Origin of the sequence: Streptomyces sp. NPDC002888 (genome assembly GCF_042888465.1) — a bacterium.
Taxonomy (GTDB): domain Bacteria; phylum Actinomycetota; class Actinomycetes; order Streptomycetales; family Streptomycetaceae; genus Streptomyces.
This window is the reverse complement of record NZ_JBIAPU010000017.1, coordinates 1-55,220: the sequence shown is the minus strand read 5'-3', so window position 1 is coordinate 55,220 and position 55,220 is coordinate 1. Positions and strand designations below refer to the sequence as shown.

53 protein-coding genes and 1 tRNA gene (1 of these 54 running past the window's edge) are annotated in these 55,220 nt (G+C 71.6%); 24 read left to right on the top strand and 30 right to left on the bottom strand.

The features are described from left to right. From ACFYWX_RS26535 to ACFYWX_RS26515, 5 genes are all read left to right on the top strand, one after another. Positions 1 to 112, top strand: partial view of a hypothetical protein gene (locus tag ACFYWX_RS26535; protein ID WP_389426604.1) — the 3' portion only. Its footprint begins 62 nt before the window's first position; only the last 112 of its 174 coding nucleotides appear in the window; its start codon lies beyond the left edge, outside the window; the stop codon is at positions 110 to 112. Positions 113 to 614: 502 nt separating this feature from the next. Continuing rightward, entirely contained in the window at positions 615 to 1,859 is a 1,245-nt protein-coding gene (locus ACFYWX_RS26530; protein ID WP_389426603.1) for an ABC transporter substrate-binding protein, read from the top strand. Between the two features lie 2 nt (positions 1,860 to 1,861). Then, positions 1,862 to 2,809 carry a carbohydrate ABC transporter permease gene (locus tag ACFYWX_RS26525; RefSeq protein ID WP_389426750.1) on the top strand — a complete coding sequence of 316 codons (948 nt, stop codon included), beginning with the start codon at positions 1,862 to 1,864 and terminating at the stop codon, positions 2,807 to 2,809. After that, a complete protein-coding gene (locus tag ACFYWX_RS26520; RefSeq protein WP_389426602.1) occupies positions 2,809 to 3,642 on the top strand; it encodes a carbohydrate ABC transporter permease in 834 nt (277 codons plus the stop codon). The genes ACFYWX_RS26525 and ACFYWX_RS26520 overlap by 1 nt, the downstream gene beginning before the upstream one ends. A 32-nt stretch (positions 3,643 to 3,674) precedes the next feature. After that, the gene (locus ACFYWX_RS26515; protein WP_389426601.1) at positions 3,675 to 4,877 is read left to right on the top strand and encodes an ABC transporter ATP-binding protein; all 1,203 of its coding nucleotides are present in this window, start codon (positions 3,675 to 3,677) and stop codon (positions 4,875 to 4,877) included. A 25-nt stretch (positions 4,878 to 4,902) separates the two neighbouring features. On the opposite strand, the gene ACFYWX_RS26510 is transcribed toward ACFYWX_RS26515, so the two are convergent. Beyond that, complete coding sequence (locus ACFYWX_RS26510) at positions 4,903 to 5,562, bottom strand: TetR family transcriptional regulator (RefSeq protein WP_389426600.1); 660 nt, start codon at positions 5,560 to 5,562, stop codon at positions 4,903 to 4,905. 56 nt (positions 5,563 to 5,618) lie between these two features. Here ACFYWX_RS26510 and ACFYWX_RS26505 point away from each other — a divergent pair, with 56 nt between their 5' ends. Further along, the gene (locus tag ACFYWX_RS26505) at positions 5,619 to 6,557 is read left to right on the top strand and encodes an oxidoreductase (RefSeq protein WP_389426599.1); all 939 of its coding nucleotides are present in this window, start codon (positions 5,619 to 5,621) and stop codon (positions 6,555 to 6,557) included. Between the two features lie 8 nt (positions 6,558 to 6,565). On the opposite strand, the gene ACFYWX_RS26500 is transcribed toward ACFYWX_RS26505, so the two are convergent. From ACFYWX_RS26500 to ACFYWX_RS26480, 5 genes are read right to left on the bottom strand one after another with little or no spacing between them, the layout of a single operon-like run. After that, the gene (locus tag ACFYWX_RS26500) at positions 6,566 to 6,964 is read right to left on the bottom strand and encodes a (2Fe-2S) ferredoxin domain-containing protein (RefSeq protein WP_389426598.1); all 399 of its coding nucleotides are present in this window, start codon (positions 6,962 to 6,964) and stop codon (positions 6,566 to 6,568) included. Positions 6,965 to 6,967: 3 nt separating this feature from the next. After that, positions 6,968 to 7,495 (bottom strand): NUDIX hydrolase family protein, encoded by a 528-nt coding sequence (locus tag ACFYWX_RS26495; RefSeq protein WP_389426749.1) that lies wholly within the window; start codon positions 7,493 to 7,495, stop codon positions 6,968 to 6,970. Between the two features lie 24 nt (positions 7,496 to 7,519). Further along, positions 7,520 to 8,638 carry an amidohydrolase family protein gene (locus tag ACFYWX_RS26490; RefSeq protein WP_389426597.1) on the bottom strand — a complete coding sequence of 373 codons (1,119 nt, stop codon included), beginning with the start codon at positions 8,636 to 8,638 and terminating at the stop codon, positions 7,520 to 7,522. A gap of 1 nt (position 8,639) precedes the next feature. After that, complete coding sequence (locus ACFYWX_RS26485; protein ID WP_389426596.1) at positions 8,640 to 10,043, bottom strand: glutamine synthetase; 1,404 nt, start codon at positions 10,041 to 10,043, stop codon at positions 8,640 to 8,642. A 57-nt stretch (positions 10,044 to 10,100) separates the two neighbouring features. Continuing rightward, complete coding sequence (locus tag ACFYWX_RS26480; protein WP_389426595.1) at positions 10,101 to 10,931, bottom strand: SAM-dependent methyltransferase; 831 nt, start codon at positions 10,929 to 10,931, stop codon at positions 10,101 to 10,103. A 71-nt stretch (positions 10,932 to 11,002) separates the two neighbouring features. On the opposite strand from ACFYWX_RS26480, the gene ACFYWX_RS26475 reads away from it, so the two are divergent. Further along, positions 11,003 to 11,872, top strand: a complete 870-nt coding sequence (locus ACFYWX_RS26475) for a Cof-type HAD-IIB family hydrolase (RefSeq protein WP_389426594.1) — start codon at positions 11,003 to 11,005, stop codon at positions 11,870 to 11,872. A 4-nt stretch (positions 11,873 to 11,876) separates the two neighbouring features. On the opposite strand, the gene ACFYWX_RS26470 is transcribed toward ACFYWX_RS26475, so the two are convergent. The 4 genes from ACFYWX_RS26470 to ACFYWX_RS26455 all read right to left on the bottom strand — a co-directional run bounded on the left by ACFYWX_RS26470 (position 11,877) and on the right by ACFYWX_RS26455 (position 15,842). Continuing rightward, a complete protein-coding gene (locus tag ACFYWX_RS26470; RefSeq protein ID WP_389426593.1) occupies positions 11,877 to 12,578 on the bottom strand; it encodes a response regulator in 702 nt (233 codons plus the stop codon). A gap of 76 nt (positions 12,579 to 12,654) precedes the next feature. After that, positions 12,655 to 14,664, bottom strand: coding sequence for an FtsX-like permease family protein (locus tag ACFYWX_RS26465; RefSeq protein WP_389426592.1), 2,010 nt, complete (start codon positions 14,662 to 14,664; stop codon positions 12,655 to 12,657). A gap of 102 nt (positions 14,665 to 14,766) precedes the next feature. After that, the gene (locus tag ACFYWX_RS26460) at positions 14,767 to 15,450 is read right to left on the bottom strand and encodes an ABC transporter ATP-binding protein (RefSeq protein WP_389426591.1); all 684 of its coding nucleotides are present in this window, start codon (positions 15,448 to 15,450) and stop codon (positions 14,767 to 14,769) included. A 20-nt stretch (positions 15,451 to 15,470) separates the two neighbouring features. Then, positions 15,471 to 15,842: a DUF4333 domain-containing protein gene (locus ACFYWX_RS26455; RefSeq protein ID WP_389426590.1), complete on the bottom strand. Its 372-nt coding sequence runs from the start codon at positions 15,840 to 15,842 to the stop codon at positions 15,471 to 15,473. 159 nt (positions 15,843 to 16,001) lie between these two features. Here ACFYWX_RS26455 and ACFYWX_RS26450 point away from each other — a divergent pair, with 159 nt between their 5' ends. Together ACFYWX_RS26450 and ACFYWX_RS26445 are read left to right on the top strand one after the other, a co-directional pair. Then, complete coding sequence (locus tag ACFYWX_RS26450; RefSeq protein WP_389426589.1) at positions 16,002 to 17,171, top strand: sensor histidine kinase; 1,170 nt, start codon at positions 16,002 to 16,004, stop codon at positions 17,169 to 17,171. Positions 17,172 to 17,265: 94 nt separating this feature from the next. Then, a complete protein-coding gene (locus ACFYWX_RS26445) occupies positions 17,266 to 18,513 on the top strand; it encodes an amidohydrolase (protein ID WP_389426588.1) in 1,248 nt (415 codons plus the stop codon). Between the two features lie 16 nt (positions 18,514 to 18,529). Here the strand turns inward: ACFYWX_RS26445 and ACFYWX_RS26440 are convergent, their stop codons facing one another. The 5 genes from ACFYWX_RS26440 to ACFYWX_RS26420 form a co-directional block, all read right to left on the bottom strand. Then, positions 18,530 to 19,333 (bottom strand): SAM-dependent methyltransferase, encoded by an 804-nt coding sequence (locus ACFYWX_RS26440; protein ID WP_389426587.1) that lies wholly within the window; start codon positions 19,331 to 19,333, stop codon positions 18,530 to 18,532. A gap of 78 nt (positions 19,334 to 19,411) precedes the next feature. Then, positions 19,412 to 20,059: an endonuclease gene (locus ACFYWX_RS26435; protein WP_389426586.1), complete on the bottom strand. Its 648-nt coding sequence runs from the start codon at positions 20,057 to 20,059 to the stop codon at positions 19,412 to 19,414. Continuing rightward, positions 20,056 to 20,397: a DUF3140 domain-containing protein gene (locus tag ACFYWX_RS26430; protein WP_389426585.1), complete on the bottom strand. Its 342-nt coding sequence runs from the start codon at positions 20,395 to 20,397 to the stop codon at positions 20,056 to 20,058. The genes ACFYWX_RS26435 and ACFYWX_RS26430 overlap by 4 nt, the downstream gene beginning before the upstream one ends. 43 nt (positions 20,398 to 20,440) lie before the next feature. Beyond that, entirely contained in the window at positions 20,441 to 20,923 is a 483-nt protein-coding gene (locus tag ACFYWX_RS26425) for a Dps family protein (protein ID WP_389426584.1), read from the bottom strand. Next, on the bottom strand, positions 20,920 to 21,177 hold the full coding sequence (locus tag ACFYWX_RS26420) for a WhiB family transcriptional regulator (protein WP_389426583.1): 258 nt from the start codon (positions 21,175 to 21,177) through the stop codon (positions 20,920 to 20,922). Before ACFYWX_RS26420 ends, ACFYWX_RS26425 begins: the two co-directional genes overlap by 4 nt. A 215-nt stretch (positions 21,178 to 21,392) precedes the next feature. Between ACFYWX_RS26420 and ACFYWX_RS26415 the strand changes: the two genes are divergently transcribed. Next, positions 21,393 to 22,580, top strand: a complete 1,188-nt coding sequence (locus ACFYWX_RS26415) for a thiolase family protein (protein WP_389426582.1) — start codon at positions 21,393 to 21,395, stop codon at positions 22,578 to 22,580. Positions 22,581 to 22,762: 182 nt separating this feature from the next. Next, a complete protein-coding gene (locus ACFYWX_RS26410; protein ID WP_389426581.1) occupies positions 22,763 to 23,530 on the top strand; it encodes a sulfite exporter TauE/SafE family protein in 768 nt (255 codons plus the stop codon). On the opposite strand, the gene ACFYWX_RS26405 is transcribed toward ACFYWX_RS26410, so the two are convergent. Then, a complete protein-coding gene (locus tag ACFYWX_RS26405; RefSeq protein WP_389426580.1) occupies positions 23,519 to 24,322 on the bottom strand; it encodes an HAD-IIA family hydrolase in 804 nt (267 codons plus the stop codon). The genes ACFYWX_RS26410 and ACFYWX_RS26405 overlap by 12 nt on opposite strands. Before the next feature lie 75 nt (positions 24,323 to 24,397). After that, the gene (locus tag ACFYWX_RS26400) at positions 24,398 to 25,072 is read right to left on the bottom strand and encodes an enoyl-CoA hydratase-related protein (protein WP_389426579.1); all 675 of its coding nucleotides are present in this window, start codon (positions 25,070 to 25,072) and stop codon (positions 24,398 to 24,400) included. A gap of 169 nt (positions 25,073 to 25,241) precedes the next feature. Between ACFYWX_RS26400 and ACFYWX_RS26395 the strand changes: the two genes are divergently transcribed. After that, entirely contained in the window at positions 25,242 to 25,988 is a 747-nt protein-coding gene (locus ACFYWX_RS26395) for a cobalt-precorrin-6A reductase (RefSeq protein ID WP_389426578.1), read from the top strand. Between the two features lie 115 nt (positions 25,989 to 26,103). Here ACFYWX_RS26395 and cobF read toward each other — a convergent pair whose 3' ends face one another. Together cobF and ACFYWX_RS26385 are read right to left on the bottom strand one after the other, a co-directional pair. Further along, positions 26,104 to 26,877, bottom strand: a complete 774-nt coding sequence (gene cobF, locus ACFYWX_RS26390) for a precorrin-6A synthase (deacetylating) (protein ID WP_389426577.1) — start codon at positions 26,875 to 26,877, stop codon at positions 26,104 to 26,106. A 74-nt stretch (positions 26,878 to 26,951) separates the two neighbouring features. Continuing rightward, positions 26,952 to 27,488, bottom strand: a complete 537-nt coding sequence (locus tag ACFYWX_RS26385; protein ID WP_389426576.1) for a DUF309 domain-containing protein — start codon at positions 27,486 to 27,488, stop codon at positions 26,952 to 26,954. Between the two features lie 100 nt (positions 27,489 to 27,588). Between ACFYWX_RS26385 and ACFYWX_RS26380 the strand changes: the two genes are divergently transcribed. Then, positions 27,589 to 27,662, top strand: a tRNA-Pro gene (locus ACFYWX_RS26380). Positions 27,663 to 27,865: 203 nt separating this feature from the next. Then, positions 27,866 to 29,389 carry a hypothetical protein gene (locus tag ACFYWX_RS26375; RefSeq protein ID WP_389426575.1) on the top strand — a complete coding sequence of 508 codons (1,524 nt, stop codon included), beginning with the start codon at positions 27,866 to 27,868 and terminating at the stop codon, positions 29,387 to 29,389. Here ACFYWX_RS26375 and ACFYWX_RS26370 read toward each other — a convergent pair. Further along, positions 29,370 to 30,707 carry a PQQ-binding-like beta-propeller repeat protein gene (locus ACFYWX_RS26370; RefSeq protein ID WP_389426574.1) on the bottom strand — a complete coding sequence of 446 codons (1,338 nt, stop codon included), beginning with the start codon at positions 30,705 to 30,707 and terminating at the stop codon, positions 29,370 to 29,372. The two genes, ACFYWX_RS26375 and ACFYWX_RS26370, sit on opposite strands and share 20 nt — an antisense overlap. A gap of 97 nt (positions 30,708 to 30,804) precedes the next feature. Continuing rightward, positions 30,805 to 32,568, bottom strand: coding sequence for a helix-turn-helix domain-containing protein (locus tag ACFYWX_RS26365; RefSeq protein ID WP_389426573.1), 1,764 nt, complete (start codon positions 32,566 to 32,568; stop codon positions 30,805 to 30,807). Between the two features lie 226 nt (positions 32,569 to 32,794). Between ACFYWX_RS26365 and ACFYWX_RS26360 the strand changes: the two genes are divergently transcribed. The 4 genes from ACFYWX_RS26360 to ACFYWX_RS26345 are packed head-to-tail and all read left to right on the top strand — an operon-like array spanning position 32,795 to position 37,444. Continuing rightward, positions 32,795 to 34,552, top strand: a complete 1,758-nt coding sequence (locus ACFYWX_RS26360) for an FAD-dependent oxidoreductase (protein ID WP_389426572.1) — start codon at positions 32,795 to 32,797, stop codon at positions 34,550 to 34,552. A 17-nt stretch (positions 34,553 to 34,569) separates the two neighbouring features. Beyond that, on the top strand, positions 34,570 to 35,439 hold the full coding sequence (locus ACFYWX_RS26355; protein WP_389426571.1) for an intradiol ring-cleavage dioxygenase: 870 nt from the start codon (positions 34,570 to 34,572) through the stop codon (positions 35,437 to 35,439). After that, complete coding sequence (locus ACFYWX_RS26350) at positions 35,439 to 36,527, top strand: maleylacetate reductase (protein WP_389426570.1); 1,089 nt, start codon at positions 35,439 to 35,441, stop codon at positions 36,525 to 36,527. Before ACFYWX_RS26355 ends, ACFYWX_RS26350 begins: the two co-directional genes overlap by 1 nt. Before the next feature lie 5 nt (positions 36,528 to 36,532). Then, positions 36,533 to 37,444, top strand: coding sequence for a YceI family protein (locus ACFYWX_RS26345; protein WP_389426569.1), 912 nt, complete (start codon positions 36,533 to 36,535; stop codon positions 37,442 to 37,444). Between the two features lie 17 nt (positions 37,445 to 37,461). On the opposite strand, the gene ACFYWX_RS26340 is transcribed toward ACFYWX_RS26345, so the two are convergent. Continuing rightward, a complete protein-coding gene (locus ACFYWX_RS26340) occupies positions 37,462 to 38,235 on the bottom strand; it encodes an enoyl-CoA hydratase (RefSeq protein ID WP_389426568.1) in 774 nt (257 codons plus the stop codon). Between the two features lie 63 nt (positions 38,236 to 38,298). Then, positions 38,299 to 38,700 (bottom strand): DUF6281 family protein, encoded by a 402-nt coding sequence (locus ACFYWX_RS26335; protein ID WP_389426567.1) that lies wholly within the window; start codon positions 38,698 to 38,700, stop codon positions 38,299 to 38,301. 142 nt (positions 38,701 to 38,842) lie between these two features. Between ACFYWX_RS26335 and ACFYWX_RS26330 the strand changes: the two genes are divergently transcribed. The 3 genes from ACFYWX_RS26330 to ACFYWX_RS26320 all read left to right on the top strand — a co-directional run bounded on the left by ACFYWX_RS26330 (position 38,843) and on the right by ACFYWX_RS26320 (position 41,783). After that, positions 38,843 to 39,745 carry a hypothetical protein gene (locus ACFYWX_RS26330; RefSeq protein ID WP_389426566.1) on the top strand — a complete coding sequence of 301 codons (903 nt, stop codon included), beginning with the start codon at positions 38,843 to 38,845 and terminating at the stop codon, positions 39,743 to 39,745. 105 nt (positions 39,746 to 39,850) lie between these two features. After that, positions 39,851 to 40,837, top strand: coding sequence for an aldo/keto reductase (locus tag ACFYWX_RS26325; protein ID WP_389426565.1), 987 nt, complete (start codon positions 39,851 to 39,853; stop codon positions 40,835 to 40,837). A 124-nt stretch (positions 40,838 to 40,961) separates the two neighbouring features. Next, a complete protein-coding gene (locus ACFYWX_RS26320) occupies positions 40,962 to 41,783 on the top strand; it encodes a DUF427 domain-containing protein (RefSeq protein WP_389426564.1) in 822 nt (273 codons plus the stop codon). Between the two features lie 3 nt (positions 41,784 to 41,786). Here ACFYWX_RS26320 and ACFYWX_RS26315 read toward each other — a convergent pair whose 3' ends face one another. From ACFYWX_RS26315 to ACFYWX_RS26285, 7 genes are all read right to left on the bottom strand, one after another. After that, positions 41,787 to 42,500, bottom strand: coding sequence for a TetR/AcrR family transcriptional regulator (locus ACFYWX_RS26315; RefSeq protein ID WP_389426563.1), 714 nt, complete (start codon positions 42,498 to 42,500; stop codon positions 41,787 to 41,789). A 91-nt stretch (positions 42,501 to 42,591) separates the two neighbouring features. Then, entirely contained in the window at positions 42,592 to 43,326 is a 735-nt protein-coding gene (locus ACFYWX_RS26310) for a class I SAM-dependent methyltransferase (RefSeq protein ID WP_389426562.1), read from the bottom strand. 9 nt (positions 43,327 to 43,335) lie between these two features. Further along, positions 43,336 to 47,760: an aminotransferase class I/II-fold pyridoxal phosphate-dependent enzyme gene (locus ACFYWX_RS26305; RefSeq protein WP_389426748.1), complete on the bottom strand. Its 4,425-nt coding sequence runs from the start codon at positions 47,758 to 47,760 to the stop codon at positions 43,336 to 43,338. 129 nt (positions 47,761 to 47,889) lie between these two features. Then, a complete protein-coding gene (gene galE, locus ACFYWX_RS26300) occupies positions 47,890 to 48,972 on the bottom strand; it encodes a UDP-glucose 4-epimerase GalE (RefSeq protein ID WP_389426561.1) in 1,083 nt (360 codons plus the stop codon). Positions 48,973 to 49,071: 99 nt separating this feature from the next. Beyond that, positions 49,072 to 49,857, bottom strand: coding sequence for a GntR family transcriptional regulator (locus ACFYWX_RS26295; protein WP_389426560.1), 786 nt, complete (start codon positions 49,855 to 49,857; stop codon positions 49,072 to 49,074). Between the two features lie 35 nt (positions 49,858 to 49,892). After that, entirely contained in the window at positions 49,893 to 51,773 is a 1,881-nt protein-coding gene (iolD, locus tag ACFYWX_RS26290) for a 3D-(3,5/4)-trihydroxycyclohexane-1,2-dione acylhydrolase (decyclizing) (RefSeq protein WP_389426559.1), read from the bottom strand. Positions 51,774 to 51,815: 42 nt separating this feature from the next. Continuing rightward, positions 51,816 to 52,595 carry a PfkB family carbohydrate kinase gene (locus tag ACFYWX_RS26285; protein ID WP_389426558.1) on the bottom strand — a complete coding sequence of 260 codons (780 nt, stop codon included), beginning with the start codon at positions 52,593 to 52,595 and terminating at the stop codon, positions 51,816 to 51,818. A gap of 265 nt (positions 52,596 to 52,860) precedes the next feature. On the opposite strand from ACFYWX_RS26285, the gene ACFYWX_RS26280 reads away from it, so the two are divergent. The 3 genes from ACFYWX_RS26280 to ACFYWX_RS26270 form a co-directional block, all read left to right on the top strand. After that, on the top strand, positions 52,861 to 53,880 hold the full coding sequence (locus tag ACFYWX_RS26280) for a sugar ABC transporter substrate-binding protein (RefSeq protein ID WP_389426557.1): 1,020 nt from the start codon (positions 52,861 to 52,863) through the stop codon (positions 53,878 to 53,880). Next, the gene (locus ACFYWX_RS26275) at positions 53,880 to 54,956 is read left to right on the top strand and encodes an ABC transporter permease (protein WP_389426556.1); all 1,077 of its coding nucleotides are present in this window, start codon (positions 53,880 to 53,882) and stop codon (positions 54,954 to 54,956) included. Before ACFYWX_RS26280 ends, ACFYWX_RS26275 begins: the two co-directional genes overlap by 1 nt. Positions 54,957 to 54,960: 4 nt before the next feature. Continuing rightward, on the top strand, positions 54,961 to 55,220 hold a 260-nt coding region (locus ACFYWX_RS26270; RefSeq protein ID WP_389426555.1), incomplete at its 3' end, for an ATP-binding cassette domain-containing protein.

Below are 55,220 nucleotides of genomic sequence, written 5' to 3'. Positions count from 1 at the left end.
CTGCACCCTCGGCGTCCGCGGACACCACGTACAAAGCGCCACCGCCACCGGCACCTTCGGCCGCGCCACCTGCGCCGGCACCCTGCCCGGCCCGGACACCACCACTCGCTGACCACACACCCCGAAGCCGGTACCACGGCCGGCAGGTCACACCGTATGCACGGTCGAGGCACGGGTCGTGGCCGGCAGCACGCAGCATGCCGTCCCCGACGGGACGCGCCTCGACATGATCGACCCCAGCGCCGCAACCCCACGGCACACGGCCAGGGCGAGGGCGGCACCAGGCCCGGCAAGCCCACCCCGGGGAACAGCGCGTCGGCCGCCGCTCCTGGGGGTCAAGGGGTTCAAATCCTGTCGTCCCGACTCGATAGAGTCGCAGTTCAGAGGTCGTGTCGGAGTGATTCCGGCACGGCCTCTTCGTCATTTCCGGGACAGTGGCCGGGGGACCTTCGCCGACCGGTATGGGCTATTTGCCGCAATGTGTACTTTCCCTCCCCTTATATAGGGCTTAGCGTTCGCCGGGAGAGAGTCACCGCGGGGCCCGTCCCCGCCACCGTCCCGGGAAGCGAGGTGTGGAGCGCGTGCGGAAGGGACGTTCCCGCAGGACGAGACGGATGCGGGTGCTTGCCGTACTGCCGCTGCTCGCGTCGATGCTCGCCGCGTGCGGCAGTGACGAGGGCGGCGGACGGCCCACCCTCAACTGGTACAACTTCCCCGACGACTCCGGCGCGCTCCAGAAGGCGGCCGACCGGTGCAGCCAGGCGTCCGACGGTCGTTACGAAATCAGCTACAACAAGCTGCCGCGCGCCGCCGACGGCCAGCGCCAGCAGATGGTCCGCCGACTCGCCGCCGAGGACGACTCGCTCGACATCCTGGGCCTGGACGTCACCTGGGCGGCGGAGTTCGCCGAGGCGCGCTGGATCCGCGAGTGGACCGGGGAGGCGAAACGGCGGGCCACCGAGGGCACCCTGCGCGTACCGCTGCAGACCTCGACCTGGAAGGGCAGGCTGTACGCCGTCCCGTACAACACCAACACCCAACTCCTCTGGTACCGCAAGGACCTGGTCCCCACCCCGCCCAGGACCTGGGCCGAGATGCTGGCCATGGCCGGCGACCTCGCCCGGCAGGGCAAGCCGCACTTCGTGGAGATCCAGGGCGCCCAGTACGAGGGCCTGACCGTCTGGTTCAACACGCTGATCAACAGCGCGGGCGGCTCCATCCTCAACCCGACCGCGACCGAGCCCTCCCTGGGCCCTCCGGCCGTGCGAGCCGCCGGGATCATGCGCGAGCTGGCGAACTCCCCGGCCGCGGACCCCTCCCTGTCCAACCAGATGGAGGACCAGAACCGCCTCGCCATGGAGTCGGGAACGGCGGCGTTCGAGCTCAACTACCCGTTCGTCTATCCGTCGATGATGGCGAACAACCCCGACCTCTTCAAGAACTTCGGCTGGGCGCCCTACCCCCGGGTCGACGCGAACCGACCGGCCCGGCCCACGATCGGCGGCATCGACCTGGCCGTGAGCGCCTACTCCCGCCACCCCGACCTGGCCTTCGAGGCCGCCCTGTGTCTGCGCAACCGGGAGAACCAGCTCACCGCCGCGCTCGAGGGCGGACTGCCGCCCACCCTGCGCGGCCTGTACGACGAGCCCGAGTTCATGAAGGCGTACCCCTTCTCCCGGGAGGTGCTGGCCTCCTTGCAGGCGGCGAGCGTACGGCCGATCACTCCGGCCTACCAGAACATCTCGATCGCGATCTCCCACACGCTGTCCCCGCCGTCGGCGATCAATCCGGTGAGCTCGATCGAGACCATCAGGGACCAGATCGACGATGCCCTGCGATCCGAGGGTGTGATCCCGTGAGCATGCAAGCGGAACCTGCCGGCGCCCCGCAGCCTCCGGAGGCGGAGCCCCCGAAGCAGGACCGGGCGGCGCTCTCGGCGGGCGCCCGGCAGGAGCGGCGGCTCGGCTGGCTGCTGTGCGCACCCGCCGTCGTCGTCATGCTCGCCGTGACCGCGTACCCCATCGGGTACGCCATCTACCTGTCCCTCCAGCGGTACGACCTGCGCTTTCCCGGGCAGGCGAAGTGGGTGGGCCTGAGCAACTACGGGGCCGTGCTGACCTCCCCGTTCTGGTGGGACGCGTTCTGGGTGACGCTGTTCATCACCGGCGTGTCCGTGGCCATCGAGCTGGCCCTCGGCATGGGACTCGCCCTGGTCATGCACCGCACGATCTTCACGCGCGGCCTCGTCCGCACATCGGTCCTCATCCCGTACGGCATCGTCACCGTGGTCGCCGCCTTCTCGTGGCAGTACGCCTGGACCCCGGACCTCGGATACCTCGCCGAGCTGCTGCCCGAGGGCGACGCCCCGCTGACCGAGCAGTGGCCCGCCCTGTGGCTGATCATCCTCGCGGAGGTGTGGAAGACGACGCCGTTCATGGCCCTGCTGCTGCTCGCGGGCCTCGCCCTGGTCCCGGAGGAGACCCTGAAGGCGGCCATGGTGGACGGCGCCACACCCTGGCAGCGCTTCACCAAGGTCATGCTGCCCCTGATGAAGCCGGCCGTCCTGGTCGCGCTGCTCTTCCGCACCCTGGACGCGTTCCGGATCTTCGACAACATCTACATCCTGACCGCGGGCGCCCAGGACACCGGCTCCGTGTCGATCCTCGGGTACGACAACCTGTTCACCGCGCTGAACCTGGGCATCGGGTCGGCGATCTCGGTCCTGATCTTCATCTGTGTCGGGATCATCGCCTTCACCTTCGTCAAGCTGTTCGGCGCCGCCGCACCGGGCGCGGAGGTGAAGCGCTGATGGCCGCCGTAGGAAAGACGCACGCCGCCCGATGGACCGTCGTGAACGTCGTGGTGGTGCTGTACGCCCTGTTCCCGGTGTGGTGGATCGCCGCGCTGTCGTTCAAGGACCCCAGCACCCTCACGGACGGCGACTACATCCCGAGGGACTGGACCTGGGAGAACTACCGGGGCATCTTCGCGACCTCCGAGTTCACCAGGTCGCTGATCAACTCGATCGGCATCGCCCTGATCGCCACGGTCATCGCGGTGGCGCTGGGCACCATGGCCGCCTACGCGGTGGCCAGGCTGCGGTTCCCCGGCAAGCGGGTGCTCATCGGCATGTCGCTGCTGATCGCCATGTTCCCGCCGATCTCCCTGGTGTCACCGCTGTTCAACATCGAGCGGATCATCGGGATCTTCGACACCTGGATCGGGCTGATCATCCCGTACATGACCTTCTCGCTGCCGCTGGCGATCTACACCCTGTCGGCGTTCTTCCGGGAGATCCCCTGGGACCTGGAGAAGGCCGCCAAGGTGGACGGGGCCACGCCCGCGCAGGCGTTCCGGATGGTCATCGTGCCGCTGGCCGCGCCGGGCGTGTTCACCACGGCCATCCTCGTGTTCATCTTCTGCTGGAACGACTTCCTGTTCGCGATCTCGCTGACGTCCACGGAGTCCGCGCGGACGGTGCCCGCCGCGATCGCGTTCTTCACCGGCAGTTCGCAGTTCCAGCAGCCCACCGGGTCGATCGCCGCCGCCGCCGTGGTGATCACCATCCCGATCATCCTGTTCGTTCTGTTCTTCCAACGTCGGATCGTCGCCGGACTGACCTCCGGGGCCGTCAAGGGATGACCCGCACGGCATGAGGCAAGGAGGCACCACCCATGGCCGAGATCGTCCTTGAGGGAGTCACCAAGCGTTTCCCCGACGGGTCCCTCGCCGTCAAGGACGTGGACCTCGACATCGCCGACGGCGAGTTCGTGATCCTCGTCGGACCGTCCGGATGCGGCAAGTCCACCACCCTGAACATGATCGCCGGGCTGGAGGACATCACCGACGGCACCCTGCGCATCGGTGACCGCGTCGTCAACGAACTCGCGCCCAAGGAGCGCGACGTCGCCATGGTGTTCCAGAGCTACGCCCTGTACCCGCACATGAGCGTCCGCGAGAACATGGGGTTCCCGCTGCGCCTGGCAAGGGTGGACAAGGACACCATCAACACCAAGGTCGAGGAGGCCGCGCGCGTCCTCGACCTGAGCGAGCACCTGGAGCGCAAGCCCGCCAACCTCTCGGGCGGGCAGCGCCAGCGGGTGGCCATGGGGCGGGCGATCGTCCGTGACCCGAAGGCGTTCCTGATGGACGAGCCGCTGTCCAACCTGGACGCCAAGCTCCGCGTGCAGATGCGCACCCAGATCTCCCGCCTGCAACGGCGCCTCGGCACCACCACCGTGTACGTCACCCACGACCAGACCGAGGCGATGACCCTGGGCGACCGTGTCGTGGTCATGCGGCAGGGCCTGGTCCAGCAGATCGGCACCCCCGCGCAGCTGTACGACCTCCCGCGCAACCTCTTCGTGGCGGGGTTCATCGGTTCCCCGGCGATGAACTTCCTGAACGCCACCCTGGAGCAGGGTGCCCTGCGTTCGCCCCTGGGTGAGATGCCCCTCGACAACCGTATGCGGCAGGAGCTGGAACGGCAGAACGCCCCCCGCGAGGTCATCATCGGACTGCGGCCCGAGGCCTTCGAGGACGCGGCCCTGTCCCGCGAGCGGGGCGGCGGCGGCCCCGTCTTCAACGCCACCGTGGATGTGCTGGAGTCGCTGGGCTCCGACGTGTACGTCTACTTCTCCGCGGAGGGCGGGCCCGTCAGGACCGCCGAACTGGAGGAACTCGCCACCGACTCGGGCGCGCGGGACACCGGCGCCGGCGCCGGGGACGGCGGCGCCCAGCAGATCGTGGCCCGCCTGGACGCCGCGACCCGCGCCCGTGAGGGCGAACAGGTGGCGTTGCAGGTCGACATGAGGAAGGCGCATGTGTTCGACCCGGCGACCGGGGTGAACCTCACACATCCGGAGACCACCAACTGATCCCGCCCCCCCCCGGCCGACGAGCTCAGCGCGCTCGGCCGGGCCGGGGAAGCTCGTCCAGCGCCGGAGCGATGACCGCGAAGGCCCGGTCGGTCAGGGCGACGGGATCCTCGGCGCCCTCGCTGCCGCTCCACCGGTGCAGGACGGTGTCGAAGGCGGTGAGCGCCATTCCGGCGGCGAGCCGCGGATAGAGATCGGTGTCGGGGTCCAGGCCGAGCCGGTCGGCCAGCTCCGTCGCCAGGTCGTCCCGCCACTGCGCCTGACGCTCCAGGAAGCGGGCGTACAGGGCGGGCGTGCGCAGGATCAGCCGGACCACCCGCAGGGCCCTCTCGGCATGGTCGGAGTGGTCGGCACAGGCGGCGACGGGGACCTGGACGGTGTGCCGCAGCGCCACGGACGGGGATTCCACGGCAGGGCGCGCCGCCAGCTCGGCGCGCATGTCGGCGCCCATCCCGGCCAGGAACTGGACGACCACGTCCTCCTTCGACGCGAAGTACCGGAAGAACGTCCGCTTGGACACCCCGGCCGCGGCCACGATCTCGTCGACCGTTACTCCGTCGAACCCCTTCAGCGCGAGCAGTTGCAACGCCGCCTCGGTCAACTCGTCGGAGACGAGCTGACGCTTGCGCTGGGCGAGGGTGGTGTCGGGGCGGGGGCTCACCGGATCATCGTAGCGCGGTGCCATGAATAGCACCAGGTGCCATCTTGACACTTTGTGCCATGAAGGGCACGGTGAGGCGCATGACCGAACGACAGCGCTGGACCGCCGACCGGATTCCGGACCAGACCGAGCGGGTGTTCGTCGTCACCGGGGCCAACAGCGGCCTGGGCCTGGCGACCACTCGGGCACTCGCCCGCCGGGGCGGGCACGTGATCCTCGCGGTGCGCGACGAGGACAAGGGGCGGCGGGCGGCCGCGCGGATCACCGCCGAACAGCCGGACGCCCGCCTCGACGTACGCCGGATCGACCTGGCCGACCTCGACTCCGTCCGCGCCTTCGCCGAACGGCTGCACGCCGACCACGGGCGCGTGGACGTCCTCGTCAACAACGCCGGAGTGATGGCACCGCCGCGCACGCTGAGCGCGCAGGGGCACGAGGTGCAGTTCGCCGCCAACCACCTCGGGCACTTCGCCCTCACCGGCCTGCTCCTGGACCTGCTGGCCGCCGGGCGCGACCCGCGGGTGGTCACGGTGAGCTCGCTCAACCACCGGCAGGGGCGCCTGAACTTCGACGACCTCGCCGGAGAGCGCCGCTACTCACCGATGGGCTTCTACAACCAGTCGAAGCTGGCCAACGCCGTCTTCGGCCGGGAGCTCCACCGCCGGCTCACCGAGGCCGGCAGCCCGGTGCGCAGCCTGCTCGCGCACCCCGGCTACACCGCCACGAACCTCCAGTTCGACGGGCCGGTCGCCCTGTGGAGCGTGCTCTTCGGCCGCATCGGCGGCCCGCTGCTCGCCCAGTCCCCGGACCGGGGCGCGCTGCCGCAGCTCTACGCGGCCACCGCCCCGGACGTGACGGGCGGCGACTTCGTCGGACCGGACGGCCTGGGCGAGCTGCGCGGCGGACCGACCCGGGTACGGCTCTCGGCGGCGGCGGAGGACGCCGAGACCGGCCGCCGCCTCTGGGAGGTGTCACAGGACCTGACGGGGGTGCGGTTCGTGTTCCCGACACCCGTGTGAGACGCAGGTCAGCGGCGCGTCCGTGACCGCGCCTCGCGTGGCGGGCGGACGAACTGGAGTTCCAGGGTGACCGGGGGGTCGGCGAGGCCGGGGCCACCCGCGTCGGCCCAGGTGATCAGGTCGTCCGTGCAGTCGTCACCCATCGCGAAGCCGACCCAGACGGCACGGCCGCCGGCCAGGCGTCCGGCGGCGGAGGGCTGCACGACGACGACGTTGGCCTGGTCGCAGGGGCCCAGACAGTCCGTCGTACGGACGGCGAACCGCCCGCCGGAGGCGGCCGCACCGGCGCGCAGCCGGTCCAGCTGCCAGGCGTGGTCGGAGTCGGGGTACTTGCGGGGGTCGCCGCAGCAGCAGCCGCGGCACACCACGAGGGTGCACGGCCGCTGCCCGGCCCGTATCACCGGCACCGGTCAGGACGCCAGGCCGACGTGGGCCATCGCCTGCCGCAGCAGGAATCCGTGCCCGCCGGGCATCTCGCTCTGCACGCCCGGCGACAGTGCCTCCTGGGGGCTGAACCAGACCAGGTCGAGGGCGTCCTGCCGGGGACGGCAGTCACCGGTCACCGGGACGATGTAGGCGAGGGACACCGCGTGCTGCCGGGGGTCGTGGTACGGCGAGACGCCCTGCGTCGGGAAGTACTCCGCGACGGTGAAGGGCTGCAGGGAGGTCGGGACGCGGGGGAGGGCCACGGGGCCGAGGTCCTTCTCCAGATGGCGCAGCAGGGCGTCCCGGACGCGCTCGTGGTGCATCACCCGGCCGGACACCAGGGTCCGGCTGACATTGCCGTCCGGTCCGATGCGCAGCAGCAGTCCGATGCTGGTGACTTCGCCGCTGTCGTCGACGCGCACCGGCACCGCCTCGACGTACAGGATGGGCATGCGGGCGCGCGCCGATTCGAGCTCGTCGGACGTCAGCCAACCGGACGTGGTTTCGGTCATGTCAGACATTGCTTGATCATACTTTCAGTCGGCGGCGGACAGACGGTAGACCTGACGGGCGTTGTCCGTTCCCGCCCACCGGGCGATCCGCAGCGCGTCGGGCAGGCTCAGTTCGTCGCCGTCCACCCGGTCCTGGAGCAGATCGCCCAGTCCCCGGCGGAAGGCCAGCGCGCCGAGCCAGTAGAACTCGGAGACACCGTAGGCGTCGGAGCTGTACAGCAGCTTGCGGAACGGTGTGATCTCCAACGCTTCCTCCACCACCGCCCGGGCCCGGGCCGGCCCGACGTAGTGCAGGGTGAGGCCGACGTCGAGGTACACCTGCTCGAACACCGCGGCCAGGTAGGCGGCCTGGCGCTGGTAGGGCCAGCAGTGCAGCAGGAGCACCGGGATCGTGCCGGAGGTCAGGTGCAGCCAGTCGGTGAGGTGGGTGGGGTCGGTCCGGTGCAGCCGGATGTCGTTGTCGCCGAATCCGGTGTGGAGTTGCAGGGGCAGGCCCAGGTCGACGGCGGTCCACAGCAGATGCCGTACGAGGACCGGGTCGTCGAGGCGGCCGCCCCGTGCCAGCCATCGCCGGGCCGCCTCGGTGACGTCGGCCGCCGACGGGCGGGCCGGGTCCAGGTCGAAGCCGGTGCGGTACGCGGCCACGGACTTCACGCCCACCACACCCGGCCGCCCCACGGCGACCCGGGCGGCGCGGAGGAACAACTCGGCGTACTCGTCCGGCTCGACGCCCCCGGCCGCCACGGCCTCGGCGACGCTCTCCAACCGGACGACCTCGTACGCCTCGTACGTCTCGAAGGTTTCACCGAGTTTCGTGGGACCGAAGCCCGTGTCGACGCAGAACACCTCGGTCCCGGCGGCGGCGAGGAAGCGCCGGTCGACCTCCCGCCATCCCAGTTCCGCCCGCCGGGCCAGGTACGCATCGGCGGGGGCGTGGCGGGACAGGTCGAGCAGGGGCGCGCAGTGACGGCGTACGGCCACGCCGACGGGGCTGTCGAAGGGCGAGATCCCGCTGCCGGGCCACCTCTCGCCCTCGGTGATCAGGGACTCGAAGCCCGCCCGGTCCAAGTCGGCGGTGACCACGCCGTGGCAGTGGTGGTCGACCAGCCGCAGCGCGTCGAGGGCGTCGTGGACCGCGCCCATGTCAGTACTTCCAGCGGTACGCCGCCGCCACCCGCTCGTCGTCGAGACCGTGCACCGCGGCGATCTCCCCTTCGCGCACGGCGACCACGGCGTCGGCGAGGACCGGTCCCAGCGCGGCGCGCAGCCGTGCGTCCGCGCGGAACACCTCGACGGACTCCGCGAGCGAGGTGGGCAGCCGGCGCACGCCCCGGGCGGCAGCCTCGTCGGCGGCGAGGCCGGCCGGATCGCCGGAGACCTCCTCCGGCAGCGAGGCGCCCGACGCCAGGCCGTCGAGGCCCGCGGCGATCAGACAGCCGAGGGCGAGATACGGGTTGGCGGCCAGGTCCACGGGCTTCACTTCCAGGTTCGCCTGCTGGTCGCGCAGCCCCGCCGTGCCGGTGACGACCCGGATCGCGGTCTCGCGGGTCTCCAGGCCCCAGCAGGTGAACACACCGGCCCACTGGGAGGGCTTGAGGCGCAGCTGGCTGGCCGGGCTCGGCGCGGTCACCGCGGTCAGCGCCGGGAGGTGGGCGAGCACGCCGGCCGCGAAGGACTCGGCGTCGGCCGTCATGCCGTGGCGGCCCTCACCGCCGGAGTGCAGGTTCCGCCCGTCGCGCCAGGCGGAGAGATGGACGTGGCCGCCGTTGCCGACACCCCGCGCGAGGACGGCGGGGGAGAAGGAGACCTTCAGCCCGTGGCGTTGAGCGACCGCCCGGACCGTCTGCCGCACCAGCACACTGCGGTCGGCCGCCGCCACCGGATCGAGCGCGCCCACCGAGACCTCGAACTGCCCGGCCGCGTACTCGGGATGGATCTGGTCCACGTCCACGCCCTGCGCGGCGAGGGCGGCCAGCAGGTCGGCCAGGTAGTCGCTCAGCTCCACCTGCCGGGTGGCGCCGTACGCCGGACCCGACACCGCGGGCACGAACTCCCCGTCGGGGGCCGAACCCAGGCCGACCGCCCACTCGATCTCGATGCCCGCCCGGAACGCGAGGCCGTGCTCCCGGGCCGCGTCCGCGACGATCCGGCGCAGGAAGGTGCGGGAGCACCCCGGGTGCCGCTCGCCGTCCTGCGTGATCCGGTCGACCGGCGCCCACGCCCAGCCGGGCTGCCCGGACAGCACCACCAGCTGGTCGAGGTCGGGGTAGAGGCGCAGGTCGCCGTCCGGGGAACCGAGCACGTCGGTGGTGACGATGTGGTCGTTGGCCAGGAACGTGTCGAACACCGGGGACATACCGACGCCCCAGGCCGCCGCCGAGGCCAGCTTGGCGGTCGGAACCGTCTTCACCCGGCCGATGCCCGCGGTGTCGACGTACGCCAGGACGATCCCGTGCACGCCCTGCCCGGCGAGTCTCTCACTGAGCGAGGTGGCACGGTCGACGTCACCGGGGCGCCCGCCGGGGACGGGATCGGCAAGGGTGGTCATACGTCCTCCACGGTCGGCGGCCACCACGGTCGGCGTCCACCACGGTCGGCATGGCCGTCAGGGTTTCACGGCCACCGCACCGAACTGCGGTACCACGACGGGAGAGTCGGGCTCCGCACGCCACCGCGAACACGACACGAGACCCGGGTCGAGCAGCTCCAGACCCTCGAAGAACGCGGCGATGTCCGCGCCGTTGCGGGCGGTGATCGGTGGAGTGGCGTTCTCGTTCCAGAACTCCATCGCCGGGATCTGGCCCTCGCCGCCGAGGTCGGCGTCGAACGTCGGGTGGGTCAGGACCAGGAAGCTGCCCGAGGGAACCGCGGCCATGACCCTTCGTACGATCTCGCGCGCCTTGTCGGTGTCGAGCACGAAGTTCAGGATGCCGAGGAACATGACCGCGACGGGCTGGTCGAAGTCGAGGGTGCCCGCGGCGCGTTCGAGGATGGCATCCGGGTCGTGCACGTCCGCGTCGATGTAGTCGGTGACGCCCTCGGAGGCGCCGGTCAGCAGGGTGCGCGCGTGGGCCAGCACGATCGGGTCGTTGTCGACGTACACGATCCGCGACTTTGGCGCGATCCGCTGCGCGATCTCATGCGTGTTGTCCCCGGTCGGCAGCCCGGTGCCGATGTCCAGGAACTGCCGCACCCCGCGCTCCTCGGTCAGGAACCGCACCGCCCGGCCCAGGAACCAGCGGTCGGCGCGGGCGATGTCCCGGATCAGCGGGAACATCGCGGCCACGTGGTCACCGACCCGCCGGTCGACCTCGTAGTTGTCCTTGCCGCCGATCCAGTGGTTCCAGACCCGCGCGTTGTGCGCCACACCGGTGTTGAGCCGCGCCTTGTCGGTCACGATCTGTCTCCTCCACGTCCGGGCTGGTGCCGCCGCCATTGTGCCGTCGGATGATCAGCGTGTCCCGGATAAGGTGACAATCGGCCCGCACCCCTTACGGAAAGCAGGACATGCCCTACTCGCCCGCGCCCCTCGCCACGCCCGATTCCACCGCCGTCGCCTCCGCCGACATCAGGCTGGTCGTCACCGACATGGACGGCACGCTGTTGGACGACGACAAGCGGGCCCCGGCGGCACTGCGAGAGGTGCTGGACCGGTTGCGCGAGCGCGGGGTGCTCTTCAGTCCGGCGAGCGGGCGTCAATATGCCACGCTCGCAAGGGAGTTCGCGGACGTGGCCGAGGGCATGGTGTTCATCGCGGAGAACGGCACCTACGTGGTGCGCGACGGGGTGGAGCTGAGCTCCGATCCGCTGGCACCCGGGGTCGCCGCCAAGGTCGTGGCGGCCGTACGGCAGCTGGTGGCGGACGGCGTCGACGTCGGGGCCGTCGTCTGCGGGAAGCGGTCCGCCTACGTGGAGCGGACCGACGAGCCGTTCCTGGCCGAGGTGCGCAGGTACTACGTCGAGCACCGGATCGTCGAGGACGTCGCCGCCGTCGACGACGAGGTCATCAAGGTGGCCCTCTTCGACTTCGGGTCGGCGGAGCGGACCACCGCGCCCGCCCTCGCACCCTTCGCCGCGACTCACCAGGTGGTCGTCTCCGGCGAGCACTGGGTCGACGTGATGAACCGCACCGCCAACAAGGGCGCCGCCCTGCGCCGGCTTCAGCGGGAGCTCGGCATCACGCCCGCGCAGACCCTGGTGTTCGGGGACTACCTCAACGACCTGGAGATGCTGGACGCCGCCGAGTGGTCGTTCGCCATGGCCAACGCCCACTCGGAGGTCGTCCGCCGGGCCCGCCATCTCGCCCCGTCCAACAACGACAACGGCGTCCTGCGGACCGTCGCGCGCCTCCTCGACCTGCCGGTGCGGGGCCTGTGACCCGTCACGGGCGGGGCTGTGCGTGCCCGTGCTGCCAGGCCCAGGCCGCGATCTCGACGCGGTTGCGGGCGGCCAGCTTGAGCTGAACGCTGGACAGGTGCGTCTTCACCGTGGAGAGGGAGACGAACAGTTCGGCGGCGATCTCGGCGTTGGTGCGGCCGAGGGCGACCAGGCGGACCACCTCGAGCTCGCGGTCGGTGAGGGGTTCGGTCGGCGGTGCGGGGCGGGGCGCCTCGGCGGCTGCCTGCGGTGCCGTGAGGTGTTTGAGCAGGCGGACGGTGATCGACGGGGAGACCAGGGAGTCGCCCGCCGCGGCGGCCCGGACCGCCTCCGCGAGCAGGGTGGGCCCGGAGTCCTTGAGCAGGAATCCGCAGGCGCCGCCGCGCAGTGCGCCGTAGACGTACTCGTCGAGGTCGAAGGTGGTCACCACGACCACCCGCATCGGGTCGGCCACCTCGGGCCCGGCCAGCAGGCGGGTCGCCTCCAGGCCGTCCAGCTTCGGCATCCGGATGTCCAGCAGGCACACGTCGGGCCGCACCCGGCGGGCCAGCGCCACCGCATCCGCGCCGTCGGCGGCCTCGGCGACCACGGTGATGTCGGGCTGCGCGTCCAGGAAGAAGCGGAAACCGGTGCGGACCATGTCCTGGTCGTCGGCGATGAGGACACGGATGGGGGCAGCACCGGGGGCGGGCGCGGGGGTGGTCATGGCTCGATCATGCCTCAAGGGGGGAATGGGGGAGCGGCCCCTGTGGGCCACCCCCGTCGGTCGTGCCGTGCTGCGGTCAGTCCGCCGTCTGCGCCGGATCCGCGGTCACCCCGCGCAGCAGCGGCCTGCTGCCGGCGATCGCCGCGAACATGGCCAGCGCGCCGACGACCACGCAGGCGGCCAGTTGCAGGGCGCCGGAGGTGTTGATCGTGGCGCCGGCCGCCTTGTTGAGCTCGTAGGAACCGTAGACGCCCATGGCGGTGGTGCCGCCGGCCAGCGCGACCAGGGGGAGGACCGTCTCGCGGAGCCTGGCCCGGTCCAGCACCTCGAGCGGGGTTCCGGCCAGCCGCAGCAGGCCGTACACGCGGCGCCGGTCGAGGACGTTCGCGGCGGCGGTCAGGCCGGCGGAGGCGGTCGCGACGAGGAAGCTCAGGGCCAGGGTGGCGGTACTGACCTCGGCGATGCGGCCGATGTTCGTGCGGTCGTTGGCCGTCGCGTAGTCCCGGGTGTACGGCGGGGTGCCGTGGGCTACGGACATGAGGGCGGTGACCGCGGTGTCGATCCGGTCCGGGCCGCCGGAGACACGGGCGACCACGCCCGGGCTGCCGCCGAGCAGAGAGTCGGGGTTGTCCTCGCGCCCGACGGTGACGGTCGCGGTGACGCCCGCGCGGTCCAGCAGCGTACGGGCCTCGGTGGCGGCGTGCCGGGCGTGGGCGGCGTCGGCGGTGACCACGGCGACCTGGTCCCGGTACTGCGAGCCGTCGGTGCCCAGCTGGCTCACGGAGAAGAAACCGGCCGCGAACCCTGCGAGGACCAGGCCGCTGACGGTGCGCCAGGCGCCGCGCGGGTCGTCGCTGAGCCTGCGCGCGGCCAGCAGGGTCGCCGGGCGGCGGGCGCAGCGGCCCACGATCCTGCCGAGCCGGTCCACGACCCACGGGCCGAACAGCCAGAACGCGCCGTAGAACAGCAGCAGCAGGGCGAGCGCCTGCCGGGTCGTCAGGCCGCCGCTGCCGCCGGACTGGAAGATGCACAGGAGGGCCGCCACGAAGGCCACCAGCCGGATCACCCGGGTGCGGCGCGGGTTCGCCTGCTGCGCGACCCCCAGCGGCGAGGACGCCACCTGGCGCAGCATCGACACCGCGCTGACCGTGATGAGCCCGGTGACCGCCGCCACCACGGCCGTGAACCACGGCAGACCCACCCACAGCTGCCCGGTGTACCAGCCGCCCACCCCGTACGGAACCTGCGCCAGGACCGGCAGCAGCGCCACGTAGGCGAGCGCGCCCGCGAGGGCGCCGGCCGCGCCGACGGCCGCGGCCTCGGCGGCGGTCATGGCGATGATCTGCCGTGGGGTCGCCCCGGCCAGCCGGAGCGCGGCGAGCCGCTGCTCGCGGCGGGCCGCGCCGAGCCGCCCGGCCGCCGAGGACAGCACGACCACCGGCATCGCGAGGAGGACCACACCCAGCAGCGCCGCCCCCTGGTCCGTGGCCGTGAACATGCTCGCCTCCGTCCCGGAGAACCCGGTGACCTCGGCGCGCGCGGCCTGCCCCAGGTCGAACCAGCTGCCGCTGTCCTCCACGGTCTTGGACACCGCGGGGTCGGTCGGCGCCCGGCCCACCACGGCGGCCAGCTCGTCGGGCGAGGCGAGCCCGGCCGCGCCGATCGTGCCGTACGACGTCACCTTCGGGAAGCGGTCGGCCAGTTGGCCGGCGGGCAGTTCGCGGACCAGCTCGGCCAGGGCGGGGGAGAGGTAGACCTCGCCCTTCTTCGGGAACGCGTCGAGGCCGGGCGGTGCGGGGGTCCGGGCGCGGTCCGGCAGCTGGGCCAGCGAGACGACGGTGACGGGCTCATGGCGGACGTAGGTCGTGGCGAGAGCCTGGACGGCGGTGCCGTGCTTCGCCGGGGCGGGGGTGCGCCAGGCGGTGCGGTCGGCGCGGTCACCGGAGCCGAGGCACGCGGCGATCATCACCAGCATCACGAACGCGCCGACGGCGGCGGCCCCGGCCGCGAGCAGCTGGCTCTGCAGGCCGCGGCGACCGGACGACCGGGCGAGGTGCCAGGTCAGGGGCAGGACGGGGGAACGCATGGGGATCTCCGGAGCTGTCTTGGCCGGGGGGCCGGGTCAGACGACCGTGCGGGGGTGAGCGGGGCCGGGTCAGATGACCGTGTGGGGGTGGGCGATGGTGTGTCAGGCGACCGTGTACTGGCTGTGGCCGCTGATCCGGCCGTCGCGGACCTGGAGGATCCGGCCGCAGTGGGCGGCGACGTCGGCGTCGTGGGTGACCATCACGAGCGCGGCGCCCTGCGCGCGGGTGACGGAGGTCAGCAGCCGGACGACCTCCTCGCTGGTGGCCTGGTCCAGCGCGCCGGTGGGCTCGTCGGCGAAGACCACGTCCGGTTCGACGACCAGGGCCCGGGCGATCGCCACCCGCTGGGCCTGACCACCGGAGAGCTGGCCGGGGCGGCGCCGCTCCAGACCGTCGAGGCCCAGCGGCGCGAACCAGCGGCGGGCCCGCTCGACGGCCTTCGCGCGCGCAGAGCCCTCCAGCATCAATGGCAGGGCGACGTTCTCCTCGGCGGGCAGTTCGGGCAGCAGCTGCCCGAACTGGAAGACGAACCCGAACCGGGCCCGGCGCAGCGCGCTGAGCCGGTTCTCGCCGAGGTCGTCCATGCGCTCGCCGCGCAGCAGGACCTGCCCGCCGTCGGGCCGGACGATCCCGGCGAGGATGTGCAGCAGGGTGGACTTGCCGGACCCCGACGGGCCCATGATGGCGAGGGAGTCGCGTTCGCCGACCTCGACGTCCGCCCCGGCCAGCGCGGTGGTGGAGCCGTACTTCTTGACGAGGCCGTGGCCGGCCAGGACGGTGCTCATGATGGGCCGTGGCTCCTTGCTCAGCGGTCGAACTTCCAGGTGATGGACGAGTCCGTGGCCTGGACCGTGGTCACCTGGATGGGGATGGTCGCACCGTCGCTCTTCCTGCCGGTGCAGGTGACGGTGGCTCCGGCCACCGCCTTCAGCCCGGTCGGGCAGGTCACGTCGTGGACCTTCGGGCCGACCCAGGGCAGCGGGTGGTACTTGCTCTGGGTGCGGCCCGCGAGGATGTGGGGGGCCAGCGCCGGGTGGCCGCCCACGCTCACCGTGCTCTGCTTGTCCAGTTCGGTGGTCGACTCGGTGCCGGCGACCAGATGGGTGGTGAGGGCGCCGAGGGCGACCACCGCGGCGGCGCCCCCGACCACCCCCACGACGAATCTGCTGGGCTGCATCACGTACTCCTGAAGGCGAAGGGGAGGAAGTGGCTCCACCCTGGCAGGCACAGGCCCACGCACGCCTCGGCCATACGGCCGGGTTCGCCGGTCCTGCCGCCCGGCTCCTCGACCGTTCGGCCGATCCGGTCGCCTCCCGCCTCGCATACGGTGACCGGCATGAAATCCGTTACCGGCCGGGGCTGCGCCCGCGGGGTCGCCGTGGGCGCCCTGCTCGGCGCCTCGGTCTACGACGTGGTCATCGCGGGGGCCAACTCCCAGGCGCTGTGGCCTCCGACCCTGGTGATCCTGGCCGGCCTCGCCGCCGTGCTCTGGCCGGTGCCGCGGCGGCCGCGGTGGCTCACCCCGCAGCTGCGCACCGCCGTGCCCGCACTGCTGTCGGGGGCCTTTACGGCGGTGGCGCTCCTGACCCACCGGCCGGCGCTGTTCGGGCCGGGCGAGGTGGTGATCCTGCTGTGCCTGCTGTTCGTCGCCGTACGGCACTGCCCGCAGCCGTGGGCCCTGGTGTGCGGGCTCCTGGACGGCACGGCCCTCCTCGCCCTCTCGGTGCGGTACTTCCAGTCGGTCCAGGAGGACGAGACACAGGGCCTGGTGGTGGCGGGCCTCGCGCTGATCGGCCTGGTCGGCGGGCTCGCCGGGTACCTGCGCTCGCTGGACTACCGCCGGGTGGTCGCGGTCAGCCAGACGCGCCGGGCGGAACGCCTCGCCATCGCCGCCGACCTGCACGACTTCGTCGCCCACCACGTCACCGGCATCCTCGTGCAGACGCAGGTGGCGCGCATGATGGCGACCACACGGCCCCAGCAGCCGCAGGAGCTGGACCCGGTCCTGGCCGGCATCGAACGGGCCGCCACGGAGGCACTGGCCTCCATGCGCCGCACGGTCGGGGTGCTGCGGGACACCGGACCGGACGCCGCCGACCGCCGCCCGGTCGGCGACCTGGCGGCCATCGCCGAACTGACCGAGGGCTTCGCGACCCCCGGCCAGCGCGTCACCCTGCGCCGCGATCCGGCCGTCTCCGACGACCTCCCGCACGAGGTGCAGGCCGCGGCCTTCCGGGTCGTCCAAGAGGCGCTGACGAACGTACGACGGCACGCGGCCGACGCCGCCGAGGTCACCGTCCGGCTGCGGCGGAACGGGGACCGGCTCGAGGTGGCGGTGACCGACGACGGCCGCGGCGGCATCCAACTCCCCGACGCCGCCCACGGCGGCGGCTTCGGCCTCGTCGGCCTGAAGGAACGCGTGACCGCCCTGGGCGGCGAACTGCACGCGGGGCCACGGCGCGGGCAGGGGTGGGAGGTGCGGGCGGTGTTTCCGGGGAAGGGCTGAGGAGGGCCCGGAGCATCGCGACCCCGGCCGTGTTCCCGGCGGGCGCGGGCCGGAGCCGCGTACTGTGCGGCCGTATCGAGGAGAGGGAAGCAGCATGAGCGAACCGGTCGACGTCGCCCGACTCACCCAGGATCTGACCTCCGGGCTGCGGGCCGGGGCCGGCGACCTGGAGGACTTCTACCGCGACCTGCACCGTCACCCCGAGCTCGCCTTCCAGGAGCACCGCACCGCGGCCAGGCTCGCCGGACGGCTGCGCGCGGCGGGGTACGAGGTGACGGAGGGCGTCGGCCGTACCGGGGTCGTCGGGGTGCTGGCGAACGGGGACGGGCCGGTGGTGTGGCTGCGCGGGGACATGGACGCGCTGCCGGTGCGGGAGGCCACCGGCCTCGACCACGCCTCCACCGTCGACGGCGTCATGCACGCCTGCGGTCACGACCTGCACGTCACCTGGCTGGTGGGCGCAGCCGAAACGCTCGCCGCCGCCCGCGAGACATGGTCGGGCACGCTGGTCGTGGTCGGGCAGCCCGCGGAGGAGGACGGCGGCGGAGCGGGGGTGATGGTCGCGGACGGTGTCCACGAGCGCTTCCCCCGCCCGGACGTGCTGTTCGGTCAGCACGTCGTGCCCGGACCCGTCGGCCTCTGCCCGCACACCCCCGGCCTGATCCTGTCGGCGTCCGACGAGATCGACGTCGTCGTGCACGGCGTCGGTGGCCACGGCTCACGCCCCGAGTCGACGGTCGACCCGGTGGTGACGGCCGCGTACGTCGTCACCCGGCTCCAGTCCGTGATCTCGCGCGAGGTCGCGGCCAAGGAGTCGGCGGTGCTGACGGTGGGGCAGTTCCACGCCGGGACCAAACCCAACGTAATCCCCGCCGAGGCCCGGCTCTCGCTGAACCTGCGCACCCAGTCGCCCCAGGTGCGCGAGCACGTCCTCGCCGCGGTCCGGCGCGTCGTCGAGGGCGAGTGCCGGGCCGCCGGCTGCCCGGTGCCGCCGGAGGTCACCGTGCTGCCCGGCTACCCGAACACCGTCAACGACGCCGCCCTCGACCAGGAGATCGCCGCCGTGCACCGCGAACTCCTCGGCGCGCACACGGTGTTCGACTTCGGCCCGGCGATGGGCAGCGAGGACTTCTCGTTCCTCGCGCCCGAAGGCGTGCCGTACGACTACTGGTTCGTGACCTCGACCCCGGCCGACGTGTGGGAGGCGGCGCCGGGCGAGGAACTGACCGAGAAGCTCGACAACGTGCCCGGCAACCACAGCCCGCTGTTCGCCCCCGACCTGTCGGTGCTGGTCCCGGGCGTACGGACGCTGGTGTCGGCGGCGTTGAGCCGCCTCACCTGAGCAGAACCGCAGACCCTCAGGACTTGCGGCCGACCGCCCCGTACAGCGACACGGGGCCCGGCCCGAGGCCCGACTCGCCCTCCGCGAGCTCGGGCCGCCAGTCCGGCACCGACACGATCCCGGGCTCAGCCAGGTCAAGTCCCTTGAAGAAACGGCCCACTTCGGCATAAGAGCGGGCCACCAGGGTCACGCCTCCGGCCGCGTACGCGGCGATGCCCCGCCGTACGTTCTCCGGCTCGAAGTCGGCGGTCATCGCGGACAGCACCAGGCAACTGCCCGGCGCCAGCGCGTCGACCAGCGTCTCCACCAGGTCGTACGCGCCGTCCTCGTCGGCGATGAAGTGCAGCAGCGCGATGAGCGACAGGGCGACGGGCCGGTCGAAGTCGAGGACGTGAGCCGCCTGTTGGAGGATCGTGCGGGGATCGCGCGCGTCGGCCTGGACGTACTCCGTGGCGCCTTCCGGCGTGCCGTGCAGCAGCGCGGCCGCGTGGGCGAGGACGATCGGGTCGTTGTCGACGTAGACGACCCGGGCGTCCGGCGCGGCGGACTGGGCGATCTGGTGGAGGTTGGGCTCGGTCGGGATGCCCGAGCCGATGTCGAGGAACTGGCGGATTCCCGCCTCCCGCGCGAGCAGTCGCGTGGTGCGGTGCATGAACCAGCGGTTGGCGCGGGCGGCCCGGGGAGCGCCCGTCTCCATCTGCCGCCCGAGCTCCTCGTCGACCGGGTAGTTGTCCTTGCCGCCGAGGAACCAGTCGTACACCCGGGCCGGATGCGGCCGGCTCGTGTCGATCCGTCGCCCGGCCGACTCGGTCCCCGTCACGCGCTGCTCCTCTGCTCGGTGGCCGGCACGCCGTTCGGGTCGTACGGGCGTGCGATGCGTCCGAGCAGTCTTACATGATCACGCGGCCCGGCGGAGACTGTCTTCGGCCACCTCCTTGTCGAGGGCCGCACGCACCAACGCGGCCGCGAGGACGGCCGGTTCGGTGTCTCCCGCGAGCTTCACCAGGCGCCCGGGGTCCTTCGGGAGCCCGAGCCGCTCCGCACCCGACAGCGCCTTGGGGTCCAGGCGGGGCGCGACCTCCGGCCACACCCGCTGGACCTCGCGCAGGAAGATGTCGGCGCCGGCCGGACCCATGCCGGGGACCTCCTGGAGGAGCCGGCGCAACGCGGCGACGTCGCCGTCCGCCTCCGCGCGCAGCCGCCGCAGATCGCCGCCCCACCGCTCGGTCAACAGCTCGGCTCCGTCGCCCAGTTGGGTCGCGGTCCGCTCGTCGTAGCGCCGGTAGCCGCCCCGGCCCAGCGCGTCGACCCGCCGCTGCCGATCGGCCTCGGCCATACGGTGGGGGTCGCGCAGGCCCGCCTCGTGCAGGGCCCGCGCGGCGGCGACCGCGACGGAGGCGCGGATGCGGGCGCTGAGCAGGAGGGCCAGCACCAGCAGCCGGTACAGCGGCTGCGGGGTGTCCCGCAGCCGGATGCCCGCCTCCTCCGCGTACGTCCGCCCGTGCGCGCCGACGAGTTCCCGTACGACGCGCCCCTGGTCGCTCATGGCTTGAGCGGATCGTGCCCGACGGTCATCAGCCGGTGGCGGCGCCGGGTCTCCCCAGGCTCCTCCGGCGCGGGCTCGTTCTCCAGGTCCGTCTGCGCGGTGACCGTGTCGACGACCCGGTACATCACCCGGATGTCGTCGTCGGTGAGGTCGGTGCGCCGTTTCTGGAGGATCGCGAGGACGTGCTGCCCGGTGGGCGAGCCCGCCGCCTCGGGCAGCGGCTCCGCGTTCTCGTCGGCGTCGCGGACCCGCAGCCAGGCCGCGAGCTCCTGCGAGGTCATGTTCACCACGCGGTGGAAGTCCTCCCACAGCGCGTCGAGTTCGAGGGCGTCGGTCATGGGTGCCCCTCCTCTGTGTGGGTGTTCTCTCGGCCCTGCGCGGTCAGCTGTCCGGCGACGCGTTCTCGGCCTCGAACATCCACCGCTGCTTCTCCAGGTCGGCTGTGATGCTGATGAGCAGGTCCTGGGTGACCGGATCGGCCTTCTCGGTCGCGTCGATCCGCTCGCGCAGCCGTCCGATGGCGGCGTTCAGCGTCTCGGCGATCAGCCGGACGACGTCCGAGTCGCGCAGCCACCCGTCCTTCGGGCTCGGCAGGGTGAACGCCGAGGCGATCGTCTCGGGGCGTCCGTCCGGCGGCAGACCGAGCGCGGAGGCGCGTTCGGCGACCGTGTCGGCGTACGACCGGGCCGACGACACCACCTCGTCGAGCTGCAGGTGGATCGAGCGGAACCGCGGACCCACGATGTTCCAGTGCGCCTGCTTCCCGATCAAGGAGAGCCCGAGGAGATCCACGAGAGTGCTCTGCAACGCATCCCCGGTGACCTGACGGGCCTCTTCGGGAAGCGGGCTCTTGACGACGGTCATACCGTGCTTCTCCTTGTCCTTCGGTGTCTGGCGGTACGGAGCAGTTCCGCGCGCTCCTCCTCGCAGGTCCCGCCCCACACGCCCGAAGCCTGTCCGCTGCTCAGGGCGAACGCGAGACATTCGGTGATCACCGGGCAGCGGGCACAGACGCGCTTGGCGGCCGCGATGTCCCGCACAGCCGGTCCTGTCGAGCCCACGGGGAAGAACAGCTCGGGGTCCTCGCCCACGCAGGCGGCACTGCGCAACCACTCCATGGAGGCGCGGGTGCCCCGGGCGAACCGGTGCAAACACGGCGTGTTCCAGCCTGTCGGCACCTGGCCCGGGAGGCCTGTGACCTCCGTGAACACCTCTTCCCCGTCCGGCGGGTCCCAGGCCTGCCGGATCTTCCCAGGGTGCGGACGGCGGTCTATAGTCCAAAACTAGCAGCGCTAATTAAGGTGCTCGTCCCATGGTGATCAGGAGTCCTGTCGTGCGCCCCGTCCATTTCGCGGCCGCCCGCCGCACCCCCATCGGCAAGCTCCGCGGCGCCCTCTCCGGTGTGCGGCCCGACGACCTCGCCGCCGCCGTGATCCGCGGCCTGGTCGCCGACGTGCCCGCGCTCGACCCGACCCGCGTCGACGACGTCTACTGGGGCGCCGCCAACCAGGCCGGCGAGGACAACCGCAACGTCGCCCGCATGGCCGCGCTGCTCGCCGGCCTCCCCGAGTCCGTGCCCGGCGCCACGGTCAACCGGCTGTGCGCCTCCGGCCTCGAGGCCGTCACCACCGCCGCCCGCACGATCGCCGCGGGCGAGGCCGACATCGTGATCGCGGGTGGCTCCGAGTCGATGAGCCGCGCCCCCTTCGTGCTGGCCCGCCCCGACGAGGCCCTCCCGCACCGTCTCGAGACCGTCGACACCCGGCTCGGCTGGCGTCTGGTCAACCCGGCGATGAAGGAACTCCACGGCCTGTTGTCCATGGGCGAGACGGCGGAGGAGGTCGCCGCACGCCACGGCATCCCCCGCGAGCGTCAGGACGAGTTCGCCCTGCGCAGCCACCGGCGCGCCGCCCTCGCCCGCAAGAACGGCCACTTCGACGACGAACTCCTGCCCGTGGAGCGCCCGGACGGTGTGGTCGTCGACGCCGACGAGTGCGTGCGCGAGGACACCTCGTACGAGAAGCTGGCCCGTCTGAAGCCCGTCTTCCGCGAGGGCGGCACCGTCACCGCGGGCAACGCCTCGCCCATGAACGACGGTGCCGCCGGACTGCTCCTCGTCAGCGAGGAGGCCCTGAACGACCTGGGCCTCGAGTCCCTCGGCCGCTACGTCGCCGGCGCCTCGGCCGGCGTCCACCCCGACGTCATGGGCATCGGGCCGGTCCCCGCCACCCGCAAGGCGCTGGCCCGCGCCCACTGGAGCGTCGGCGACATCCAGGAAGCCGAGTTCAACGAGGCCTTCGCCGCCCAGGCCCTCGCCTGCGTCGACCAGCTCGGCATCGACCCCGACCTCGTCAACCCCAGCGGCGGCGCGATCGCCCTGGGCCATCCGCTGGGTTGCTCGGGAGCACGCATCCTGACGACACTGCTCCACCGGATGCGGCGGACGGGAGCGGAGCGGGGGCTGGCGACGATGTGCGTGGGGGTGGGGCAGGGGAGCGCGATGCTGGTGGAGAGGCACTGAGGCACTTCTGAGCGCCGGTTGAGGTCATTCAGCCCGTCCGTCGTTCGAGGACGAGGCCGTTCGGGCCGAAGCGGGGGTCTGGGGGCGGCGGCAGCCCCCAGCAAGGCCCACACCAGCCACGGTGCCACCAGGCGAGACGGTGGTTACGGCATCGGTTAGGTGCCCTTAGCATCGGTATCCGCATGGACACGATCACGCACCTCACCACCTGGGAATTCGCCGCCCTCGCTCTGGCCGCCCTGCTCGTCGGCTTCTCCAAGACCGCCGTGAGCGGAGCCAACACGGTCAGCCTGGCGATCTTCGCGGCGATCCTGCCGGCCCGCGCCTCCACGGGCGTCCTGCTGCCGATCCTGATCGCCGGCGACGTCCTGGCCGTCCTCACCTACCGTCGGCACGCCCACTGGCCCACGCTGTGGCGCCTGTTCCCGGCGGTCGCGGCCGGAGTGGTCGTCGGGGCGGTGTTCCTGATGTGGGCCGACGACGAGATCGTACGGACGTCGATCGGTGCGATCCTGCTGCTGATGGCGGCGGTCACCCTGTGGCGGCGCAGGACGGCCGACGCCGAGGACGAGCCGGACTCGGTCACCACCCGAACGGGCCGCGTCAAGGCCCGCTCCTACGGCGTGCTCGGCGGATTCACCACGATGGTCGCCAACGCGGGCGGCCCGGTGATGTCGATGTACCTGCTGTCGGCCGGCTTCCGGAAGCTGGGCTTCCTCGGCACGTCGGCGTTCTTCTTCCTGATCGTGAACATCTCCAAGGTGCCCTTCAGCGTCGGGCTCGGCCTGATCGACGGCCCCTCGCTGCTCCTGGACGCCGCGCTCGTCGCGTTCGTCGTCCCCGGGGCGCTGCTGGGCAAGTGGGCCCTGAACCGGATCAACCAGCGCCTCTTCGAGCAGCTGGTGATCGCGGCGACGGTCGTCGGCGGCGCACAGCTGCTACTTCGCTAGTCCCAGCATCTTTGGCAGTCCCGCGAACGAGTCGACCACGTGATCAGGCGTGCCACTCGCCGCCCGGTGGGTCTGAGGCAGGTACTTGCCCGTCTTCACCAGCACTCCCGTGATCCCGGCCCGCTGCGCCGCCAGTACGTCGGACTCGATGTCGTCGCCCACCATCAGCGCCTCGTCCGCGCCGACCCCGAGATGCCCCAGCGCCGCGGCGAAGAACGCCGGCGACGGCTTCCCGGTCACCTCCGCCTCGACCCGCGCGGCCGCCTCGAGGCCCGCCAGGAACGCACCCGAGTCGAGCTGGAGTCCCGCGTCGGTGCGCCAGTACAGGTTCCGGTGCATGGCCACAAGGCGCGCACCCCGCTGGAGGTGCCCGAAAACCCGGTTCAGCGCCTCGTAGCCGAACTCGGGACCGGCGCCGCCGACGATGACGACGTCCACGTCGGCGTCACCGTCGCCCTCGCCGTCGTCGACCAGGGTCACCCCGGCCAGGTCCTCCCCGATGTCACCGCCGCTGTTCAGCAGCGCGCAGCGCGCTCCGGGGGACCGGTCGGCGAGGTGCGCCGCGGTCACGGTCGGCGCGGTGAGGATGTCCTCGGCGGTCACCGGGAAGCCCGCGCCCTCCAGCGTGCCGGCGATCGACGCGCGCGTCCGGGATGTGGTGTTGGTGACCAGCGCGACGGCGAGCCCGGCGTCCCGGATCTCGCGCAGCGCGTCGACCGCGCCCGGCAGCGGCTGCCACGAGAGCGTCAGCACCCCGTCGATGTCGATCAGTACGGCACGCACTGCGTCCATGCCGGGACGATAACGCGGCGCCGGACGCCCCGCAGGGTGTCCGGCGCCGCCGATCCCGTGTGTGCTGTGGAGGCTTCAGTCCCCGAGCGGATTGCTCTTCTCCCGCAGCGCGGCCAGCGCCGGGGCGTACATGCGGCGCTTGATCGTGGCGAGGGTGTCGCCCGCCTTTCCCGCCTGTGCCGCGGCGAGCTCGACGGCGGTCGACCGTACGGCGTCCTCGTCCACCGCGTGGTCCACGATCCCGGCGGCGAGCGCGTCGTGGCCGCCGAAGCGGCGGGCGGTGACCATGGCCTCGTGCGCGGTCCGCGGGGCGAGGCGCCCCTGGATGAGCGCGGACATGCCCGGTGTGAACGGGATGTTGATGTCGGCCTCGGGCAGGCACCAGAAGCCGCGGTCGGCCCGCATCACGCGGAAGTCGTGCGAGAGGGAGAACATCGCGCCCGCCGCGAAGGTGTGCCCCTGCAGCGCGGCCACGGTGACCACTGGGAGCGTCAGCAGCCGGGCGAAGAGCTCGTGGACGGAGATGACGTAGCTCCGGTACTGGTCGCCATGGGCGAGCAGCCAGTCCAGGTCGAGGCCGTTGGAGTAGAACTTGCCCGTCGCTGCGGTGACCAGGGCGCGCGGCCCCTCCGCCTTCTCCACCTCGTCGAGAGCGGCGTCGACGGAGGCGATCCAGTCGGGGTGGAAGCGGTTCTCGCTGTCTCCGAGGTCGAGTACGAAGACATTGTCCCGGCGGTCGAGGTTGGGCATGTGTGCTCCACGTCCGAAGGCTTGGCCCAGCAGGTCTACTTGTCGGTAACTTATGGTGCGCGGCAGGGCGGGCGCAAGGGTCGTCCTGCGCGGAAACCCGCAATCGGCAGCCGGGAACGGCCTGGCCCCGGCCTTCTCCGCCGGTGCGGCGCCTCGTACGCTCGACGCCATGTCCCCGCACGTCCTCGTTCTCGGCGGCACCACCGAGGCCCGCCGACTTGCCGCCGAACTGGCTGCGCGCCCCGGCGTACGGGTGACGACGTCGCTGGCCGGGCGGGTGTCACGGCCGGGGGCGTTGGAAGGGGACGTACGCGTCGGCGGGTTCGGCGGGGCGGAGGGGCTGGCCGGGTGGCTGCGCGAACGGGGTGTGGACGCGGTCGTCGACGCCACGCATCCCTTCGCCGCGGGCATCACGGCCAACGCGGCCCGGGCCGCGACGGCGACCGGGCTGCCGCTGCTGGTGCTGCGCCGACCGGGATGGCAGCCGGGCCCCGGCGACCGCTGGCACCCGGTCGACTCCCTCGCCGCCGCCGCGGAGCTGCTGCCGGAGATCGGCCGCCGGGTCTTCCTCACCACGGGACGCCTGGGCCTGGCCGCCTTCGCCCGTCTCACCGACCTCCACTTCGTCGCCCGCTCCGTGGAACCGCCCGAACCACCCATGCCCCCGCACCTGGACGTGCTGCTGGCACGCGGCCCGTTCACCGTGGCCGACGAGACGGCGCTGCTGCGGGAGCACCGCGTGGACGTCGTGGTGACGAAGGACAGCGGAGGAGAAGCGACGGCGGCGAAACTCACGGCTTCACGGCACCTGGGCCTGCCGGTCGTGGTCGTACGCCGGCCACCGCTCCCGGAGGGCGTACCCGTCGTCCCCGACGTCCCCGAGGCACTGGCCCGGCTGGGGCTCGGCCCGCGATGAGGGGGCGCGGGTCCGGTGGACGGCGCGCGGCACCTCGTCCCGCGTGATCGTCACGAAGACGATGTTCCGGCAGCGCCGGGAGACGATGTTCCGGCGGCGACGGGTGCCGTACGGCCTAGGAGTCCTTGGGGTTCCGTCGCAGCAGGTACGTGTCCATGATCCAGCCCTTGCGCTCGCGCGCCTCGGCACGCAACTGCTCGATGCGGGGCGCGGCCTCGGCGATCGGGCCAGAGGCGAGGATCTCGTCCGGGGTGCCTATGTAGGCGCCCCAGTAGATGTCGATGTCCTGGTCGGCGTACTGCCGGAAGGTCTGGTGCGCGTCCAGCATCACGACCACGTCGTCCACCCCCGCCGGGAACCCCTCGGCCAGCCGCCGCCCCGTGGTGATCTGCACCGGGCGGGCCACCCGGTTCAGCCCCGTGCGGTGCCGGGCGACGAGCGCCGAGACACTGCTGATCCCGGGCACGACGTCGTACTCGAAAGCCACCGCGCCGCGCTCCAGCACCTCCTGAAGGATCCCGAGCGTGCTGTCGTACAGCGCGGGATCGCCCCACACCAGGAACGCGCCGCTCTCGTCCTCGCCCAACTCCTCGGCGATCAGCCGCTCGTAGATGTCCGCGCGGGCGCTGCGCCAGTCCCCGACGGCGGGGGAGTACGCGGCGCCGCCCGCCTTCCGGTCCCGCTCCGGGTCGCGCGCCTGCACCAGGCGGTACGTCCCCTGCGGTATGTGCGCGTCGAGCATGTCCCGGCGGAGCTGGGTGAGGTCGCTCTTCACCTCGCCCTTGTCCAGGACGAAGAACACGTCCGTGCCGCGCAGCGCCCGGACCGCCTGCAGGGTCAGCTGCTCGGGGTCGCCCGCCCCGATCCCGATGACATGAATCTTTCGCACGCCACGAGTCTGCCGTACGCCACTGACAGCGCGTGCACCGCGTCCGGACCCCGCCCCGTCCTCGTGCACCCGCGTCACGGCTTCCGCAGCCGCGGTGCCCGCTCCCGTGCGTCCACCGGCCGGCCGCCGCCCTCCACGGCCTCGGCCAGCTCCCGCGCCCACACCACGAGCTCCGCCAGCCCCATCCCGTACGGCTGCCACCGCGCGCCCGCCGACGCCCACTCCTCCACGGCCCCGGCGCCGCGCCGCAGCAACCGCGCCCCGCCCGCGACGTTCCCGCGGGCCGCGTGGGTGAGCCCCACCGCGAGCTGGGCGAGCCCCCGCCACAGCGCCCGCTCCTCCTCGGGCCCCGACTTCCAGGCGTCCTCGAAGACCTCGTGCGCGTGGAACGGCTTCCCCGCGTCCAGCAGGACCTGCGCCTCGGTGACGCTCTCGTCGGGGGTCCGTACGACCCCCTCGGGCTGCCGCTCCACGCCCTCTTCCCCGTAAGGCAGCGGCCGCCCGAGCCCGTCCCGCGGCCGTGCGTTGCGCGCCCGCCCCTCACTGTCCCGATCCCGCGCGCCGGCCCCCCGAGCCGGGGAGGTGCCGCCTGTACGCCCTGTGTCGCTCATACGTCGATTGTCCCGCGCCCCCTGCCCCCTTCGGAGGGGCGCCCGGCGTGGGGTAAAGTGCTGTCCGCGCGATCACGCGGGTCACCGCGAGAACGCGCAACGGGACGTGGCGCAGCTTGGTAGCGCACTTGACTGGGGGTCAAGGGGTCGCAGGTTCAAATCCTGTCGTCCCGACAGAGCGCCTGGGTCATCTTCCCAGGTCAGGGCCTTGTTCCACTTCGGTGGAACGGGGCCCTCGGTCGTTTCGGGCGGCACCCCAAAATGAGATCCGAATGAGTGACCTTTTGCGCTGAAGCGTTTGCGGTGGACGAAAATGTGCAAGGCGACTGCAAAGGAATCAGGCGTCGGCGGATCGGGGCGAGAAGTTGACTGCTGTAATGGATCTCCGAAACAATGACACGCTCTTCGCGCTCATGGATGACATGTATAAATGGCGAGTGCGTTCAGTGGAGCGAATCAATTATGCCAGCACTCTTTGGATCGAGCGCACGCGTATCCTCCATGCGAATCCGCTGACCAATAATTTCGATCCTGCGGATGACGTGCTCAATATTCATCCGGCCTACCTGTCGGGCCCGGGTGGCGGTGATGCCTGGGTAAGGCTTCCGTTGGCGGCCTTCCCCAAGAAGCCTCTTCTGGACCTGCACATCGAGGTGGCTGAAAAGCCTGTATTTCGAATCCCTCGCAGAATCAGTGATGACGCTTCGGCCCGCTACCTGGCAAGACGGGTAAAAAAGCTCATCGAAGAACTGAAGTCGGCGGGCCTTGGCGACATCGGCAGTTACGAGCGACTTCAGGAGGTCATCCAGAATGAGAAGCTGTTGGCTTTTCTTGCTGGAATGTGTAAATTCCAGACGGGCGTGCCGTACCAAGTGCAGGACGGTGACCTGAGGGATTACGTTGAGGAAAAATCTGTCCAAGAACACTGGACGGGGAAGCTCAACGAGGAATGGGGGGAGCAGTTTTTTGACTGTTCGGTGGTGGACAATGCGGCACTGAACCCGCTGCTGACACTGCAATGGATCAACAAGATCAGTTGGGACGGTGAAGCGGAACCATTTCGGATCAATAGCCCCGATGCTGACGTTCCAGCCATGCTGAATGCCGTGATGACCCTTCTCAAGGAGCTTCGCCACTGCCAGAGCGTTGAAAATGAGAAGGTGCGAGCAGCCGCTCGGAAGACCATGGGGCTGTACAAGTTTCTTGGCCGGTTCTGGGTTGCGCTGGCGGATTGTAAGTTGGACTTGCGGGAACCGTTCATTGCGACGATCTCGGAGATGCGCACAACGGATGACATCAAGCTTTCTCAAGACACAAATGCGGCGGGTCTTTGGAGGCAAGCAAAATCGGCTCTGCTCATGAGAGATGAGAATCTCGGCCCCGTGGTCACGTTCAAAGACGCCAAGGCGAATGAAGTCAGCATCAGGATCGCTGATCCAAATGTGGAAATGAGCCGCAACGGAGGCCACTTTGTGACGGTTCTGAATGATCACGGTAACGACGTGACGGTACATTTGGAGGAAATTGATCAAAAGGAGCTGATCTTCATCTACTCTGCCGAGCAGCAGCGGGATCGAGTGGTGAATGTTGGCTTCATCCTTCACCCGACAGCCTCTATCAGGGTCATCAACTGGGTCGTACTCGGCATTGTCCTCTTTACTACGTTTGCCATTGTCGCGGGCTGGCGAATCTTTGTGCGAAAATTGAACGCACCGCATGTGGCGCTACTGCTGACGCCCTCGACTTTTGCAACATCCCTTCTTCTCGTGCGAGATGCTTCCGCGCTGAGTCGAGAACTGACCAAGAGGATCAGGTTCCTCACCGCGGGAATCTTGTCCTTCCTTTGGTTCCTCGCTATTGCCTATTACGTCTTCAACCAGATCAGCCTGGGAATTGAGTAACTCTTCGGGAAATCGCCCCGGCCCAGCCGGTCGCGCGCCGGATCTCGATGCCGGACCTGGCCTTCACCACGCCCGCGTGGGCATTGACCTGGTAGGGCGTGGCGCCGGGGTCTGTGGATCTGTCCTTGCCGGTGCGGGCGTCGAGGACGACGGGTCCGTTCGTGGTCTTGCCGTAGACGGCTCCGTGCCAGGCCGTCGAGATGCTGGGCTGCAGCCGGGAGGTGTCGTCGTCCTCGATCGCCCACAGCTCGTCGAAGGTCTTGGCGTCGAGCGCGACGACCCGCGTCTCGGCTGCCTTCGGCCCCGCCTCGCAGACGACCGCGGCGCGATCGTCGAACCAGCAGTCGAGGAGGGGGAGGTCGCTCTTCTGCACGAGACCGGAGGCGGCGTCCGGTACTCGACCGCTCGACGTGGCCACGAGGGCCGCGCTGCTTTCCACGAGCACCCTCTGCGGGTCAGCCTCCACGGTGAACAGTCCGCCGCCCACCGGATCCAGCTTCGCGCTGCCCAGCTCCGGTGCCGGGTAGGTCCAGGTCTTCGCGCCGTCGGCCAGCTTCAGGCCCTGGACACTGATGCCGCCGCTGTCGTCGCTGTTGGTGTCGGTGACCCCGACGACCACGCCGTCGTCGAGGAACTCCGCGGCGAAGTCCCTGGCCGTCCACACGGGCTTGCGGGTGTCCAGCGCGATGCCGAGGGTCACGGCGTCGGTGTCCATGCCGATCTTGAGCGCGGCGACGGTGCCGTCGGAGCCGGCGAGGACCACATCGCCCTCCTGCTGCTCCTCGGGCCGTTCGAGCGTGGTCGTCCACAGCCGCTTCCCGGAGTCGGCGGCCAGGGCGGTGAGTTCGATGACGCTACGGTCGGGCGTCGTGCCGGAGCCGGGCACGGTCACCGGGAAGGCGGCGAGGAGGGCGGACCGTCCGTCGAGCGACACGAGAGTCGGCCGGCCCAGCCTCTCGGGCATGGCGTAGTCGGTGTCCTTGCTCGGTTCGCCCTGCGGCGTCACGCTCCACAGCTGCTTGCCGTCGAGCACGCTGTGAGCCTTGACCTCGGTGTCCGAGACCGCGTACACCGTGGTCCCCTGGAGCCGGGTGGACCAGGGCCCCCCGCTTTCGTCGCCGTACGCGATGATGATCGAGCCCTGGGAGGCGAACTTGAGGGGCGGGTCGTACGGTTTGGCCGTCGGCGCGGGGCCGGCGCTTCTGGTCGCCCTGCCCTTCTCGGCGCCGTCGTCGTGGTCCTTGGACCCTCCTCCGCACGCGGTCGCCAGGCTCAACGCGAGGCCGACCGACACCGAAAGCCGAGCGGTACGTGCCATACGACGCATTCGAACACTCCCCGTGTGCCGATCCAGTCGTCCTGACCGCAAGCGCAAGCATGAGCATGCCACCGAGAGCGTGACTCGGCCAGGGCGTTCACGCGTCCCGGTAGCCCCGCAGTTTCCGGTAAAGAGTGGCGCGGGCGATGCCCAGGGCCGCCGCTGTGTGGGTCTTGTTGCCGCCGTGGCGGCTGAGGGCCTCCAGGATGGCGGCCCGTTCGGCGTGTTCCATGGGGCTGAGATGCCGGCTCGCGGGTCCCTGGCGCACCGGGTCCGGGAGTTCGGCGCGTCGGACGGGGCCCGTGGTGCGTCGGTGTTCGGCCAACGCGCGTACGAGGTGGGCGAGTTCGGTGATGTTGCCGGGCCACGGGTGCTGTTCCAGTGCGCGCAGCGCGTCCAGGGTCCAGGTGAGCGGGGGCCGTCCCGGGGCGGGTCTGGGAGTCAGGGCGGTGAGCAACTCCCTGATGTCCTCGGGGCGTTCGCGCAGTGCGGGGAGGGTGACGGAGCGGGCGGCCAGGGTGTCCAGGAGCCGTTGGAGGCAGGGGCCCACCGGTGTGCCGGGGGTGTAGGTGAGCAGCAGGGGGGCGCCCGGGTGCGTTTCCAGCAGCGAGTTGAGGGTTGCCACGTCGGGCTGGGTGAGGCGTTCGGCGTGGCGGATGAGGAGTGCTTGGCCGGCCGTCACCGCGCTGGTCGCCGCGTGGAGCTCACCTTCCGCGGCGTCCACGGTCAGCGGATCCGTGACCAGTTCCCGGGCCAGCGACGTCTTCCCCGTGCCGCGCTCGCCGACGAGCAGCAGCGGTTCGGCGGACCGGGCCAACTCCGTCGCGCGGCCCACCGCGTGCCGCCAGGGCAGCGATCGTCCGGCAAGAGTCAGCGCGTCCTTGCCCGCCACCGCCACCGCCACGGCCGCCGGTCCCAGCGGCTCCAGCGCGGCGACCACTCCGATGACCGAGCCGAGGTGCGTGACGGGTGTGACCGTCGCCGTACACCCCGCGCCGTCCGGGAGCCGGACGCGGTACGAGGCCGAAGGCGTCGTGTCCCGCGGGAGTGCGGCCGCGCTCCGCTCCAGTGCCGCCAGACCCTCCGGCGACAGCAACCGCCCCGCGGGCTCGCTGACCAGCCGGTTGCGTCCGTCGACGGCGACGACCGCTCGGCCCTGGTCCCGCAGAGCCCGTAGGTAGGCGTCCAGCAGCACCCGTTCCGCCGCATGGGACCGCGCGAGGAGTTCCGCCTCGACGGCGCTCGCCGCGGCCTCGGCGAGCGAGGCCCCTGGATGCGGACGGTACTCGGGGCAGAGCCCCGAGACCACCGTCACCGTGCCCAGCGTCTGCCCGGTCTCCGGCGCCGGCACCGGCACGCTGACCGCGGAAACGTCCTGCCACAGGTCGAGGAAGTGCTCGGGGCCGTGCACCTCGGCGCGGCGGCGGGTGTGCAGCGCGAGGGCCGCGCTGTTGTGGCCGACCAACCGCTCGGAGAGGTCGCGGCGGTAGGGGACGGCGTCCGGCGCGTACCCGGCCGCCCACAGCACCCGCAGCCGCTCGTCGGTGAGGACCAGCGCCGTCCGCTCGCTGCCGAGAGCCGGAGCGATCCGTTCGAGCACGGGACGGCCCGCGGCCAACAGGGCGGAGTCGACCGGTCGTACCGAGGGCTCCGCAGCGCCCGGCGAGTCCGGAGCGTCGTGCCGTACGCCGAAGAACCGGGCGCGCTTCCATGCCGCGACGACGTCGTCCGGTACGTCGTCCGGCAGTTGACGCCCCAGCAGGAACAGCTCGCGGGCCCTGCGCAGCGAGGCGAACGCGGGGCGGGCGGAGGGGGGCCGTGCGGTGCGTTGTTCTGTGGCGGTTTGCTCTGTGGTGGTCACGACGGCACTCACCGTACCGGGCGAGGTTGAACCGGCAACCACCAGCCCCGCCCCACGCGATGTGCCCGGGGCTTGAACCAACGCACCCGCCGGTCCGTAATCAGGGAAGACGTGCACTGTGCCACCGTCTCGCAGCCACTGTCTCGTATTGAGACACCCACGCTCCCGTACCCCCCTCCATGATCTTGGACGGTCGGTGCCTGTTCTCATTCCCTGGAGCGTTCCCGTGCACACCGTCGAGCCCGATGTCGTGACCGACGTACTGATCGTCGGCAGTGGCCCCGCGGGCGCCGCCGCCGCGCTCGCCCTGAGCACCTACGGCGTACCGAACATCGTGGTCACCCGCTACGCGAGCCTCGCCGACACGCCCCGGGCGCACATCACCAACCAGCGCACCATGGAGGTGCTGCGCGACCTCGGCGTCGAGGACGAGGTCGTCGCGAAGGCCACACCGCAGCACCTGATGGGCGACACGACCTTCTGCACCAGCCTCGCCGGCGAGGAACTGGGACGCGTCCGGTCCTGGGGCAACGAACCCCTCGTACAGGCAGCGCACGAACTCGCCAGCCCCACCCGCATGTGCGACATGCCCCAGCACCTCATGGAGCCCGTGCTCGTCGACGCGGCGGTCGCGCGCGGCACGAACCTGCGCTTCAGCACGGTCTACAAGTCCTTCGTCCAGGACGACGAGGGCGTCACGGTCACCGTCGAGGACCGGCTGCGCGGCGACACGTACACCATCCGCGCCAAGTACCTCATCGGCGCCGACGGCGGCCGCTCGCAGGTCGCCGAGGACGCGGGGCTGCCGATGGGCGGCCAGATGGGCGTGGCCGGCAGCATCAACATCGTGTTCGACGCGGATCTGACGAAGTACACCGCCCATCGGCCGTCCACCCTGTACTGGGTGCTCGCCCCGGGCGCGACCGTCGGCGGCATCGGTGCCGGCCTGGTCCGGTGCGTGCGGCCCTGGAACGAGTGGCTGATCGTCTGGGGGTACGACGTCTCCGCGGGCGCCCCCGACCTGACCACCGAGTACGCCGAGTCCGTCGTCCGCCAGCTGGTCGGCGACGACGAGATCCCGGTGACCATCAAGTCCTCCTCGGCGTGGACCGTCAACGAGATGTACGCGGAGACCTACTCCGACGGCCGTGTCTTCTGCGCCGGTGACGCCACGCACCGCCACCCGCCGTCCAACGGTCTCGGCTCCAACACCTCCATCCAGGACGCCCACAACCTGGCCTGGAAGCTCAAGCTCGTCCTCGACGGCACCGCGTCCCCGAAGCTGCTGGACTCCTACACCGCCGAGCGTGCCCCGGTCGGCAGGCAGATCGTCACCCGCGCCAACAAGTCCATCGGCGAGACCGCCCCCATCTTCGAGGCGCTCGACGGGCTCTCCCCGCAGACGCCCGAGCAGCTGTGGGCCAACATCGCCGCCCGCAAGGACGACACCGAGGCGGCGCAGAAGCAGCGGGCGCGGCTGCGCGAGGCGATCGCGTTCAAGGTGTACGAGTTCAACGCGCACGGCGTCGACCTCAACCAGCGGTACACATCGGACTCGATCGTCCCGGACGACACCGACGACCCCGGCTTCGACCGCGACCCCGAGCTGTACCACCAGCCCACCTCCCGCCCGGGCGCCAAGCTCCCGCACGCCTGGATCACCTCGGGCACGCGCACCCTGTCCACGCTCGACACCGTCGGACGGGGCCGCTTCACCCTGGTGACCGGAATCGGCGGGGCGGACTGGGTACGGGCGGCCGAGGGCCAGGACCTGGAGATCGCCACCGTCGTCATCGGGCCCGGGCAGGAGTACGAGGACCCGTACGGCGACTGGGCGCGGCTCAGCGAGGTGGCCGACGGGGGAGCCCTGCTGGTGAGGCCGGACGGGTACGTCGCCTTCCGGTACGCGACGGCGGCCGCGTCCGGCGCGGACGCCGAACGGTTGCTCACCGAGGCGGTGCGACGCATCCTCGGACATGGCTGACGGGAAGGGTCCCGGACATGACCACCGAATTCACCACCCACATCACCGAGGCGGTCGTCGACAGCCTTCAGGGCACCGCTGACCCCCGGCTGCGCGAGCTGCTCGCCGCCCTCACCCGTCACCTCCACGCCTTCGTACGCGAGACGGAGCCGACCATGGCGGAGTGGGAGAGGGCCGTCGACTTCCTGACGGCGACCGGGCAGACCTGCACGGACACCCGGCAGGAGTTCGTCCTCCTGTCGGACGTGCTCGGCGTCTCGATGCTCGTAGAGACGATCAACAGCGAAGGGCGCGGCGGAGCGACGGAGTCGACGGTGCTCGGCCCCTTCCACATGACCGAGTCCCCGGTCCGCGCACTCGGCGCGGACATCGACCTGGTCGGCGGTGGCGAGCCGTGCGTGATCAGCGGACGCGTGCTGTCCCGGGACGGCACCCCGCTGCCCGGCGCGATTCTCGACGTCTGGCAGGCGAACGCCGAGGGGTACTACGACGTGCAGCAGCCCAAGGTCCAGCCGGCCGGGAACGGGCGGGGGCTGTTCACGGCCGACGCCCAGGGCCGCTTCTGGTTCCGCACGTGCGTGCCGAGCCCGTACCCGATCCCCACGGACGGTCCCGTCGGGGACCTCCTGCGGGCGACCGGCCGGCACCCCTACCGCCCCGCCCACATCCACTTCATCGCCTCGGCCGAAGGCCATGTGCCGGTCACCACGCACATCTTCGTGGCGGGCAGCGACCACCTCGACTCCGACGCGGTGTTCGCGGTCAAGGAGAGCCTCGTCCAGGACTTCGCCGAGACCGACGATCCGTCCCTGGCACGGGAGTTCGGCATCCCGAACCCGTTCCGGCACGCGCGCTTCGACCTCGTGCTGAACTCGGAGGAGCCGTAATGGAGTTCGTCCACGAGTCCCCGCCGATGCGGGTCGTCCTGCGGCCCGGTTCGTCCGTCACCGCCGTTCCGGGCGAGGCCGAACGGCTCGGCCTGCGACGGGTGTTGGTTGTCTGCGGGCCACGCGGCGCGGAGACGGCCCGGGCCGTCGCGGCGGCGCTGGGCGACGCCTGTGCCAGGCTGCACGCCGAGGCCCGCATGCATGTGCCGGTCGAGGTCGCCGACCGGGCCGTCGAGGTGGCGCGCGCCACGGGCGCCGACGGCTGCGTGGCCGTCGGAGGCGGCTCGGCGATCGGCCTCGGCAAGGCGATCGCGCTGCGCACCGGTCTGCCACTGATCGCCGTACCGACGACATACGCGGGCTCGGAGATGACCCCCGTCTGGGGCCTCACCGAGCACGGGGCCAAGCGCACCGGCCGCGACCCGTCGGTCCTGCCGCGCAGCGTCGTCTACGACCCCGAGCTCACCCTGACGCTCCCGGTGGCCCTGTCCGTGACCAGCGGCATCAACGCTCTCGCGCACGCGGCCGAGGCCCTGTACGCGCCGGACGCCTCGCCGCTGGTGTCGCTCACGGCCGAGGAGGGCGTACGGGCCATGGCGGGCGCCCTGCCCGCTCTCGCGGCCGATCCCGGGGACCTGGAAGCCCGGGGCCGGGCCCTCTACGCCGCCTGGCTCTGCGGTGCCGCGCTCGGCGCCACCACCATGGGCCTGCACCACAAGCTGTGCCACGTCCTCGGGGGCACCTTCGGCCTGCCGCACGCCGAGACCCACACGGTCGTCCTGCCGTACGTCCTCGCCCACAACGCGCCCGCCGCGCCCACGGCCCTCACAGCGCTCGGCCGGGCCCTGGACGCCGACGACGCCCCGTACGCCCTGTGGGAGCTGTCCTCTCGCCTCGGGGCGCCCCGCTCCCTGGCCGAACTCGGCCTCAAGGAAGCCGACCTGGCGGTGGCGGCGGGTGAGGTGGCCGGGCAGGCGTACCCCAACCCGCGGAAGGTCACCGCCCAGGGCGTACGGGAGATTCTGCGGGCGGCGTACGAGGGAGACCCGCCACCACCGACGTACCGACCGAACCAGACTGAAAGGTGAACCCCATGCCCCTCGGACTGCTCCGGCGGCGACTCAACCGTGCCTCCAGAGGCGCCGCGGGCCCCACGTTCCCCGTCCCGGCCGGCGCGGGTGTCGTCGTCCGCGAGGTCCTGGACCCCGTGAACCAGCCCATGGGCGCGGCCGACGTGACGGTGACGGAACTGCGCAGCCACCAGATCGCGGCACGCGGGACCACGGACCCGTACGGCTTCTTCACGGTCGTTCTGCCGCCGGGTGCCTACAGCCTGATGATCGCGGCCGAGGGGCTGGAACCGCACCGCGAGACCATCGAGGTCTTCGCGGACACCGGTCCCGCCCCGGAGCGCGTGTGGCTGCAGTCGGCCCGGCAGCTGGCACTCCCGGTCCCCGGAACCTGGCTCTTCGATCCGCCGCACACCGCGATCCGCTTCATCGCCAAGCACGTCGGCATGGCCCATGTGCACGGCCGCTTCGAACGCTTCGAGGGCGGCCTCCAGGTCGCCCAGGACATGTCCCAGTCCCGCGTCCAGGTGCGCATCGACGCGTCGAGCATCACCACGGGCAACAACACCCGGGACACGCACCTGCGTTCCGCCGACTTCCTCGACGTCGACCGCTTCCCGTACATCGAATTCGTCAGCACCCGGTTCGCCTACCGGGGCGGCAGCAAGTGGTCGCTGCTGGGCAGCCTGACCATGCACGGCGTGAGCCGGTCGGTGTCGCTGGACACGACGTACCTGGGCACGGTCAACGGCGGTTACGGCGAGGAGCTGCGCTGCGCGGCCCTGGCCAAGGCGGAGCTGCACCGCGAGGACTACACCCTCAACTGGCGCTCCATGCTGGCGCGCGGCATCGCCGTGGTCGGCCCGACGGTCCAACTGGAGCTGGACGTCCAGGCGATGTACCGCACGCACGACACACCCACACCACCGAAGTAGTGGAGGTGTAGCGGCTTTCAGCGTCGGCCGCGGGCCCGTCGCATCGCCTCCTTGAAGGCCGGCTGGTGCAGCGAGCGCACCTGGCGTTCGAACTCGGTGTCGATCACGCGGGTGACGTCGGGTTCGGCGCCGCTCTCCAGCAGGGTCTGCTTGATCGTGCGCAGCAGGGCCGGGTCGGTGCTGGCCGCTCGTGCGCCGAGTGCGACCGCCTCCTCGACCAGGTCGGTGCCGGGGACGCAGCGCAGGGCCAGCCCGGTGTCGGCCGCCTCCGCTCCCTTCAGGGGCTGGGAGAGCAACAGCATGGCGGCGGCCCGCTGGTGGCCGACCGCGCGGGTGAGCATCCAGGTGTGGCCGCCGCCCGGGTGCAGCCCGAGCCGGGCGAACCGGCAGTCGAACAGGGCCTCTTCGGCGGCCAGCCGGATGTCGCAGGCCAGGGCGAGATTGAAACCCGCCCCGACCGCGGGCCCGTTGACCGCGGCGATCGTCGGCAGTCGGCACGCGGCGACGGCCAGGAACCCCGCGTACACCTCGCGCAGCCGGTGTTCCTCGCCCTCCGCGGCGGCCAGCAGGTTGTCCAGCTCCGCGCCGGCGCAGAAGGCCGGGCCCGCGCCCGTGAGCACGATCGCGCTCACCGCCTCGTCCCGCTCGCAACGCTCGACGGCGTCGACCAGGTCCCGCACCATGCGCGGCGACAGCACGTTGCGGCGCTCCGGGTCGTCCAGGCGGAGCACCGCCACGGTGTCCCGGGTCTCCCGGTGGACGAGCGGCTGGGACGACTGCGGCTCGGGCATGATGTGCCTTCCTCTCGAGTGGCGGCGCCTGACGAGATCATGCCTCGCCGACCGTCCCGGGTGTCAGGGGCCGTCGATCAGTTTCCGCACCTCGGGAGGCAGCGTCCCGCCGGATTCGACGACGAGGAAGTACGTCTCGTCGGGCGTGTCTCCTACGGCGATGGCGACGGACGGGTCGAGGCCCTCGACGGCGTAGGCGGTCGAGGAGGTGACGGAGTCGTCGGAGTCGTCGTTCGTGTCGTGGCAGGGCGGTGACGTGACGGTGCCGAGCTTCTCCCCGATCGTGTAGTCGACGTTGGCCACGTCGCCGTACGTACGGCCCTCGTAGATCCTGAGAAACGCGCAGGATCCGGCGCTCTCGCCGCCGCCGTCCAGCGCGGTGCAGGCGGCGGCGGACGCCATGGCTGATGCGGCGAGCAGCATCAGCGCAGCTCGGTGGCGGCCGACCCGGAACGTGGTCTTCATCGGCTGGTGTCTCCCTCTCCTCGTGATCCGTGCCGACCTACGACGCGGGAGTCGCCGTGTTCGTTCGAACGTCGGGCGGTGTTCGTGCGTCACAGGAGCGGTACGGCACCGAGGCCCTGCCGCGTCAGCTCCTGGGGGACCCATGCGCACGCACACCGCACGCACCGTCCGGTTGATCGCCGCCGTCGCCCTGTTCGCCGCGGGCACCGGGTGCGGAGTAGAGAAGGCCGCCGGAGGCCGCGGGGAAGGCGTGCGGGACATCGAGCAGGACCCGAGGGCTGCGGCCCGCGCCCGCCAGGTCGCCGACGCCTGGGACGGCTCCCAGGCCGCCGAGGCGTGGCACAAGGGCTACTTCCCGATGGGGGACGCGGTCGAGCTGCCCGAGGACGCCTTCCGCAGCCGGGCCGACAAGGAGGCGTACGCGACAGAGAACTTCGTGCTGCGCGGCTCCCTGCCCGCCACCCCGCGCGAGGAGGGGCGAGTGAGGTGGGAGGGCCAAGGCTCGCTGACGCTGCCGCTGATGGGGGCGCGGGAGGCCTACGAGAGTGTGGCCCGCGGGGGCAACGACGGGCCGCACCTCACCGTGACCGGCGCGAAGCTCGGCGAGACGACGGTGGCGACCAGCCGGGGCCCGGCCACCGTCCCGGCCTGGCTGTTCACCCTGGAGGGCTACGACACCCCGCTCAAGCGGGTCGCCCTCGGCCCGTCGAAGCCGCCCCCGCCGCCGATCCGGCCGTTCGCGGAGGTGTCCGACCACCTGCTGTCGCCGCTGCGCGGACTGGTCCGGGCGGCCGGGAGCGGCCGGTCGGTCACGGTCATGGCCGAGCACGGCGCCTGCGACGACGGTCCCGCCGTGGACGTGCTGGAGACGGACGGCAGCGTGGTGCTGTCCGCCTCGGTCGTCGGCACCGACGACGGCCCCTGCACCGCCCAGGCGATCGGCGAGGAGGTGAAGGTGAGGCTGGACCGGCCGCTCGGCGACCGTGTCCTCCTCGACGCCTTCACGGGGCGGCCGGTGCCGTACCGGGAGCGGCCCGGGGCGTGACCGGCTGTTCGTGAACTCGTGGCGCAGGCCCTTGACTTGAAGTGCGCTTCAAGTTGAAGACTCCCGTTCGAGCCGGGAAGTACCGGCCGAAGGGGAGGACCCATCATGAAGTACCGCACCATCGGCACCGATCCGGCGACCCGCCGCGAGGTGAGCGTGCTCGCGCTCGGCGCGATGCTGTTCGGCTCGCAGACGGACGAGAAGACGTCCTTCGCCGTCCTCGACCGCTACGTCGAGACGGGCGGCACCTTCATCGACACGTCCGACAACTACGCGTTCTGGGCGGACGGCAGCCAGGGCGGGCAGAGCGAGGAACTGCTCGGCCGGTGGCGGCGCAGCCGCGGGATCGGCGACGAGATCGTCATCGCCACCAAGCTCGGCGCCCGCCCCCTGGCCCCCGGCACCAGCTACATCGACAACCCCGAGGGACTGTCGGCGAAGGTGATCCGCGAGGCGGCCGAGCGCAGCCGGGAGCGTCTCGGCGTGGAGAAGCTGGACCTGCTGTACGCGCACATCGAGGACCGCACCGTCCCCCTGGAGGAGACCGTCGAGGGCTTCGCCGCACTGGTCGAGGAGGGCACGGTCGGCCTGCTCGGCGTGAGCAACCACGCCGTCTGGCGCGTGGAGCGGGCCCGTGCCCTCGCGGCGGCGGCCGGTCTGCCCCGCTACGAGGTGCTCCAGTACCAGCACAGCCACCTGCGCCCCCGCACCGACATGCCCGACGACCTCTTCCCGGACGGCAGCCTCGGCGGAGCGGGCGCGGAGCTGCTGAGCTATCTGCGCGCCGAACCCGGGCTGACCCTGGTCGCGTACTCGCCGCTGCTCAAGGGCGCGTACTCCGGCCCGGACAAGCCGCTGCCGGCCGACTACGACCACCCGGGCACCCCGGTCCGGCTCGCCGCGCTGCGTGAGGTGGCCCGCGAGACCGGCGCGACGGTCAACCAGGTGGTCCTCGCCTGGCAGCTGGGCGGCGACCTGCCCGTCGTCCCGCTGGCCGGGGCGTCCTCGGTGGCACAGCTGGAGGAGAACCTGGCCGCAGTCGACCTGGAGCTGACGGAGGATCAGCGCGCCCGCCTGGACGCGGCGCACTGAGCCGCCCGGCCTGACCGGGGCCTCACTGGACGCACGGGAGGCGGGGGAGTGGCAGGGTGGAAGGGGACCCCGGGAACACCCCGGGACCCGACGTTCTCCCGTCGTCCCGGAAGGAGCACCGGCCATGACCGCACACCCCGCCGCCCGGCCCCTCCGCACCACCCCGGAGGGCCTCGTGTGGGAGCCCAGCGACCGCTGGGTGCGAGGGCGCAAGGGCGACGTCACCGTCGTCGACAGCAGGCATCCCGTCCTCGTGTGGGAGCCGAGCCTGCCCGTGCCGCAGTACGTCTTCCCGCGCGAGGACGTCCGCACGGACCTGCTGCGCCCGGCGAGGAAGCCCAGGCCCGGCACCCACACCGGCTCCACGGTCTTCTACGACCTCGAGGTCGACGGCGAGACCGTGGAGAACGCGGCCTGGACGTTCCCCGCCGACGACCTGGCCGGCCACATCGCCTTCGAGTGGTTCCGGCGCAAGTCCCTCGACCACTGGTACGAGGAAGAGGAGGAGATCTTCATCCACCCGCGCGACCCGCACAAACGGGTCGACGCCCTGCCGAGCAGCCGGCACGTCCGGGTGGAGATCGACGGCACGGTCGTCGCCGACACCCGCAGCCCCGTGCTGCTCTTCGAGACCTCGCTGCCCACCCGCTACTACATCCCCCGCGAGGACGTCCGCCTCGACCTGCTCGAACCCACCGACCACAGCACCGGCTGCCCGTACAAGGGCACCGCCGCGTACTGGTCCTGGCGCGGTGGGGTGGGCGTCCCGGCGAACGTCGTCTGGAGCTATCCGGACCCGCTGCCCGCCGCCGCCGCCGTCCAGGGGCGGCTCGCGTTCTTCAACGAGGTCGTCGACATCGTCGTGGACGGCGAACGCCAGGAACGCCCGGTCACTCCGTTCAGCGCGATGCTGAAGCCGCGCTCCGGGGAGCCGGACGGCTCCTGACGGCTACGCGAACCGGTCCAGCAGTGCGTCGAGGCCGGCCGCCAGGCCCTCCGGTCCGCCGGGCTCGACGAGGGCGGGGGCGGTCGCCCGCAGTGTGGGCAGTTCCTGTGGGGACAGGCGGTGCAGGCCGAGCCGGAAGGAGGGATCGGTCTCGTCGGGGTTGTCCACCAGGGGGCGCAGCTCCACGGACACATAGCCGAGCAGCCACGCGGTGTACGCGCGGAAGGCGGCGCAGGTGCGGGCCTCGTCGAGGCCGGCCTTCGTCAGCAGCGCGAGCACCCGCTCGTGGTCGCGCAGCACGGCGGGCGGCCGCTGGGCGAGGGGGACGGCGAGCATGCGGGTGGCCAGCAGCGGCACGACCCGGGGGTGGCCGAGGCAGACCTGGTGGGTGGCCCGGGCGATGCGGTGCAGTTCGGTGCGCCACTCGGGTGCCTGGGCGGTCGCACCGTCCTCTCCGTGCGCGAGGCGTTCCTCCAGTTCGAGGTAGAGGGCCTCGACCAGGCCGTCCAGGAGGGCGTCCTTGCTGGAGGCGTACCGGTACAGAGCCATGGCCTCCACGCCGAGCTCCGTGCCCAGGCGGCGCATGCTCAGTGCCGAGAGCCCTTCACGGTCGACCAGTTCCAGGGCGGCGGTCAGGACCCGTTCCCGGTTGAGCCGGCCGTACCGCCCGCGGTCGCTGGCACGCCGTGTGGGGCCGCCCCCCGGATCTTTGGCCATGGGCCCCACCTCCTCACCACTGGCTGTGGACCACCCCGAGATGGGGCAAATCGCCGGTTTGCATCGTAAACATACGCCATCGGTGCAGCTCTCACGGAGACGGTGTTCGCGCTGTCAGGAGCACCATCCCCGTGTCCCCGTAGTCCGGCAGCGTCGGGTCCGCGTCGATCCGCGTCACGTCGAGCTCTGCGGTCAGGGGCGTGAACACCTCCCGCACGGTTTGAGGACCCACCGGGCAGCCCGGCCAGCGCGACACGGGCCCGATGCGGTAGGTCGGCATGTTCTCCATGAACGCGGCGACCAGGTACCCGCCCGGCACCACCGACCGGGCGAAGAGCCGGCAGAACTCCCCGAACTCCGCGAAGTCCTCGGTCGCGCCCTCCGCCACGAAGTGCATCGACGCCAGGCCGTACCGTCCGGGCCGCAGGTCCCGCACGTCGCCCCGCACCACGCGCACCCGCTTCAGGGCCGCCCGCGGGGATGCCGGAAGGCGAGGGTCGAGCCGTCGGCCCAGTGCGTGGAAAGGCCGCCAGCTGCCGTCGGGCCCCTGCGCCAACTGCCGCTCCAGATAGGCGACGTTGGCCGTGCCCGCCTCCACGGCGTCGATACGGCGGCTCACCGGGGCGGCGAGCATCAGCGGGTACAGGTTGGGCCCGGCCCCGAACTCCACGGAGCGTGCCACGCCGTCCGTGGGGAGGGTGCGGTAGAAGGCGCAGTGGTGGGCGATGACGGCCGCGTCGGACGGGTGCAGCTCGCGGTAGTTCTCGCTGAGGTAGTCCTCGACGGGCCAACTGTCCCAGTCGACTTCGTCGTTGCGGGTCGTCATCGGACCGCATCAGCTCCTGTGCCGCAGCGCGAAGCGCTCGTCCAGGCCGCTGAGCGCGTCGCCCAGCCGACCGATGTCCTCGTCGGAGTTGAGCGCCGTGAGCTGGACGCGGAAGCCGACCCGGTCGCGGGGGACCAGCGGGTAGGCCGCGAGCGTGACGTAGATGCCGTGGTCCCACAGGAACGCGGCGACCGCCTCCAGGTCCGCGGCGTCGACGAGTTGGACCTCCACGATCGGCAGCTCCAGGACGCCCGGCGTGTACAGGCCGAGGAAACGCATCCGGTCCAGGACCCGCACGGTCTTGCGGTGCAGGTCGGCCCGGATCGCGTCGCCCCGGCGGTCGTTGACCTCGAGGCCGGCCAGCGTGGTGGCGAGCGAGGCGGTGGGGGAGGGGCCGGAGTAGAGATAGGGCCCCGCGGCGATCTTCAGGTGTTCCTTCAGCGCGGTGGGCAGCGCGAGGAACGCCAGCAGCGACGAGTACGCCTTGGAGAACCCGCCGACCAGCACGATGTCGTCGTAGGACTCGCCGGTGTGCCGGACCACGCCGTTGCCGCGCGAGCCGTACGGGCACGGCTCGTCGGCCGACCGCTCACCGATGACGCCGAAGCCGTGCGTGTCGTCGACGTACAGCGTCGCGCCCCGCCGCCGGCAGATGCCGGCCAGCGTCGGCAGGTCGGGCACGTTCCCGGTCATGCTGTCGACGCCGTCCAGGCACACCAGCAGCGGCCCGCCCGACGGCACGTCCCGCAGCAACGCGTCGAGCCGGTCGGGCCGGTCGGAGTGGAACCGGTGCAGCGTCGCGCCCTGGCCGCGGGCCGCGACACAGCCGTCGTACACCGTCCGGTGCGCCGTGGCCTCGACGAAGACGTTCCCCCGGTCGGCGAGGACGGGGATCACCGAGTGGTGGATGAGGGTGGCGGTGGGCAGCAGCAGCGTGTCCTCGGCCCCGAGCAGGGCCGTCAGCCGCTCCTCGATGTCGGCGTAGAGCCGCGGGCTGCCCAGCAGCCGCGACCAGCTCGGATGCGTCCCCCACCGGCGTACGGCGGGCTCGATCGCGTCCATGATCTCGGGGTCGCAGTCGAAGCCCAGGTAGTTGCAGGAGGCGAAGTCGATCAGCCACTGGTCCCCGCAGCGGATGTGCCGGCCGTGCACCTCGTCCAGGACGGCGTCGCTCATGGGACTGGACCGCTTCAGGTGCTCCAGGTCGGACCAGCGCAGATCGCGCCGGACCTCCGGAAGCCCGGCGACGGGCCCGGTGACGGGCGCGGGCACGGCGGTCCGTGCCGTCGTCGGGGCTTTGGCGCTCCTGGCGGCCGGCGGGCCCGCGGCCGGCGGAGGCCTGACGGCGGGGGTGCCGGCCGCCGGCCTGCGTTCGCGCTGCCGCAGCACCGCCTCGCCCTGCTCCATCGTCATCGGCCGCGCGAACAGGTATCCCTGCCCGAACCGGCAGCCGACGGAGTTGAGCAGGTCGCGCTGCGCCCGCTCCTCGACGCCCTCGGCGATCACCTGGAGCCCGAGGGTGTCCGCGAGACGGACGATGCCCTTCACCAGCGCGACCTGGCGGCTGTCCCCGGGGATGTCGTCGATGTACGTCTTGTCGATCTTGAGTACGTCGACCGGGAACTCCCGCAGATAGCGCAGCGAGGAGAACCCGGTACCGAAGTCGTCCACCGCGATGCGCACCCCGAGGTCCTTCATCGCCCGGACGACGGTGTCGAGCCGCTCGTCCCTGCGCATCATCACCGACTCGGTCAGCTCCAGCTGCAGCGAGCCCGGCACCAGGCCCGGGGTGTCCAGGGCCCGGCCCACCTCGTTCAGGAAGCCCTCGTCCTCCCACTGGCGGCCGGAGACGTTGACGCTGATGTACGGCGGTGCCGAGCGCGGGGCCCGGTGCTGCAGCCGGGCCATGTCGGCCGTGGCGGTGCGCAGCACCCAGGAGCCCAACGGGTTGATGTGGCCCGTCTCCTCGGCGAGGGGGATGAACTGCTCCGGCGGGATCAGCCCGTGCCTGCCGTGCGGCCACCGCACCAGCGCCTCGAAGCCCACGACGTCACCCGCGGCGATGTCCACGACCGGCTGATAGCGCAGCGCGAACTCCCCGCGGGCGAGCGCCTCGTCCAGCCGCGCCTGGAGGTGGTGCCGCTCCGCCATGCGCACCCGCAGCTGGGGCTGGAACCGGCGCCACTGCCGCTTGCCGGCGGCCTTGGCCGCGTACAGGGCCAGGTCGGCGAGGGCGAGCAGCTCCTCGGCGTCCGTGGTGTCCAGGGCGCTGGCCACGCCCACGCTGGCGGACACGCCGACCGGCCCCTCGGACAGCTGGAACGGCCGGCCGAGGGCCTGGATCACCTGGGCGGCCAGCAGTTCGGCGTCGAGGGGCTGCTTGGCGTCCTCCATCAGCACCGCGAACTCGTCGCCGCCCAGGCGTGCCGCGGTGTCGGTGCGGCGCAGCGTCTGCGACAGACGCTCGCCGACCGCCCGCAGCAACCGGTCGCCCACCGAGTGCCCCATCGTGTCGTTGACGACCTTGAAGTCGTCCAGGTCGATGAAGAGCAGGCACGTCAGTGTCGACTCACGGTGGCCGCGCAGCATGGCGCGTCCGGTGCGCTCCAGCAGCAGGGTGCGGTTGGGCAGGCCGGTCAGCGGGTCGTGGAAGGCCCGCTGGGTGAGTTCGTGCTCCAGCTGCCGCTGCTCGGTCACGTCCCGCAGGGTGATGACCAGCCCGGCGATGGTCTCGTCGTGCCGCAGGTCCCGGCAGCGCACCTCCACCTCGATACGGCCGCCGTCCCGCGTCACCCACCAGTGGTCGTGGGCCTCCTCGCGCCCCTCGGCGCCGCCCAGCGCCGCCACGGTGCGCTCGACGCGCTCGCGGTCCCGGGCGTCGACCAGGTCGCGCAGCGGTGTGCCGGCCAGCGCGGAGTTGCCGAACACGGCCTGTGCGGAGGGGCTGGCGTAGCGGACGGTCGTGTCGTCGTTGACGATGAGGATGACGTCCGAGGCGTTGCGCACCAGAGTGCGGAAGTAGGCGTCACTCTCCTTGCGGACGATCTCCCGCCGCAGGGCGATGCGTTCCGCCGCGAGGGCCGCCTGCGAGGCGAGGATCTCCAGCGAGCCGCGTGTCTCGGAGAGCTGGCGCTCCTGTCCGGCGGCCAGCAGGACACCCGGGAGTTCACCGGCCGCCTGGCGCTCGGGGTGGACCATGGGGCACACCAGCGCGTTCGGCAGATCGCCGAGGGCGCCCGCGATGTCCGGCCCGAGCCGCTCGACGGGGACGAGGAGCGTGCCGGGCAGGGCCCCCCTCGGACGGCCGTCCTGGCCGCTCCTGGGGTAGCGGCCAAGCGCCCGGTACAGCTCCTGGGCCTGCTCGGCGGAGAGGATCAGGGTCCGGTGCGGGCCGTCGGCGCCGAGCAGGGTGGCGACCGCGGTGTCGCAGGACTGCCCGATCTCCCCCGGCTCCATCGCGGCCACCATCGAGGTGGTCGCCGTAAGCAGGGCGTGTTCCCGCGACACCGCCTTGCGGTGGGCCACGACCATGCCCGCGAGGCGCAGGATCACCAGCAGGAACAGCACGCTGGAGAAGGCGGCCAGCACCATGGCGTCGTGCACGGTGCCCGCCCGCTCCTCGAAGAGCAGGATGGCGGGCGCGACCAGCGTGGCCGCGGCGAGCAGCGCCAGTCGGCGCCGCTGCGGCAGGAGGGACTGCGGCAGCGGCTCCGGATCGGTCAGTTCGGCCATGGAGGGGTGCAGCGCTGCCAGCCCCCAGGCCGTGTAGAAGACGATCCAGCCGGCGTCCAGCAGCGTGCCGGCCTGCCATGTCCCCTGCAACTGCAGGATGCCGTAGGCGATGTCGAAGCCGAGCAGGGTCACCGTGCCCAGGACCAGCAACTGCACGGCGCGGTTGCGGCCGTGGACCGGGCTGGGGGCCAGCAGCCGGACCAGCATCGCGAGGACCAGCACGTCGCCCAGCGGATAGGCGATGCTGATCGCGCGCTGCTGCCAGGTCAGGCCCTCCAGGGTGGTCAGCGGCTGCACCAGGTAGACCCAGACCGGCAGGGCCAGCCCGGCGGTGATGATCAGGGCGTCCAGCAGGCTGGGCAGGTCGCGGTCGGTCCAGCGGTAGCGGACCAGGCCGAACAGGCCCGCGGCGAAGAGCGGGTAGACGAGGAGATAGCAGGCGTCCGACGGCGAGGGAAACGGGTTGGACGCCTGGAAGTACTGCTCCTGCACGTTGTAGTACGTGTCGCCCGCGGAGAAGGCCAGCAGACCCGCGGCGAGCACCAGCCAGGGCCATCGACGGGACGGCCGGTGCACGTACACACCGGTGAACACGGCCGCGGCGCCCGCCAGTCCGATGACGGCCCACAGGGGCGCGAGCATGGCGGGAACGGTCATGTAGACACAGGTGACGGCGAAGGCCAGCGTCAGGTATGCGGCCATCAGCCGGTTGTGCAGCAGCACTGGCAAGCGCCTCCCCGATCCGGGGACACCGGGCAGCCGCGAACGGCGCGTCAACCTTGGGCTTCCTGTCACTGATCGTAGGCACGCCCGGCGCGGGGTCGCATCTTGTCATCGGTTCGGCAGTCCCCCGTTCGCCCTCCTGTCCGTGTTCGGGCGCCGCGCGGAGCCCTCGTAGCCGTACGGATTGAGCCGTTGGAAGCGCCAGGCGTCCTGGCACATGTCGTCCAGGTCCCGGGAGGGGTGCCAGCCCCAGTCGCGGGTGACGGCGCTCGCGTCGGCGACGAGGGCGGGAACGTCGCCGGGGCGGCGCGGGGCGATCTCGTACGGAAGGGGCCTGCCGCACGCCCGGGAGAACGCCCGGACGACGTCGAGGACCGAACTTCCTCGCCCCGCGCCGAGGTTGTACACGTGCAGGCCCGGCGCGTCGGCGAGGCGGTCGAGCGCGACGCGGTGCGCCTCCACGGTGTCCATGACGTGGGTGTAGTCCCGGACCGCGGTTCCGTCGGGCGTCGGGTAGTCGTCGCCGAACACCCGCAGCCTCTCCCGGCGGCCGGCCGCCACCTGGGCCAGGTAGGGCATCAGGTTGTCGGGTGTGCCGCGCGGGTCCTCGCCGAGCAGACCGCTGGGGTGGGCGCCGACCGGGTTGAAGTAGCGCAGGCACACCACGCTGTACTCGGGGCGGTGGCGGCAGACGTCCGCGAGGATCCGCTCGCAGGTCCACTTCGAGGTGGCGTAGGGGCTGGTGGGCCGGGTGGGCGCGGTCTCGTCGAGCGGGGCGAGTCCGGCCTCGCCGTAGACCGCGCAGGACGAGGAGAACACCAGCTGGTGCACCCCGTGCGCGTGCATGGTCCGCAGCAGGGCCGTCGTGCCGCCGACGTTGGTGTCGTAGTACTCCACGGGCCTGCGGGTGGAGGCGTCCGCCGACTTCAGGCCGGCGAAGTGCACGACCGCGTCCACGGAGTGGCGGTCGAAGACCGCGGACAGCGCCTGCCGGTCGCGGATGTCCAGCTCGTAGACGGCCCCGACGAAGCGCCCGGCGACCCGCTGGACCCTGGCGAAGACCTGCGGGGCGCTGTTGGAGTAGTCGTCGACCACGATCAACTCGTAACCATGGTCGAGCAGTTCGGCGCACGCGTGACTGCCGATGAAGCCGGCTCCACCGGTGATCAGCACGGTTGACGGTGCGCTCATGGGCCGAGCCCCTCTGGCGACGCCGTACGTTTACGGCGTATATGTACGACTTTGCTCCCGTCGCCTCCCGGAGTCAAGCGGCATCGGCGCCTGCCGGGATCAGGTCCGCACCAGCAGCTGGAAGTCGAACGCGTACCGCGAGGCCCGGTAGATGTGCTGCCCGTACTCGACCGCCCTTCCGGTGTCGTCGTACGCCGTGCGCTGCATGGTGAGCAGCGCCGCGCCCTCCGTCTCGTCGAGGAGGGTGGCCTCCTCGGCGCTCGCGCTGCGGGCGCCGATGGTCTGGCGGGCGCTGTGCAGGCTGATGCCGGCGGAGCGCATCATCTGGTAGAGGCCGGTCGACTCCAGGCGGGCGGTGGGCAGGTCGAGGAGGGTGGCCGGCAGGTAGTTGCACAGGAACGCCACCGGCTGGCCGTGGGTGCGCCGCAGCCGCTCCAGGGCGGTGACCTCGGCGCCCTCCGCGATGCCGAGGGCGGCGGCCACCTCGGCGGTGGCCGACGTGGTCTCGTTGCGCAGCACGTGCGTACTGGGCCCCTGCCCGGCCGCCTCCAGGTCGTCGTAGAGGCTGCTGAGCTCCAGGGGGCGCTTGACCTGGCTGTGCACCACCTGGGTGCCCACTCCGCGGCGGCGGACCAGCAGGCCCTTGTCGACCAGGTTCTGGATCGCCTGGCGGACCGTGGGCCGGGACAGGCCGAGGCGCACCGAGAGGTCGATCTCGTTGCCCAGGAGGTTGCCCGGGGCGAGGGCGCCGTGCTCGATCGCCGACTCCAGCTGCTGGGCGAGCTGGTAGTACAGCGGCACCGGACTGCCCCGGTCCAGGGCGAAGTGCACGGAGTCCAGCGCGGAGCCGGGCACGGCACGGGAGCGGTCGCCTGTCCTCACCACGGGGTCACCTCCTCGGGATCGTCGGGGCGCGGGGTTCACAGGTGCCGGCGGCGGCCGGCGACCTCGCGGTCGTATCTCCCGCGCGCCTCGACGGCGGACGCGCGGGACGCGGTCTCGGCGACGGGTACGTCCCACCAGGCCTCGGCCGGGGGAGCGGCGGACGTCGGGCCGTCGACGTCCGTCTCGACGTACACGCAGGTCGGCCGGTCGGAGGCGCGGGCCGACGCCAGCGCCGCACGCAGTTCGCCCACGGTCTTCGCGCGCAGCACCTCCATGCCGAGGCTGGCCGCGTTGGCGGCGAGGTCGACGGGGAGCGGGGCGCCGGTGAAGGTGCCGTCGGCGGCGCGGTGGCGGTAGGCGGTGCCGAAGCGTTCGCCGCCCACCGTCTCCGACAGACCTCCGATGGAGGCGTAGCCGTGGTTCTGGACCAGGACCAGGTTGATCGGCAGGCCCTCCTGGACGGCGGTGACGATCTCGGTCGGCATCATCAGGTACGTGCCGTCGCCGACCAGCGCCCACACCGGCGTGCCGGGCGCGGCCTGCTGGACGCCGATCGCGGCCGGGATCTCGTAGCCCATGCAGGAGAAGCCGTACTCCAGGTGGTACTGGCGCGGCGAGCGGGCCCGCCACAGTTTGTGCAGGTCGCCGGGGAGCGAGCCGGCCGCGTTGATGATCACGTCGTCGTCGCCGACGACGGCGTCGAGGGCGCCGAGCAGCTGGGTCTGGGTGGGGACGGCGTGCTCGTCGTCGGCGCGGTAGGCGGCCGCCACGACCTGCTCCCAGCGCTCCTTGCCGGCCCGGTACTCGGCCTCGTAGGCCGCCTCGACGCGGTGGCCGTCCAGCTCCGCGGTGAGCGCCGTCAGGCCCGCCCGGGCGTCGCAGACCAGCGTGCGGGCCGCCAGCTTGTGCGCGTCGAAGCCGGTGATGTTGAGATTGAGGAAGCGCACGTCCGGGTGCTGGAAGAGGGTGCCGGAGGCGGTGGTGAAGTCCGAGTAGCGGGTGCCGACGCCGATGACCAGGTCCGCGGCGCGCGCCAGGTCGTCGGCGACCGCGGTACCGGTGTGGCCGATGCCGCCCAGGTCGGCCGGGTGGTCGTGGCGCAGGGCGCCCTTGCCGGCCTGGGTGACGGCGACCGGGACGCCGGTGGCGTCGGCGAACGCCTTCAGCGCCTCCTGGGCCCGGCTGTGGTGGACCCCGCCACCGGCGACGAGCAGCGGGCGTCGGGCGGCGCGGATCGCCCGGACGGCCTCGGCGAGTTCGACCGGCTCCGGGACGGGACGCCGTACGCGCCACACGCGCTCGGCGAAGAACTCCTCCGGCCAGTCGTACGCCTCCGCCTGCACGTCCTGCGGCAGCGCCAGGGTGACGGCACCGGTCTCGGCGGGGTCGGCGAGGACCCGCATGGCCTGGAGGGCGGCCGGGATCAGCGCCTCGGGGCGGTGGACGCGGTCGAAGTAGCGGGAGACCGGGCGCAGGGTGTCGTTGACCGACACGTCGGCCTCCGTCGGGTGCTCCAGCTGCTGCAGCAGCGGGTCGGCGGGGCGCGTCGCGAAGTAGTCGCCGGGCAGGAGCAGCACCGGGAGGCGGTTGATCGTGGCGAGGGCGGCACCGGTGACGAGGTTGGTGGCGCCGGGACCGATGGACGTGGTGACCGCCTGCGCGGACAGGCGGTCCAGGTGACGGGCGTGGCCGACGGCCGCGTGCACCATCGCCTGCTCGTTGCGGCCCTGGTGGTACGGCATCACATCGCCGTACTCGAGGAGCGCCTGGCCGATCCCGGCGACGTTGCCGTGGCCGAAGATGCCCCAGGTCCCGGCGATCAGCCGGTGCCGTTCGCCGTCCCGCTCGGTGTACTGGACGGACAGGAAGCGCACCAGCGCCTGGGCGACGGTCAGACGGAGGGTCGGCCGGCTCATGGGATGCCTCTCGGAGTGGGTGGGTGCAGGGGGTGGGACCGGTCAGCCGCGGGCGAGGAGGCCCTCGACCTCGGACTCGGTGGGCATCGCGGCGGAGCCGGCGGGGCGGGAGGCGACGAGGGCGCCGGCCGCGTTGGCATGCAGCAGGGTCTTCTCCAACTCCCAGCCCGACAGCAGCCCGTGGACGAGACAGCCGCCGAACGCGTCGTCCGCGCCGTGGCCGTCGACCGCCTCGACGCTCACGGGCGGGGCCTGGACCGACGCGCCGTCGCGGTGGACCGCCAGCACACCGCCGGGCCCCTGCCTGACGACGGCCAGTTCGGCTCCCGCGGCCAGCAACTCCTCGGCGCAGGCGCGCGGTTCGCGCGCTCCGGTGGCGATCTCGCACGCGTCGAGGTCACCGACCGCGACGGTCGCGTGCCGCAGTGCCTCCGCGTAGTAGGGGCGGGCCTCCTCGGGATCCGCCCAGAGCAGGGGCCGCCAGTCCAGGTCGAACACGGTCGTGCCCGCTCTGTCGCGTGCCTTGAGGGCGGCCAGGGTGGCGGAGCGGCCGGGCTCCCGGCTCAGACCGGTGCCGGTGATCCACAGGACGCGGGCCGCGCGGATCGCGAAGAAGTCCAGTTCCTGGGTGTCGCCGGCGCACGTGATCACGGCGGTGGTGCGGCCCAGACGGGCGGCGGCGACCGCCACGTTTGTGGCGGAACCGTCGAAGATCTTGTCGGAGGTCGCCACCGGGGTCAGGGGTACGCCAGACTGAGGGCAGAGATCGACTCCGGTGCGCCCCATCGTGATCAGGTCGAAGGAACGGGCTGACTCGGGCATGGGCGACGCTCCTCGTCGAGCTGGGTCTGGGGGCCTGCAAGCCCCCAGGTGTAGGTCGCGAAGGGTGCCGCTGTCAAGACTTTGTACTTACATTCGGACCTGAATGTGAAATGATGTCTTAACAAAGTATTGACAGCGGGCGTGCCAGGGGAGTTGGATCCCGTCCCAGCGCAACAGCCGTGTTCGGGCCATCCGAACACGGCACCGGATCCCAGTGATCACCCTCCCTTCCCTTTCCCCTGGCGCACAGTGAGGTGCAGGAAAGATGGACCGCTCTTCGCACGCCCGCTCCCGCAGACTGGCCCCCGTGGTGGCCGTGGCCGCTGTGGCAGCACTGACCCTCGCAGGCTGTTCCAGCAGCTCCGGCGGCAAGAAGTCCGAGGAGGGAGGCGGCAACGCTTCCGCGGGCAAGGCCACAACGCCCCGGATGACGGTCGCCCTGGTCACCCATCAGTCGCCCGGCGACACCTTCTGGGACATCGTCCGCAAGGGTGCCGAGGCCGCCGCGGCCAAGGACAACGTCAAGCTCGTCTACTCGGCCGACCCGAACGCCGGCAACCAGGCCAACCTGGTCCAGAACGCCATCGACCAGAAGGTCGACGGCATAGCCATCACCCTCGCCAAGCCGGACGCCCTCAACGACGTCGTGAGCAAGGCGAAGGCCGCGAACATACCCGTCGTCGGTCTCAACTCCGGTGTCAGCGACTGGAAGAACCTCGGTCTGATGGAGTTCTTCGGCCAGGACGAGACCGTGGCGGGCGAGGCGCTCGGCAAGCGGCTCAACGAGTCCGGCGCCAAGAAGGCCGTCTGTGTCATCCAGGAGCAGGGCAACATCGGCCTCACCCAGCGCTGCGACGGCGTGAAGAAGACCTTCTCGGGCACCACGGAGACCCTCTACGTCAACGGCACCGACATGCCGTCGGTCAAGTCGACGATCACCGCCAAGCTCAAGCAGGACAGCGCCATCGACTACGTCGTCACCCTCGGCGCCCCGTTCGCGCTGACCGCCACGCAGGCGGTGTCCGAGACGGGCAGCAAGGCCAAGGTCGCCACCTTCGACCTCAACAAGGAACTGACGAGCGCCATCGAGAAGGGCTCCATCCAGTTCGCCGTCGACCAACAGCCCTACCTCCAGGGCTACCTCGCCGTCGACTCCCTCTGGCTCTACAAGAACAACGGCAACTACATGGGCGGCGGCGAGGCGCCGGTGCTGACCGGCCCGGCGTTCGTCGACAAGTCCAACGTCGACGCCGTCGCCGAGTTCGCCGCGAAGGGCACTCGGTGATGAGCATGACCCAGCAGGCTGCGCCGGCGGTGACCCCACCGCCGGCCTCCGGCCCCAAGGGGGCGGACGGGCGGACCAGGCAGCGCCCCCTGGCGCTCCGGCTGCTCGCCCGACCCGAGGTGGGCGTCTTCCTCGGTGCCGTCGCGGTGTACGTCTTCTTCCTCGTCGCTGCGCCGCCGGTGCGCGACGGCAGCTCGATGGCCAACATCCTCTACCAGTCTTCGACCATCGGGATCATGGCCCTTCCGGTGGCGCTGCTGATGATCGGCGGCGAGTTCGACCTGTCGGCCGGCGTCGCGGTCATCACCTCGGCGCTCACCGCGAGCATGCTGAGCTACCAGCTGACGATGAACGTCTGGGTGGGCGTGATCGTCGCGCTGATCGTGTCGCTGGCGATCGGCTTCTTCAACGGCTGGATGGTGGTCAAGACCGGCCTGCCCAGCTTCCTGGTCACCCTGGGCACCTTCCTGATCCTGCAGGGCGTGAACCTCGCGGTGACCAAGCTGGTCACCACCAACGTGGCCACGGACGACATCAGCGACATGGACGGCTTCGGCCAGGCCAAGAAGATCTTCGCCTCGACCTTCGAGGTCGGCGGCGTCAACGTGAAGATCACCATCGTGTACTGGCTGGTCTTCGCCGCGATCGCCACCTGGATGCTGCTGCGCACCAAGTACGGCAACTGGATCTTCGCCGTCGGCGGCAACAAGGAGAGCGCGCGGGCCGTCGGTGTCCCCGTGACCTTCACGAAGATCTCCCTGTTCATGCTGGTCGGCTTCGGCGCCTGGTTCGTCGGCATGCACCAGCTCTTCACCTTCAACACCGTGCAGTCCGGCGAAGGCGTCGGCCAGGAGCTGATCTACATCTCCGCGGCCGTCATCGGCGGCTGTCTGCTGACCGGCGGCGCCGGTTCGGCGATCGGTCCGGTCTTCGGCGCGTTCATGTTCGGCATGGTGCAGCAGGGCATCGTCTACGCCGGCTGGAACCCGGACTGGTTCAAGGCCTTCCTCGGCGTGATGCTCCTCGGCGCCGTCCTGATCAATCTGTGGGTCAGCCGCACGGCGACCCGGAGGTGACCCCATGACAACCACCAACGGAACCGGCACCCACGGGGCCATCATCGCGGACACCCCGGCGCAGCAGGACGGAGCGATCGTCGAACTGCGCAACGCGGGCAAGTCCTACGGCAACATCCGCGCCCTGCACAGCGTCGACCTGAGGGTGTATCCCAGCCAGGTGACCTGCGTCCTGGGTGACAACGGTGCGGGCAAGTCGACCCTCATCAAGATCATCTCGGGGTTGCACCAGCACACCGAGGGCGAGTTCCTCGTCGACGGCGA

Coding starts and splice junctions, on each gene's coding strand:
- ACFYWX_RS26530 (WP_389426603.1), top strand. CDS start 615: ATGCGGGTGCTTGCCGTACTGCCGCTGCTCGCGTCGATGCTCGCCGCG.
- ACFYWX_RS26525 (WP_389426750.1), top strand. CDS start 1,862: ATGCAAGCGGAACCTGCCGGCGCCCCGCAGCCTCCGGAGGCGGAGCCC.
- ACFYWX_RS26520 (WP_389426602.1), top strand. CDS start 2,809: ATGGCCGCCGTAGGAAAGACGCACGCCGCCCGATGGACCGTCGTGAAC.
- ACFYWX_RS26515 (WP_389426601.1), top strand. CDS start 3,675: ATGGCCGAGATCGTCCTTGAGGGAGTCACCAAGCGTTTCCCCGACGGG.
- ACFYWX_RS26510 (WP_389426600.1), bottom strand. CDS start 5,562: ATGGCACCGCGCTACGATGATCCGGTGAGCCCCCGCCCCGACACCACC.
- ACFYWX_RS26505 (WP_389426599.1), top strand. CDS start 5,619: ATGACCGAACGACAGCGCTGGACCGCCGACCGGATTCCGGACCAGACC.
- ACFYWX_RS26495 (WP_389426749.1), bottom strand. CDS start 7,495: ATGACCGAAACCACGTCCGGTTGGCTGACGTCCGACGAGCTCGAATCG.
- ACFYWX_RS26490 (WP_389426597.1), bottom strand. CDS start 8,638: ATGGGCGCGGTCCACGACGCCCTCGACGCGCTGCGGCTGGTCGACCAC.
- ACFYWX_RS26485 (WP_389426596.1), bottom strand. CDS start 10,043: ATGACCACCCTTGCCGATCCCGTCCCCGGCGGGCGCCCCGGTGACGTC.
- ACFYWX_RS26480 (WP_389426595.1), bottom strand. CDS start 10,931: ATGGCGGCGGCACCAGCCCGGACGTGGAGGAGACAGATCGTGACCGAC.
- ACFYWX_RS26475 (WP_389426594.1), top strand. CDS start 11,003: ATGCCCTACTCGCCCGCGCCCCTCGCCACGCCCGATTCCACCGCCGTC.
- ACFYWX_RS26470 (WP_389426593.1), bottom strand. CDS start 12,578: ATGACCACCCCCGCGCCCGCCCCCGGTGCTGCCCCCATCCGTGTCCTC.
- ACFYWX_RS26465 (WP_389426592.1), bottom strand. CDS start 14,664: ATGCGTTCCCCCGTCCTGCCCCTGACCTGGCACCTCGCCCGGTCGTCC.
- ACFYWX_RS26460 (WP_389426591.1), bottom strand. CDS start 15,450: ATGAGCACCGTCCTGGCCGGCCACGGCCTCGTCAAGAAGTACGGCTCC.
- ACFYWX_RS26455 (WP_389426590.1), bottom strand. CDS start 15,842: ATGCAGCCCAGCAGATTCGTCGTGGGGGTGGTCGGGGGCGCCGCCGCG.
- ACFYWX_RS26450 (WP_389426589.1), top strand. CDS start 16,002: ATGAAATCCGTTACCGGCCGGGGCTGCGCCCGCGGGGTCGCCGTGGGC.
- ACFYWX_RS26445 (WP_389426588.1), top strand. CDS start 17,266: ATGAGCGAACCGGTCGACGTCGCCCGACTCACCCAGGATCTGACCTCC.
- ACFYWX_RS26435 (WP_389426586.1), bottom strand. CDS start 20,059: ATGAGCGACCAGGGGCGCGTCGTACGGGAACTCGTCGGCGCGCACGGG.
- ACFYWX_RS26430 (WP_389426585.1), bottom strand. CDS start 20,397: ATGACCGACGCCCTCGAACTCGACGCGCTGTGGGAGGACTTCCACCGC.
- ACFYWX_RS26425 (WP_389426584.1), bottom strand. CDS start 20,923: ATGACCGTCGTCAAGAGCCCGCTTCCCGAAGAGGCCCGTCAGGTCACC.
- ACFYWX_RS26420 (WP_389426583.1), bottom strand. CDS start 21,177: ATGGAGTGGTTGCGCAGTGCCGCCTGCGTGGGCGAGGACCCCGAGCTG.
- ACFYWX_RS26410 (WP_389426581.1), top strand. CDS start 22,763: ATGGACACGATCACGCACCTCACCACCTGGGAATTCGCCGCCCTCGCT.
- ACFYWX_RS26405 (WP_389426580.1), bottom strand. CDS start 24,322: ATGGACGCAGTGCGTGCCGTACTGATCGACATCGACGGGGTGCTGACG.
- ACFYWX_RS26400 (WP_389426579.1), bottom strand. CDS start 25,072: ATGCCCAACCTCGACCGCCGGGACAATGTCTTCGTACTCGACCTCGGA.
- ACFYWX_RS26395 (WP_389426578.1), top strand. CDS start 25,242: ATGTCCCCGCACGTCCTCGTTCTCGGCGGCACCACCGAGGCCCGCCGA.
- ACFYWX_RS26385 (WP_389426576.1), bottom strand. CDS start 27,488: ATGAGCGACACAGGGCGTACAGGCGGCACCTCCCCGGCTCGGGGGGCC.
- ACFYWX_RS26375 (WP_389426575.1), top strand. CDS start 27,866: ATGGATCTCCGAAACAATGACACGCTCTTCGCGCTCATGGATGACATG.
- ACFYWX_RS26370 (WP_389426574.1), bottom strand. CDS start 30,707: ATGGCACGTACCGCTCGGCTTTCGGTGTCGGTCGGCCTCGCGTTGAGC.
- ACFYWX_RS26355 (WP_389426571.1), top strand. CDS start 34,570: ATGACCACCGAATTCACCACCCACATCACCGAGGCGGTCGTCGACAGC.
- ACFYWX_RS26350 (WP_389426570.1), top strand. CDS start 35,439: ATGGAGTTCGTCCACGAGTCCCCGCCGATGCGGGTCGTCCTGCGGCCC.
- ACFYWX_RS26345 (WP_389426569.1), top strand. CDS start 36,533: ATGCCCCTCGGACTGCTCCGGCGGCGACTCAACCGTGCCTCCAGAGGC.
- ACFYWX_RS26340 (WP_389426568.1), bottom strand. CDS start 38,235: ATGCCCGAGCCGCAGTCGTCCCAGCCGCTCGTCCACCGGGAGACCCGG.
- ACFYWX_RS26335 (WP_389426567.1), bottom strand. CDS start 38,700: ATGAAGACCACGTTCCGGGTCGGCCGCCACCGAGCTGCGCTGATGCTG.
- ACFYWX_RS26330 (WP_389426566.1), top strand. CDS start 38,843: ATGCGCACGCACACCGCACGCACCGTCCGGTTGATCGCCGCCGTCGCC.
- ACFYWX_RS26325 (WP_389426565.1), top strand. CDS start 39,851: ATGAAGTACCGCACCATCGGCACCGATCCGGCGACCCGCCGCGAGGTG.
- ACFYWX_RS26320 (WP_389426564.1), top strand. CDS start 40,962: ATGACCGCACACCCCGCCGCCCGGCCCCTCCGCACCACCCCGGAGGGC.
- ACFYWX_RS26315 (WP_389426563.1), bottom strand. CDS start 42,500: ATGGCCAAAGATCCGGGGGGCGGCCCCACACGGCGTGCCAGCGACCGC.
- ACFYWX_RS26310 (WP_389426562.1), bottom strand. CDS start 43,326: ATGACGACCCGCAACGACGAAGTCGACTGGGACAGTTGGCCCGTCGAG.
- ACFYWX_RS26305 (WP_389426748.1), bottom strand. CDS start 47,760: ATGGCCGCATACCTGACGCTGGCCTTCGCCGTCACCTGTGTCTACATG.
- galE (WP_389426561.1), bottom strand. CDS start 48,972: ATGAGCGCACCGTCAACCGTGCTGATCACCGGTGGAGCCGGCTTCATC.
- iolD (WP_389426559.1), bottom strand. CDS start 51,773: ATGAGCCGGCCGACCCTCCGTCTGACCGTCGCCCAGGCGCTGGTGCGC.
- ACFYWX_RS26285 (WP_389426558.1), bottom strand. CDS start 52,595: ATGCCCGAGTCAGCCCGTTCCTTCGACCTGATCACGATGGGGCGCACC.
- ACFYWX_RS26280 (WP_389426557.1), top strand. CDS start 52,861: ATGGACCGCTCTTCGCACGCCCGCTCCCGCAGACTGGCCCCCGTGGTG.
- ACFYWX_RS26275 (WP_389426556.1), top strand. CDS start 53,880: ATGAGCATGACCCAGCAGGCTGCGCCGGCGGTGACCCCACCGCCGGCC.